The organism is Chryseobacterium sp. 1B4 (genome assembly GCF_036631475.1).
GTDB lineage: Bacteria > Bacteroidota > Bacteroidia > Flavobacteriales > Weeksellaceae > Chryseobacterium.
The window spans coordinates 57672-115342 of the sequence record NZ_JAPNUF010000003.1; the positions used below are offsets into that span (position 1 = coordinate 57672).

The window sequence follows — 57671 nt, forward strand, 5'->3', positions numbered from 1 at the left end:
GGAATTTCCCCTGAAGAATTTGCTTCTAAATTCAAGCAGGCTGTTACCATTGCAGAAATTGAACCTTACCGTGCCACAACTCACAATAAAGGAATCATGAACGGGGTAGATGCTGTAGTAATTGCTACAGGAAATGATTTCAGGGCAACGGAAGCCTGTGCGCATACCTATGCTGCGAGAGACGGACAATACAGATCCCTGACTCACTGTACAACAGATAACGGAGTATTCAGATTCTGGATAGATTTGCCAATTTCTGTTGGAGTCGTGGGAGGGCTTACGAATCTTCATCCGCTGGTAAAATTCTCGCTGGCACTTCTTGGTAAACCTTCTGCACAGGAATTGATGAGCATCCTGGCAGTTTCGGGGCTTGCACAGAACTTCGGTGCATTACGTTCTCTGGTAACCACAGGAATCCAGAAAGGACATATGAAAATGCATTTATTGAATATCCTGAACCAACTGGGGGCTACCGAAGAAGAAAAGCAGCACTTTGTGACGTATTTTAAAGACAAGACAGTAAGCCATCATGAGGTAATCAACGAGTTTAACAGAATGAGAGGAAACTAATGTTACAGATCATTTTGCCTATTATATTCCTTCTCTTTGGCTTTTTTCTGAAGAAAACAAATAATGAAGGTTTCAGAAGTTCCAAGAAATTTGCCAACATGTTTATCATCCTGGGAATTTCTACACTGGTTGCCAAGTTTATTTTAATGTACATAAAATCAAAATAGTGAAAAAGAGCATTGTATTTTTCTTATTGATTTCCGGTTTAAGTTTTTCGCAGCAGAAAAATTTAAAGATCAATGATCTGCAGCCAAAATCTGAAAATTTTGTGTTTCCCGCGGTTGCTTATCCGGAAAATCCGATTGCTGCCAATAAGATCAATACATTTCTTCAGGTCAGTGAGCTGGAATATGTTCCGGATTCCGGTGGGAATCCTTTTAAATTGGCTTCTACAGCAACCAATTCTTATTCCAACTACCTTTATTTTTATGATTGGGAGAAATTGGAAACTCCTGAAAATATCTTGACAATAGGTATTCATGGTGAAGCATCGGGAGCTTATCCGGAAGAATTTGCAGACTGGAAGAATTTTGACCTCAGAACAGGAAACTTTATCAATGCTGCAGATTTGTTTCAGCCCGGTTCAGTGAAAATTATCGAAGGGATCATTCAGAAAAGGATAAAGAAAAGAATTTCTGATTTCCTTGCCAGGCTGAAAGCTGAAAAAATCCTGCAGAAGAAACTGAAGATCAGATTGCGCTTTACGAAGATTGTTTTACAGAGCATACTTTGGGAAGTGTCAAATATTTCTTTGGAAAAGATAAACTGACTTTTGTTGCCGGAAGATGTTCCAATCATGCCATGAGAGCACTGGATGAGCTGGACAGTCATGAGATAGAATTCACTTACAGAGCGTTAGAAAATTACTGGAGTCCTTATGCAAAAAATTTAATTTCAGGTTCTGAAAAAACAGATATAACCAGTATCAATAATAAATTATATAAAGGAAAGATTGACGGAAAGTATTCCATCACCGTTTTGATCGATCAGGTATATGATGACGGCTCTTTTTCTGCAAAATACTGGTATGATAAAAATAAAAAGCTGATTGAGTGGGGCGGAAATATAAAAGGAAACCATATCTCTATCATAGAAAACGATTATTACAGTGAAGAAGCCCACCAGTGGATTTTCAAAGCATTAGTAGAGGCTGATTTGCAAGGAAAGAAAATCATCGGAACCTGGCAGGATTATAAAACAAAAAAATATTTAACCTTAGAATTAGAAGAGTTATAAAATGAAAACAATCACATTAGTTTTTGGAGCAGTCTACGGAATGGTGTCTGTGATCCTGGGTGCATTCGGAGCACATGCTTTAAAGAAAATATTGGCTGTGGAAAGACTTGAAAGTTTTGAAACAGGAGTAAGATATCAGATGTATGCTGCTTTTTTCCTGCTGATCATCGGATATATTTTAAAGTTTGAAACCTCAGCTGAAAAGTGGACATCCATTTTGATGATTGCAGGAGCATTTTTATTCTCTGTAAGCATTTATTTTCTGAGCATGCAGGATTATCTGGGAATGAATCTCAAATTCTTAGGGCCTATTACTCCCCTTGGAGGCCTGATGATGATCTTAAGCTGGGGAATGCTTATTTTTTATTTTACTAAAAACAGAATTTAGCGAATGAAAATTAATAGAAGAAGACGGTTAATACGAACATTCAATCTCTTAGATCAACCTATCAGATTCAATCCGTTTGTATTCAGCCGGACTTTTTTATGTGGGCTGTTACAGGTCTGGTAGGCGGTGTCATTGCCGGCGGATATTGGATCATACTGGAATATTTTACGGAATTTCTGACAGAATTTCAAGGGTGGGAAGTCATTCCAACCATGGCTGTCTGCGGATTGCTGGCAGGACTGGTAATCCACTTTATCGGGGATCCGGGAGAAATTCATCTGATTGTTAATAATATCAGATTTAATAAAGGAAAGCTGGATCCGAAAAACAATCCATCCATGATTCTTTCATCACTTTTTTGTGTGGCATCAGGGGAAGTTTGGGGCCGGAAGCTCCTTTAGTACAGGTTACCGGATCTACGGGAACATGGCTGGGGAAAATTTTCAGACTGAAAGGTGAGGAGCTGAGGTCATTAAGTATTGCCGGGATGGCGTCCGGTTTTACCGCATTATTTGGTGCACCGCTTGGAGGAAGTCTTTTTCCCTGGAAATTTTACATCACAAACATGCGGTAGAATATTATAAAGCCATTATTCCGGCTTTGGTAGCAAGCTGTTTCAGCTATCTGATGTTTGCATTGATCATCCATCTGGGAATTGGGGCAACATGGGATCTGAAAGCGTATCATTACACAGGTGTATTTGATTTTCTGTATGCTGTTTTGTTCGGAATTGTGGGTACCTTATTCGGATGGATCTTCATTTTTGTAGTTAAATTTTTCAAAAAAGTTTTTGAGTACAGAAAATTCCCGATTTACATGAAAACATTGGCAGGAGGAATTATTTTAGGAATCATTGCCTATAATTTTCCCATTACAAGATATTTTGGACACAACGAGATCAATCAGCTGATCAGTGGAAACTTCGGACTGAATTTTTTAATCCTGGTTCTGGTTTTTAAAATACTGGCTATTGCCATTACAGTAACTTCCGGATGGAGGGGAGGATTTATTATTCCTTTGTTTTTTGTAGGAACAACATTGGGATTAATTATTCACGGTTTATTTCCCACAGTAGATACCACACTGGCGATTGTGAGCTGCATGGCTGCCATCAATGCATGTGTGACGAGAACACCTATGAGCACGACCATTATTCTGGGAACCTTGACCGGATTTACTTATTTCGTACCGATATTGTTTGCCAGTCTTACAGGATATTTTCTGGCTCCGAAAATTCCGTTCATAGGGTCTCAGTCTGAGAAATTAGCGGAAGAATAAGGGGAAATCGAAGGATATGTTAAAAATCAAGTCAGCCAGTCTTTAAATTTTAAGTCAATAAACTTGAACTTCCGTGTCTTTTTAGTAAATTTGTCAACCTTTAAATTTTTAAATAAAATAATAAAAATAATATGAATCTTCACGAGTATCAATCAAAAGAGATTTTATCAAAGTACGGAGTGGCTATCCAACGTGGTTTCGTTGCAAACAACGTAGACGAAGCTGTAGCTGCTGCAGAAAAACTAACTGCTGAAACTGGCGCTCAAGGGTGGGTAGTAAAAGCTCAGATCCACGCAGGTGGTCGTGGTAAAGGTGGTGGTGTAAAGTTCTCTCCAAACATGGATAAACTTAAAGAAAACGCTCAGAACATCATCGGAATGCAGTTGGTAACTCCACAAACTTCTGCTGAAGGTAAAAAAGTAAATTCTGTTTTGGTTGCAGAGGATGTATATTATCCAGGTGAGTCAGAAACTAAAGAATTTTATGTTTCTATTCTTTTAGATAGAGCTGAGGGGAAAAATACAATCGTATATTCTACTGAAGGAGGTATGGATATTGAGCACGTTGCAGAAGTAACACCTCATTTGATCCACAAAGAAATCATTGATCCTGCTTTAGGCCTTCAAGGGTTCCAGGCCAGAAAAATTGCTTTCAACCTAGGTCTTGAAGGGAATGCTTTTAAAGAATTCGTAAAATTCATCGGTTCTCTTTACAATGCTTATACAGGTATTGATGCATCTCTTTTCGAAATCAACCCGGTGTTGAAGACTTCCGATAACAAAATTATCGCTGTAGATGCTAAAGTAACTTTAGATGACAACTCATTATTCCGTCACAAAGACTTAGCAGAATTAAGAGATACAAGAGAAGAAGATCCAATGGATGTAGAAGCTGGTGAAGCTGGTCTTAACTTCGTAAAATTGGATGGTAACGTTGCTTGTATGGTAAACGGTGCAGGTCTTGCTATGGCAACTATGGATATCATCAAATTATCAGGTGGTAATCCTGCTAACTTCCTTGATGTAGGAGGTACTGCAGATGCTCAGAGAGTACAGACTGCTTTCGGAATCATCTTAAGAGATCCGAACGTAAAAGCAATCCTAATCAATATCTTTGGAGGTATCGTAAGATGTGACAGAGTTGCTCAAGGGGTTGTAGACGCTTACAAAGCGATGGGAAGCCTTCCGGTTCCATTGATCGTAAGATTGCAGGGAACTAATGCTGTAGAAGCTAAAAAATTAATTGATGAATCTGGTCTTCCGGTTCACTCTGCAATTACTTTAGAAGAAGCTGCAAACAAAGTAAAAGAAGTTTTAGCGTAATCTGAAATTTTCAAATAAAATAGAAACCGTTCCAATTTTGGAACGGTTTTTTAATGGGAACAAGAAACAGTATTCATGAAGAACTTATATATTCCGGAACCATGCTCTGAAGATTGGGAATCTATGTCTCCACAGGAAAAAGGAAGGTTTTGCTCCGCCTGTAATAAATGTGTTATTGATTTTACTCAAAAACAACCTCAGGAGATTCTACAAATTATAGCGGAGGAGAAGGGGAAGCAGATCTGTGGAAGATTTTATAATCATCAGTTGAAAATGCCTGATCAGTCTGAAAAATTGAAGGAACGCTTCTTTAAGTATATTCCCTCTTATTTTCAGAATAATAAAATATTACTCACATTATTTTCTTTAGTTTTATTTTTAATGGGCTGTTCAAAACCCAAAGAAGAGGTTTGTATGACAACTGGATTTGTAGATATTATAGAAGAAGATTCTAGTGTTGCTAACAAAGACTATGTTATGGGGAAGGCGATTATAGACAATGATACAGTTGCTAAAATTCCTAAGAAAGATAGCGCCATAATTCCTAATCACACTGCAAAATAATTTATTAAAAAAGGACTGGGAGAGTTGACGGCTCTTTATTACAGATACAGGATTTTTTAATATAAATTCTTGCGGCATTACTGACAAAATGCTGCTTCAACTCATTGGATACGGCTTAAACCTAACAGGTTTTTAAAACCTGTTAGGTTTTTTCTTAGCAATCATCATAAAAAACCACCCCGGTTTTGAGGTGGTTTTATTTTATCTGTTTGTTACTTATCCTGATGGTTTTCGGGTAAATTGGTTTCTCCACTTGTAATGCTGATACTGGTTGGGGTTACCAGCTGGATTTTGTCTGTGTCAAACCGTTCCTTGATATCCAGATAAGCCTTACTTCTCACTTGTGCGAGATTGGCCCCTACTTTTATCCAGAATTTCACCTGAAGATTAAATGCACCTTGTTTAAGGTCTGTGAAGATTACTTCTGCAGTATCTAATTTATCCACATTGTCAAGATTTTTTACTACATCAAGAATTCCCTTCTGAGCCTTAGTAATGTCTTCATCAGCGGGAATCTCAAAATTTAAAATAATCCTGCGCTGCGGGGAAGCTGTAATGTTGTAAAACGGAGCATTAAAAACTACCTGGTTAGGGATATAAGCTTTCTTTCCGTCATCGGTAAGAATCTTCGTGGTTAAAAAGCCAATTTCCTGAACTGTGCCGGAATGGGTTCCAATGGTAATATAATCTCCTACTTTAAATGCTTTATCAATTCCTATAAGCATCCCCGAGAAAATACTTGAAACAAGATCTTTCAGTGCAACCCCGGCAATAACCCCGGCCACTCCCAAACTTCCGATAAATTTCCACAGAAAGCCACTGAAGCCCATAATTTCGAGAGAAATAAAAGTCCCCATCAGCATAATCAGAAATCTGAAAATACTGATCAGTGTAACCAATGAACTCTCTTTCTGACTTTTCGGGAAAAATTTATGAAATAATTTTACGGCTCCTTTGCTTAAATATTTACTGCTGATAAGGAAAAAGGTAAATACCAGAATTCCGACAATCAGCTTTGGGGTTAGCTCGGCAAAGGTCATATACCAATTTTCCAATACCTTATAAACAACATCTACATACCTGAGTCCGGTTTTCTCCATGGATACAAATTTTTATTTAAATATATAAATTTTCATCAAAAAATTTGCCAGTTCCAAAAAGTCTACTAAATTTGTAGACTATAAAAACGGAATATTATGTCAATTAAATTAGGAGATACAGCACCCAACTTTCAGGCAGAGTCATCTGTAGGTGATATTAATTTTTATAATTATCTGGGAGATTCCTGGGGCATTCTGTTTTCACATCCGGCAGATTATACCCCGGTATGCACTACAGAACTGGGATATACGGCAAAGCTGAAGTCTGAATTTGAAGCCAGAAATACTAGGGTCATTGCCCTGAGTGTGGATGGGGTGGAAGATCATCAGAATTGGGTAAAAGATATTAATGAAACCCAGAATACCCATGTGCAGTTTCCTATTATTGCAGACAAAGACAGAAAAGTTTCGGAGCTGTATGATTTTATCCATCCCAATGCTTCGGCTACAGCTACTGTACGCTCTCTTCTGATTATTGACCCTTCCAAAAAAGTAAGACTGATTATTACCTATCCGGCCTCTACAGGAAGAAATTTTGAAGAAATCCTTAGAGTGCTGGATTCTTTACAATTGGTAGACAATTACCGTGTGGCAACACCCGTAAACTGGGAATACGGGGAAGATGTAATTGTTCCTCCCACCATCTCAACAGAAGAAGCACGAAAAATATTCCCGAAAGGGGTAACGGAAATAAAACCGTATTTGCGATACACCCCTCAACCCAATACATGATTTATTTGATTTTTTATAGTTTAGTTTTAATTTGTACGAAAAGCGCCCCGGAAATTTTTCCCGGGGCACTTTCATTTTTTATAAGTATTTCAGTGATTACTTAACGTCGTTGATAATCTGCTTAGCTTTAGACGTTGGAAGATAGATCTGGAAACCTAAACCAAAAGTAATTTTGTTAGTATATCCTCCGCTTCCGAATCCTGCGTTAGCGTCATATTTTACTAAACCTTCCAATCCGATGTTTGGAGTGATGAAGTAAGAATAACCAGGTCCGAATCCAAAGTTAAGACCATTAGAAGAAGAACCTCCTTTAGAGATTGACATACCTCCAACACCTACATTACCTTCAAAGAACCATCTTCCGTGGTGCAGCAGGTTGTTTACTCCCTGTTCTCCCGGGTTAAGATAGTAACGCCCTAATGCTCCTACATTATATGTAAAAGTAGTGGGTGCATCCTTAGCTCCTTTGAAGCCTAAATCTACATATCCCCCAACTGCAATATTATCTTCGATGAAATATGCTCCTTTTGGCTGAATAGAGAAGTCATACCCTGCTCCTTCATTTAAACCAAAATTAGCCCCTGCAAGGTTACCCCCTACCATCCAATTACCTTTCTGAATCTGAGCGTTTGCAGTTGCTGTTAAACCTGCTACAGCTAATATCCCTGTTAAAATAAGTCTTTTCATAATTTATTATTTTAATAATTAAATGTTTATTATTCACGAATTATAGAAAAAACAATAAATGTGCCATACTCTTAATTTTACGTAATTTTTCTAAATAAACGTTAACATTGTCAGGAAGATATATTTTATCTTTTTAACATATTAATTGAAAATGTTACAATCATAAAGATAATAAAATAAGGTTTTTAAAATGAAAATGATAAGAATGGGTGGCGGATCATTAATTGTATAAACGCATTAATTTCTTATTATTAAATAAATAGAAGAATTAAAGAAATAATAAGTCCGGCAATGGTAAACCTGATTCCGCGTTTGAATGCCTTTGTCTTGGGATTAAACATCCAGAAACTTGAGATCACGAAAAAGAAAAGTGAAACTCCGAAGAATACACTCAGGGGTGATATGGCATCTTTGGATTGAGATTTGTGGAGCGCAACCATTTTATCTAATACAAATGGTAATTCTTTTTTGGTGTATTTTGCTTTTCCGGTTGCACTGTCATAAGTTCCCTGCTTAAAATAAAGGATACTTCCTTCTGTTTTTTCAACTTCCAGGCCTTTCATCTTAAGTTCCTTTTTCAGTTCTTTTTCAGAAAGATTGGCTGCGATGTTTTTTTCATATTTCTTTTCGCTTTTCAGGAAGTCGGTGTCTCTGTATACCAGAAGGATTCCACTTATTGAGTATACAGCCATAATTCCCGCAAGGAAATAACCCAGATAGCGGTGTGTAACTCTCATGAAGCTTCTTGTATCTTTAATCTTATCCATATCTTGTTTTGTTTTTATTTTAAAATTTCAAAAGTGGAAACTGCAACAAATGCAATTTCCACTTTCATGAAAAAATTACTATATAAATTCTAGAGTCTGTATGTCAACGTGAAATAGTAGTTTCTTGGAGTGATCGGATTCACTGAATAATTCTCGTGAACATTGTAATTTACAACATCAAACAGGTTTCCAACTTTCCCCTGGATTGAGAATTTTTTCCATTCATATCCTACTGAAAGTGAAACAGTGGTATAATCTTTCAGATCAAACATTCTGCTCACGTTGTTTCTACTTGTGTTTGTTGATTTTGTATCATTCCATCCGGCTATTCTGTCTCCAATATAATAGATTCCGGCTCCGATTTTTAACCCTTTTAGATAGTTTGTAAATTTATAGAAAACCGAAGCATTTGCTGTTGTAGCTGGTGTTCTTACCAGTCTTTGCTTTTCAACATATCCTTTTTCAGGAGTATCAATATAAACGGAGTTATTATAAGAAAAACCTCCGATGATAGATAAGTTTTCTGTAGGATTTCCCGTGATGTCTAATTCTACACCCCGGCTTCTCATATTTCCTGCAAATTCTTTAAGATTGGTATCTGTTGAATTTACAGGTGCTCCGTTTGGAGCAGAAGCGAACCAGTATGTTTGATAATAGTTGTTGTACATAATCTGGTAAGCCGTTAAGTTAACAGCTAAAGCATTGTTCCAGAAATTCTTTTAACACCAATTTCGTATTGATCAACCGTTGAAGGCTTTATGCTTTGTCTTGATAAGGTAGTTAACTGATTTTGAACATCTGTAACAGGTTGATTGGTATTTACTGTTCCAAATTGATCTGAAGTATATCCGGCATTTGCTGCGAAAGAATTTGTATAAGTTGCAAATACTGAAAGGTTTTCATTGGGAGCATACACCAAACCAACTTTCGGAGAAAACGCATTGTCAGACGTTGAAGAATTAGCTACTTCAATTTTATCATTTAATGTAAAGCGGGTTGTCAGCGTAGGCATATTTTCTATATAAGACCATCTTAGCCCTGCTATCACTTTTAATTGTTTTGTTAAACTGATAAAATCCTGTGCATAGATCCCGATTCTTCTTGTATTGATTCTGTTTCTTGTACTAAGAGTAGAATTTGGCATATCAATACTTCCCCATGTTGAAGGATCATCTAGATACAGAAGATTTTTTGGTGCTGTAAGAGTATAAGCATATGCATCTGCCTGGCTGTAATCAGCATCTGCACCAATTAAAACTTTGTGGTTGATTTTTCCTGTATTGAACTCTCCGTTGATGTTAACTTGTGCTGAAGTATAATTTTGTTCGTTATAAGTTTTGCCAAAAGGTCTTTTCCAGGATAATCTGTTAGGATCTACAGTGGCATCTTTGGTGTCATATATCCATTGCACTCTTTCAGAAGAAAAATAATCTTTCGTATAGTTTTGGTAAGAAGCAATCGCATTTAAAGACCATCTTTCGTTAAATTGATGATTAAAAGTTACATTCGTAGAAGCTTGCTGTACATTTTGATATTGCCAATCAGTTCCGAAGAAAGTGTTTCTTGAAGTGGCATCATTCAATCTGTAGCTTTGGTCTTTTTCAGTAATAGACCCAAGCCCGAAATCGGGAGTGAAATTAGTTTTAAGGTAATCCGCTTCCACAATCAATTGTGATTTTGGACTTAAATTGAAAAGGAATGAAGGATTGAAATAATACTTCTCTGATTCTACAACATCTCTGAAGCTTTCTGCATGCTCATAGGCTCCGTTTACTCTGAAAGCAATATTTTTAGATAATGGGCCATAAATATCAACCGTTGGTTTATAAGAATTCCAGCTTCCTCCATTCAGACCGATGCTTCCACCAAAATTGAATTTAGGTTTTTTTGTAATCATATTGATAACACCACCAGCTGCAGTATTACCAAAAAGCATGGCATTCGCCCCCTTTAAAACTTCTACTCTTTCCAGACCGCTTACTTCAGGGAAGACACCGCTGTTCACTCTTGAACCGTTTTTAAAAATATTATCATTTCCTAAAATGAAGCCACGGCCACCAAAGCTATCCTGAGAATTTCCTCTGGATGAAGTGATATACAATCCATTGACATTCTGAAGAACATCACTCAACTGTTTTGCCTGCTGCTGCTCAATAATTTCGTGCGTAACAATAGCAATTGGCTGTGGATTTTCCATTACCGTCAGATTTGACTTTGTCGATAATGGCCTTGCCTGGTTGGGATTTCCTGTTTTATGAAGATTGATATCCTCAATGGTTTGAGTTCTGATAGTGTCTGCTTCAGCGTTTTTCAGCTGTGAACTTGCCGAAACAGCGATAAATAGAAGACCTAAAGAAAGTAATTGTCTTTTCATTTTATTTTTATGTAGAACAGTTTTAAATAAGCCGCAAATGTAAGTATTTGTTTAGAATAGATAAAAATAATTTTATGATTTAAATCATGTTTTTTTAGCGCTCATGAGATGGATTATTTCTATACCCTTTTTAGATCAGGGAATAGAGAATTTTTTATGAATATATTTGTTAAAAATTATAATATGCAATTGGTAAAAGCAGGGCTTTGTGCCTTTGGAATGAGTGGAAAAGTTTTCCATGCACCTTTTTTAAAGGAGCATCCGGGATTTTTATTTCTGCGGTGGTAGAAAGAAGTAAGGAAGAGTCGAAGGAGAAGTATCCGGAAGCAACAATTTACCGTTCTGTGGAAGAAATGCTTCAGCAGGCAGATATAGAACTGGTGATTATCAATACTCCCGTTCAGACCCATTATGAGTATGCCAAAAAAGCGTTGGATGCGGGCAAAAACATTATTGTGGAAAAGCCTTTTACAGTAAATGTTTCTGAAGCGGAAGAACTGGTAAAGCTGGCTGAAGAAAAGGATTGTTCCTGAGCGTATATCAAAACAGAAGGTTTGACCGTGATTTTTTACAGGTTCAAAAAGTGTTGGATGAAGGAAAATTAGGAAACATTAAAGAGGTTGAGATCCGTTTTGACAGGTTCCGTACCACTCCCAGCGGAAAACAGCATAAAGAAAGCCCTGATCAGCTGGGAGCTGGATCGCTTCATGATCTGGGAGCACATCTTGTAGATCAGGCTGTACAGTATTTTGGATATCCTGAAAAACTTTTTGCAGATGTATTTTCTATGAAAGGAAAAGAATTTGCCAATGATTATTTTGAGATCCTTTTATTCTACAAAAACGATCTGAGAATAAGACTGAAATCTTCTGTTTTCAGTAAAGAAGGTCATTATGCATACACCATTCATGGAGACAAAGGGAGCTTTCTGCAGGAAAGAACCGATAATCAGGAAAATGAACTGGTAGCAGGCGCTGTTCCAACATATGGAAAGGAATGGACACAGCCTTTGAATGCACCGGACGGAATTTTAAACTACCTGAATGCTGATTCTGAAACAGAAAGAATTCTTACCTCAAGTACAGCGGGAAATTATATGGATTATTACCAGAAGATTTATGAACATATGGTGTTCGGATATGACTTGCCATCTCCGGGAAAAGAAGTTATTCAGAATATGAAAATTATTGATGCTTCCCTGGAAAGCGCAAAAGAAGAAAGAATAATCAAATTATAAATGATGAATGAGTTCAAAGAGTTTGAGAGTCGGAGGGTTTGGGAGTGAGAATTTCTATTCCGATTACTTTAAACACTGTACCTTGAACCTTTGAACTCATTCATTATTCTTAAAGCAGTTCCTGAAGCTCCAGCCATCTCATCTCATGGTTCTCCAGTTTTTCTGAAACGGTTTCCAGTTCTGAAGAAAGTTTGGCTATTTTCTCATAATCTGCTTCGTTATTGAGCTGATCCAGAATTTTAGTACGCTGTTCTTCCAGTTCAGGCATTTCTTTTTCAATAGTTTCCAGCTCCCTCTGCTCTTTGAAAGTTAATTTTCGTTTTGTATTGGAAGGTCCGGTATTTTCCACTGTGGAAACAGTTTCTTTAACTGGCTCAGGCTTTGCAGCCATATTTTTTCTAATGCTTCTTCACGGCTTCTGGCTTCTCTGTATTCTGAGAAATTTCCTACAAAATCCCTGATTTTCCCATTTCCTTCAAATGCCAGAACATGATCTACAATTCTGTCCATGAAATATCTGTCGTGGGAAACAATAATCAAAGATCCCTGAAACTGCTGAAGGAAGTTTTCCAGAACCGTTAATGTCGGAAGGTCAAGATCATTCGTAGGCTCATCAAAAATCAGGAAGTTAGGATTCTGATACAAAATATACATCAGGTGGAGTCTTCTTTTTCACCTCCTGAAAGCTTTGAAATCGGGGAATATTGAGTCTGGTCATCAAATAAGAACAATCTCAGGAACTGTGATGCAGATAAGCTTTTACCATTGGCTAAAGGATAAAACTCTGCAATTTCCCTGATGAAATCAATCACGCGCTCATCCTCTTTATAGGTAAGGCCTTTTTGTGAAAAATAACCGAAAGAAATTGTTTCACCTGTTTCAATTTCTCCTTTATCAGCTTTTTCATACCCCTGAATAATATTAAGCAAGGTAGATTTTCCGGCGCCGTTTTTTCCAACGATTCCTACTTTTTCTCCCCGTTGAAACTGATAGCTGAAATCTTTTAAAAGAACTTTAGGACCAAAGCTTTTATCAATATGCTTGAGTTCAAGAATTTTATTTCCTAAACGTTTCATTTCAAAATCCAGTTCCAGCCCGTCTTTTCTGGTATCTGTTTTGGCTACCTTTTCAGTTTCGTAGAATGCATCAATTCTGCTTTTTGATTTTGTAGTTCTGGCTTTTGGCTGTCTTCGCATCCATTCCAGCTCCTTTCTGTAAAGGTTGTTGGCCTTATCAATCGTGGCATTAAGATTCTCCTCACGAATCATCTTGTTTTCAAGATAAGTGGCATACGAGCCGTTGTGAACATAAAGATTCTGATCTTCCATCTCCCAGATAATATCACAGACGCTGTCCAGGAAGTATCGGTCGTGCGTTACAAGCAATAAGGTTATTTTTGCTTTGTTCAGGTAATTTTCAAGCCATTCTACCATGTCCACATCAAGGTGGTTGGTAGGTTCGTCCATGATAAGGAGTGTATGTCTGTGCTCAGCTCTTGTCTCTGTTAAGAGTTTAGCCAAAGCTACACGTTTGATCTGCCCTCCGGAAAGGGTTCCCATTTTGGCATCCAGATCGGTAATTTTGAGCTGCGAAAGAATCTGTTTCATTTCATTCTCCAGATCCCAGGCCTTATGAACTTCCATATCAGCCAATGCCTTTTCAATAAAATCATTATCTGTGGAATGGAGTGATTGATGATAATTCTTAAGCGCCAGAATAGGCTCTGAATCGAGGGTCATCATAAATTCCTCAATGCTGAGATTAGGGTCATAATCGATTTCCTGGTCAAATAATACCACCTGGATATCTTTATTAATGATCGCAGTTCCGCTGTCTGCAATTTCTTTACCCATTAATATTTTCAGAAGGGTAGATTTTCCACTTCCGTTTTTGGCAACAATAGCTATTTTATCTCCCTCATTGATATGAAAAGAAATGTTTTTAAACAAAACCTTGATGCCGTAAGATTTGGTAAGATTTTCTACAGAAACGTAATTCATTGGGAATTAATGGTTTGATTTTAATTTTGAATTGAACCGCAAAAATACGAAAATGTACCTGAAATTTTCTGCAACCTCTTTTATAAATCAATATTTATAATTTTTTAATAAACCTGAGGGAAGTACTGAAAAAACTATTCAGTAAATTTGATTGGCTGCAATGTAAATAGTTCGTAAAAAATAATAATACAAAATCTGATTGAAGTAATGAAAAAAGTAATTGTCGACATGGATGGGGTAATGGCAGATGTGTATCATCAGTTGGTGCAATTTGAAAAGAGAGATACCGGAAGAGAAGTTAATATCAGTGATTTAGTGGGAAGGCCGGAAATAGAAGCTTTTCCAAATGGCAAAAAACACGTTAATGAAGTGGGCTTTTTCAGAACTTTACCGGTAATGAAGGGCAGCCGTGAAGCAATGGAGTACCTGAACAATAAATATGAACTTTATATTGTGTCGGCCGGAATGGAATTTCCCAACAGCTTAAGAGAAGTATGACTGGCTCGCAGAACATTTTCCATTCATTACATGGGAACAGATTGTCCTTTGCGGAAGTAAGAAAGTGGTTTCCGGTGATGTCATGATTGATGATTATCCTAAAAACCTGGACCATTTTTCTGGTCAGAGATTAATCTTCACCCAGCCTCATAATGAGCTGATCGAAAATAAAACTTACAAAAGGGTTCACTCCTGGGAAGAAATTATGAATATCCTTTAAATCTGGGGGAAATTATTTTCAGAGTTATGGTGGAAATTCCGGAAATTTTTAAAATAATTTTAACTAAAGACAGAATAAATTTAATAAAGTATTGGGAGTTCAGAATGTTGAAAATAAATAAGTTTGCGTCAAACTTTTAACATGAAAATAATCCATACCTTATTTTCCTTATTCCTTTTATTGCTCTTAAAGCACAGGTTATTTCCGGAACTGTGATGGCTAAAAATGAAAATCAGCCGATTCCCTATGTGAAAGTTGGGATAGAAAAAACTTCAACAGGTACAATTTCTGATGAAAAAGGAAATTTTTCAATTGATCTTTCCAGTGCTGATCCCCAGCAGACCGTAAAAATAGAGGTGCCCGGCTATGATCTTTACCAGGAAACCGTTCAGAGTTTTAAACAACATCATCAGCAAAAAATATTCTTAACAGAAAAAACCAGAAATATTAAAGAGGTTACTATTAAGCCGAAAAAACTGATAGATAAAAACTGGGGTGTCAATACCAAAACAAAAAATGTTATCTATTCAGTCAATCCCGAATTTGATAAAACGAGTTTTCTTGGAGAAACAGCCTTGGAATTCAATGCTAAAAAAAGATCAAAAATTAAAAATATCAATCTGAATATTGCCAGTTATGTCTCTGCACAGCCTGTTTTGATGAGATATAGTATTTATAGTGAAAAAAACGGTTTTCCGGACAAGAATATTCTTGAAGAGGAAATTACAGTTGAGCTCACTGAAGATATGATCAAAGACGGAACATACACACTGGATGTGAACAATCGTAATATTTGGGTGCAGGGGAAATTCTTTATTGGCATACAGTTTTTAAAAGCTTTTGACGGCAGGATTAAAATTAGTGCGGCATTGTTCAGAACAGGGTTTATAAGAGAGTTTTATGGTGACTGGCAGAAAATGACCATTGCCGCACCAGCCATTAATATTGATGTGAAGATGGATAAAAACGGCAGCGATCATCAGAATGAAAATGATTAATGCTGATGCACCTGAACAGCTGAAGACAACTGCCAGTAGATTCATACGTTATTTTCTTCCTAATCAAGGGTCAGTCTTTGTAACGACCACGAGCTGCCATTGTAAATATCGAGGTCCACTTTTGCATTGATGCCGTGTACAATTCCGTTTTCTGTAAATTGCCAAAAGTCCCACTGGTCATCAGGAGAGGGAGAGGGAACATCGTTATAATTAGCCAGCCATAGGGGATAACCGTCAAATTCACCTTTCAGAAAATCTTTATAGTAATGGTAGTAAGTGTAGATAATGGGCTTTTCGCCATAGGCGTCTTCTATAATTTTACACCACACCTTCAGATCTTCAACCAGCTTTTTGTTGGTTTTACGTTTTGGGATTTTTTCAATATCAAGAATCGGAGGGAGGTCTCCGCTTTCAAGCTTTACATTCTCTAAAAAATTATTGGCCTGGATCACAGGATCTTCATCAGCCCTGTAAAAGTGATAAGCTCCACGGATAAGATCATGCTTTTTAGCGCTTTCCCAAAACTCATCAAAATGCTTGTCGGCACTTCGGTTTCCCATCGTTGCACGCATCACTACAAACTCCAATGGAATGGTTTTATTTCCAATACTGAGGCTGTCCCATTTGATATCTTCTTTGTTCTGATAGTGGGAAACATCAAAACCATAGGTTTTATCAAGGTTGCTGGCTAAGATTCTCTGGATTCTTGCTGCTTCCTTTTCACTGTTATGAAGTTTTTATGCTTAAATTTATTAAAGTACAGGGCATAATAATAAGTAACGGTCTGTCTTAAATAAAAACCGGTTCCTATCAATGCTATCATTAGTATTGCCAGTATCACCCACCTCCGGAAAAATACTTCTTCCGACGGGATTTGTGGACTCGTTTGGCAGTTTTTTTGGTGTACTTTCTCGGTGTCATAAAGTTTTGCAAAACTAACTTTTTCACTGCTAAATGCTAAATAAAATCAGTAAATTTGTGTATTATGGAAACACGCGAAAAAATCATCATTATAGGAGGAGGATTTGCGGGGCTGCAGCTTGCAAAAACATTGAATAACAAGAACAAAAAAGTCATTGTTCTGGACCGGATGAACCATCATATGTTTCAGCCGCTTTTTTATCAGGTAGCCTCAGGAAGGATAGAACCTTCCAATATTTCTTTTCCTTTCAGAAAGATTTTCAGCAGTCCAGAAACACACAGTTCCGTATGACAGAGGTTAAAGAAATAGACCCTGCCAACAATAAAGTCATTACCGACGAAGCAGAATTTACTTACGATAAACTCATCATTGCAACGGGTTGTAAAACTAATTTTTTCGGGAACAAAGAACTGGAAGGTAAAGCTTTCGGAATGAAAAATACCCAGGAAGCCATCAGTATCAGAAACCATGTTCTGATGACTTTTGAAAAACTGATTATTGAAAAAGCCGAAGTGATGATGGTAACTGGAACATTGTTATTGTGGGAAGCGGCCCTACTGGAGTAGAACTGGCCGGAGCTTTTGCCGAAATGAAAAAAGATATCCTTCCAAGAGATTATCCTTATATGAATTTTGATCATCTGAAGATTATCCTGGTAAGCTCCACGGAAAAGCCGCTTGCAGTAATGAGCAGTGAGGCGCAGGAAAAATCTGAAAAATACCTTAAAGATCTTGGAGTCACTTTTCTGAGCGGGGAAGTGGTAACAGATTATGACGGTGATAAAGTGCATCTCAGAAGCGGTAAGGAAATTCCATCCAATAATGTGATCTGGGCAGCAGGCGTTACGGGAAATGTAGTAGGCGGTTTTCCAGAGGAAAAATTAGTACGGAACAGATATATTGTAGACCGGTATAATAAAATAAAAGGTTACGATAACATATATGCTATCGGGGATATTGCCTACATGGAAACACCGAAATATCCTCAGGGGCACCCTCAGGTAGCGAACGTGGCCATTAATCAGGCAAAAAATTTAGGTAAAAATTTATTAAAGAAAAATCAGGGAGAATGGAAAGAATATGAGTATGATGATAAAGGCTCCCTGGCAACTATTGGAAAGCACAGAGCCGTTGTTGATCTGCCTTTTATAAAATTTCAGGGATTTCTGGCCTGGTATTTCTGGATGTTTCTCCATTTAATGCTAATTTTGAGCGTTCGAAATAAGCTGGCCATATTCTTCAACTGGATGTGGAGCTATATCAACAAAGATTCTTCTTTAAGATTAATTATTATACCGACTAAGAAAAACGGAACATTACAATGAGAATTGATATAATAAGCGTACTTCCGGAATTGATGGAAAGTCCTTTCAAAACATCTATTTTGAAAAGAGCTATGGATAAAGGGCTGGTGGAAGTGCATTTTCATCATTTGAGAGACTGGGCTACCAATAAACACAGACAGATTGATGATGAGCCTTACGGAGGCGGAGCGGGAATGGTTATGATGGTTGAGCCATTGGATAAATGTATTTCTGAGCTGAAATCTCAGAGAAATTATGACGAGGTAATTTATCTGACACCGGATGGTGTTACTTTGAACCAGAAAATTGCCAATACGCTTTCCATTAAAGAGAATCTGATCTTTCTCTGCGGACATTATAAAGGAATAGACCAGAGAGTGAGAGATCTTCATATTACCAAAGAGATCTCCATTGGAGATTATGTACTTACCGGAGGAGAACTTGCCGCCTGCGTACTTGCAGATTCGGTGATCAGGCTGCTTCCCGGAGTTTTAAATGATGAGCAAAGTGCTTTGACAGACAGTTTTCAGGATGACCTTCTTTCACCGCCAATTTATACACGGCCTGAGAGCTATAAAGGCCTGGATGTTCCCAAAATCCTCTTAAGCGGTAATTTCGGGAAAATTGAAGAGTGGCGCCATGATGAAGCGGTAAGAATTACCAAAGAAAAACGGCCTGATTTGCTGTAAACGATCACCAGGATTTACCAATTCTTATTTATGTATTAATTCCATTTGTTAAAAATAAATGGAATAATATTTGTTATAAGTTTGATAAGTGCGAAAAATATTAATATTTCTAGTTTTAAATTAAAATTTTATTTCCATTATTCCTGATTTTATATATTGTCTCAATTTTGATTAATGTATAAAAACTCTTCAATAATTGAAAAATTAATTTGTTATAGCTGATTTTATTGATATTTTTTAGTATATTTGGATTGTTTTTTATTGGAAATTGATTTGCCTGTTCGAGAGTAAATCAAAGAAGATTTGAAAAAAAATAATAAATTTACATTGTATAGAAAAAGAACATAATAATTAAAAGTATAGAAATTAGTGTAGATGGAGCTGTTCTCTTTTTATAATGTTGAAAATTTATTTTTGCCCGATCCGAAACCTGTCCATAAATTAGATCCTACCCGGTCAGGATTAAGGAATTGGGATGAAAAGAGATATAGAAATAAACTTTTTCAAAATCTCTCACGTATTTCAGCTTATGAAGGAGGATAATGGTGTATTGCCATTTGTAATAGGATTGTCTGAAGTTTCCGGAAGGAAAGTTTTGGAAGATCTTGTGGAAATGGAGCCCTTTAATTCAGAATATGGAATTGTACATTATAATTCCATGGATGAAAGAAAAGTGGATGTGGCCATGTTATATGATAAAAATAAGGTAGAGGTAATAGATTCAGAAACCATTACTTTCTTTTTGAAATAGTAAATAAAAACACAGAAAATTACGACACAACAAGAGACGTACTTTTTTCAAAAATTAAATATAAAGGGGAAATCATTAATGTCTTTATCGCGCATCTTCCCTCAAAACGCGAAAAAGATATCAATAAACCTAAAAGAGCCTTTATATTGAATGAAGTCCGGCAACGGATTATGAAAATAGTGGATGCTGATAAAGAGCATGTCATATTTTGTGGTGATTTTAATGAAAACCCGGATGATGAAAATTTAGTACAGATTCTCTATGACAATGAGCATGAGAAGGTATTAGTGAACCCTTTTCAGCAATTGTTTTCTACAAGAAATTATTCTACTTTTCATTATAAATCTGGATTGCTGTATGATCAGATCATTATGTCAAGATCTCTTCTTGATAATAAGACACTGGCTTTTCAGGATGCCCATGTATTTAATTCTGAAAAAATCCGCAGCCGGACCAGGAATTTTGAAGGACGGCCTTTCCGAACTTATGCCGGTACAAGGTACTTAGGAGGATACAGCGATCACTTTCCGGTTTTTGTAAAATTTAAAAATTTACAGTAAAAAACATAAATAATAAAAAAGTAGAAAATGAAAAATTCGAGCAACACAAGCTATCATTTGGATTCTATTGACAAGGAAATTATCTACATGCTGATGGATAATGCTAAAACTTCTTTAGCCCACATTTCAAAAAATGTCGGAATTTCCACCACTGCAGTGCATCAAAGAATCAAAAAACTCGAACATGCAGGAGTTATTGAAAATTCAATTTCGTTCCTTAATCCTAAAAAAATAGGATATAAGGTGATTTCCTACATTGGTGTATTTTTGGATCAGCCAAGCCATTATCCGGATGTGGTAAAGTCTTTGCATGATATCAACGAAGTGGTGGAAGCCCACTATACTACAGGAAACTATACCATATTCCTGAAAGTTCTTTGTAAAGACAATGACCACTTAATGCAGATTCTTAATAAACTTCAAAAGCTGAAGGGAGTAACAAGAACAGAAACTTTTATATCTTTGGAACAAGGTATTTACAGACAATTGAAAGTATAACGATATGAACATAGCTCAATATTTGGATTCAACTTACCTGAAAACACCAGAACAATCAGGTATTTCCCACGAAGAAACACTTCAAAAAGATAAGCAACTTGCACAGGAAGCCATAGATAATGGAATTTTTGCCGTGATGATTCGTCCGGATTATGTGTCTGAGATTAAAAAATATATCCAGGAAAGAGATTCAAATGTTGCAGTAGGAACTGTAATAGGCTTTCATGAAGGTACCTATTCTATTGACGAGAAGCTTGAAGAAGCTTCAAAAGCAATAGCAGATGGAGCTGACGAACTTGATTTTGTGATTAATTATACTGCATATCTGCAGGGGAATATACAACTGGTAAAAGATGAATTTGTACAATGTACAAAATTAGCCCTTGAGCATCATAAAGTTGCAAAATGGATTATTGAAATTGCAGCTTTGACCGATGCACAAATTGCAGATCTTACTAAAAATATTTCTGTCTGGGCAGAAGAAAACTTCTCTGAAAACGAACTGTCGAAAATTTTTGTAAAATCATCAACAGGATTCTATCAGACTACTGAAGGAAGACCAAACGGAGCTACTTTTGAAGGAATAGCCATTATGCTCAATAACGCAGGAAACTTCCCGTAAAAGCAGCAGGAGGAGTAAGAACTCCTGAAGATGCTGAGAAAATGATCAATATGGGAGTAAAGAGGATCGGGACATCCTCAGCATTGGCATTAATTAAAAACGAATCTTCATCAGAAGGATATTAGTAGATATTTCTAAATAATAAAAAACCATCAGTTTGCTGATGGTTTTTATTTTTATAGCTGTGCCTGATATTCTTCGTAGAATTGCTGGGTCTCTTTGATCAAACTGTCCATTTCTTCCATGGTGAAAACTTCCAGGAATTTTTTCTGAATTCCTTGAAATGAGGAATGCCTCTGAAATAGTTGCTGTAGTGCTGTCTCATTTCTACCAATCCTAATCTTTCTCCCTTCCATTCAGCACTCCATTCTGCATGTTGACGAACCGCTAATAATCTGTCTGAAATTGTTGGCTCAGGTAAGTGTTCACCCGTTTTAAAGAAATGCTTGATTTCATTAAATATCCATGGATATCCAATGGCAGCACGTCCGATCATGATACCGTCGCATGCATACTTTTGCTTGTATTCCAATGCTTTTTCAGCAGAGTCTATATCACCATTTCCGAAAATCGGTATCTCAATATTCGGATTTTGTTTGATTCTTGAAATGTGTTCCCAGTCTGCCTCACCCTTATACATCTGGGCGCGTGTTCTGGCATGTATCGTAAGGGCTTTGATTCCTGTTTCCTGCAGGCGTTCTGCCACTTCATCAATATTAATGCTGGTGCTGTCCCATCCTAAACGGGTCTTTACTGTTACCGGCAGATGAGTAGAGCTTACCACCGCTTTTGTAAGACGAACCATCAGGTCGATATCTTTCAAAACACCGGCTCCCGCTCCTTTGCAAACTACTTTTTTACAGGGCATCCGAAATTAATATCTACAAGATCCGGATTTACCGTTTCAACAATTCTTGCAGACATGGCCATAGCTTCTTCATCTCCACCAAAAATCTGTATTCCGACCGGTCTTTCATAATCGAAAATATCAAGCTTTTACGGCTCTTGATAGCGTCACGAATCAATCCTTCGGAAGAAATAAATTCCGAATACATTAAATCTGCGCCATGCATTTTACACAAACGTCTGAACGGAGGATCACTTACGTCTTCCATCGGAGCCAGCAAAAGTGGAAATTCCGGCAGTTCTATGTTGCCTATTTTTATCATGGTGCAAATTTACGAAATTCTTAAAAAACAAAATTTTAATAAGTAAGATGTGGTACTGCGTTTTACTTGTATTGTTTTATTTAAGGGATTTTATGATATATTGTTTGAATTTTATTGAATATATTTAACTTATTGTCAATATTTATTGAAATTTATTGATAATTATTTTTTATATTTAGTATAATAAAAATTAATGTCATGAGAAAAATTCTATTTTGTTTGATGGCAATTTTGGTTTCATCAACTTTTTATTCACAAGTCAATATTTCTGCTACGGCAGGAACCACTACAGGAACTTATACTACGTTAAAAGGAGCATTTGATGCTATTAACGCAGGAACACATCAGGGCGCCATTACAATCAGTATTACAGGCAATACAACAGAAACAGCAACTGCCAGTCTGAATGCCAGCGGAGGAACAGCAAGTTATACTTCCATTGCAATAAAGCCTGCAGCAGGAGTTACGGCTACTATTTCCGGTGATATTGCCAGTGCGCCTTTAGTAAGAATACAGGGTAGTAATATTACCCTGGATGGAAGCAATGCCGCTTCAGGAACCACAAGAGATCTTACCCTTACCAATACTTCTGTTACGGCACCGCAGGTACTTACATTTATAGCGGCTTCAGCAGCAGTTGCCAATACGAATATTACGGTTAAAAACCTGAATATAGTAAACGGTATCAATACCTCTTCTGCTTTTATAATGTATGATGGAGCTGCAACTCCTACAGGGGCTTCTTTAATAATGTGACAATCCAGAATAATTCTGTGAAGAAAGCTTACATAGGAATTTATCTACTTGCTGCAACAGCTGCAGGTAACGGAGGTAACACTCTGGTGACAGGAAATGATTTGAGTGCTACCGGAACAGATGCCGTTCGTCTTTGTGGAATTTATGTACAGGGAGCAGACGGAGTAACTGTAAGCAATAATACAATTGGCAATTTTGAAACTACGAATGCTGAGATCAAGAGAGGCGTGTGGTTTGCAACTGCAACCGTAAATTCTTCCATTACTTCCAATACCATTACCAATCTTGGTTATACAGGGACTGGTGCCGGAGGAGCTTCCGGGATAACGATAACCTCTGGTAATACAGGTGCTTCTGCTGTTGCCAATATTAATGTAAGCGGAAATACGATTTCCAATTTTACTTCCAGTGGTACGGGAAGTCTTTTTGCCGGAATTTATGCAGGAGGTACTTTGACATCCGGTATGACCATCAATAACAATAAAATAAACGGGATCAAAAATACCAATATATCAGGATATGGAGCCCAGGGTATTTATCTTGCAACAACAAGCCTTACTTCCAATACATTAGTTTCCAATAATGTTGTGAGCGGTGTGGCGGGGTATGGATATGCAACAACCGGGGGGTAAATGACAACGGAAACGGAATTGTTATTGCTTCAGGAGGCGGATATAAGCTTTATTACAATACTGTGGTAATGAACGTCAGCCAGACTGTAGCAGGGAGACCGTCTGCTTTAAATATTACAAATGGAGTAACCGGTGCGGGAGGTATTGATGTGAGAAATAATATTTTTGTCAATACCCAAACTCAGGCTGGAGACAGATACGCTATTTACGCCGGAGCCGCCAGCAGTGTTTTCTCTACCATTAACTATAACAATTTCTATTCTACCGGTACGAATCTTGGCTATATAGGAGGGGCAGCAAAAGCGACACTTGCAGATATCCAGGCAGGATTCGGTGGAAATGTAAACTCACTGAATATACTGCCAGTATTTGTATCAGCAACTGATTTCCATTTATCTGCTACAGGGAATACAGCGCTTGACAATAAAGGAACTCCCGTTGCTGAAGTAACATTGGATGCTGATGGCAATACAAGGAATACGCTAACACCGGATCTTGGAAGTTTTGAATTTACAGCAACTGTATTAGCAGTGAATGAAGCTGCGAAAAAGAACACGGTAAATATCTATCCAAACCCTGTTACAGATTACCTTTATATCAATAATGACAGCAGAATCAAAGATGTTGAAGTGTATAATGTTTCAGGACAAAGAATTCTTAATGAAACAATTAATGCTGAAAAAGGCTCTGTTGATATGAGACGGGCCCCTGCAGGTATTTACATTCTAAAAGTGAATGCAGAAAAAGGATCACAGTCCCTGAAAATTATTAAAAAATAATATTGAGCTTATTACAATAAATAATCCCTGATAGTGATATCGGGGATTTTTATTTTGAAAATCATCATTACTATTAGAAGCTCGCTTTTACCTGCATACTTCCGATATGAATGGTGCGGTCACCGGAATTTCTTCCCTCATAATTAAGATTCAGCTGGATAAATGAGTTGATAGCCTGCTGAATAAATACGCTCCATACCTGGTTTTTCCAGGCTTCAGACCATCCAGCATCTGGTTCCCTACAATACTGAAATTATTCCCTGTAAAATTGTTGCTGATGAATGAGAAGTTTCCGCGGATGGAAGTCTTTCTGCGTTCCCATTGGATGGTTCCCGTGACATCAAAAGCTTTGAGAAGCTCTTCTCCGTCCAACCTCTGTTTCTGTCGGAAAGCAGATGATAATTCAGCCTGAATGGCGTCTGTGAACTTATAAGTTGCCTTAGGCTTGGTTTCAAAATTATTCAGACGGTAATCCCTCGTTGTAAATAACTGTGAAGAGTTTTTGATATCGTGAACCGAGTTTTCCCAGTCTACCCTGAATTCTTTATTGAACCAATATCCAATATTCAGGAAATGAGAAGTTTGCTCGCGTTCTTCATTACTGAAATTGGCATTGATGAGATTGTCGTTGGTAATAAACCTGTAATTTCCGTTCCAGCCTGATTTATCGGTTGGATTAAACTGTACGGAAGCAAGAATATTCTGATTTTTAAGAATCTGGTCACTGTTCTTCTCAAAAGGATTCAGAACAAGAACCTTATCCTTTTTATAGAAAGAGTTTTGGGAATTTAATGAAATATTGAAATTCCATCGCTTTAAAAATCCGTTTTCTGAATTAAAAACAATGGCGGGATTCACAAATAACGCAAGCTGTAATTTATTTTTATTGGATGGCAGGTATCTCACAGAATTTGTGTACACCCGGATGTACTGTGCAAGATCGGAATATTCGGCAATTTCAAATTCGTCCAGCTGCTGAACGCCATCTCCGTTGTAATCTGTCCATTTATAGACACCCTGTCCGTCAGTCACTTTAATGTATTGGAATTCCCTCTGTGCTTCCTGCCCGTTTCCAAGTTCATAGAAAGCCTGAAGACGCATCCCGTTTCTGAAAAGCTGCTGATTGTATAAGATGTTTCCGACCACGAAATCATTATTTCGGGTTACTTCACCTTCTGCACCCGAGTAAAAAAATTTCCGGTAATGAATTAAAGCATTTAAAGTAGTTCTTTCCGTTTTGATGATCTGACTTTCGGCCATGATCCCCAGAATATTGTTCATATTCTGAAGTCTGTTGTCACGCACCGAGTCATTATCCCTCATGTATACTTTTGTCAATAATTTGGTTCTGGTACTGTCTCCGATTTTCTTTTGCAGAAAGATTTCCTTCCAGCTGAAGCTCGTGACATCCATAAGCTGGGTGTCATTGTATTTCTTCTCATTATGCTCCATGCTTCCACCAATGGCCCAGCTGCCTTTCTTACCGGTAAACTCCGTTGAAACCCCACCACGGATGAATTTAGTATCCTGAAGGGTAGCATTGGTGCTCAGATACGATAAATTTCCCTTGGTGAAAAATTTTCCTGTGATCCATCCGAAATCCAGGTCATTTTTAATCCCTTTGTAAGAATCCTGTTCATTCAGATAATTGATACGGTAATTTAATGTAGACTTATTATTCCATTTATTCAGGAAGCTGAAAATAAATCTGTTTTGGGTTCTGTTATTGAATTCCTGTGTAAGGTTGAAATCCCTGGAGAATTCCACATCATTGATCCGGTCAAGGATATGAAACTGCCTGTCTATGTATTGATATTCAAAGCTAGGTGTTCCTTTCCATGTATTTTTTGTAAAACTTTTATTCCCGAAAATACGCCATGCGTATCCTATATTCTGATCAGAATCTTTTGACGAAAATAAATTGACATCATAATTACTCAGGGAAATATCAGCTCCTATTTTACCCTCATTCAGCAAGTATTCGGAATTCACAGAGTATACCTGTGATTTCTGGGGAGAAGGAAGTTTTCTTACGGCTCTGTAATCTCCGGCGTTAGGTCCTACATATTGAAAAACACGTCCGTTATTTGTGGTTTGTGCAATTTTATAATCTCCCAGATTAGCTCCGAAATAGGTGAAAGAAACCTGATAAAGCGTTAAGCTTGAATCAGTAGAGTATTCATAGAAATTTCCGGCAGGGTTTAGTTTGTATAAAATTTTATTGACATCATATTCGGTAACCACTCCTGAAGGGGCATACATCAGGTCAGGATTATTTCCTGCCTCAGCTAAAATCTGTTCGTCTTCTTTAGAAAGACTTAAAGAAAGAGGGGCATTTTTATTGTCATTTTCCATGAACCAGTTTAATCCTACCTTGAATTTTTCTCTCTGATGTTCCAGTTTTCCTGTAAACAGATATCTTGAATAATTCCTGTTGGCGTAGTTATAGGAAATTGTGATGAAATTCTGCTGGAAAATAGGACGGAAACTGGTAAAAGTAACTTCACCGGTGTTGTAGTTGATAATATAATCCTGGTTCTCACCACGCTTCATCAGGATACCATCTATGAAAACCTGTTCGGATCCGGAGATCAGGGTGATAAACTGTTCACCGTTTTTACCTGTCAGACGGTATGGTCCCTGGTTACCTTCAACCCCTGGAAACGGATCCTGTGGAATTCACTTCGGGCAACTCCGGCAGAAATATCTACCAAAGTCTTGTTTTCTTTCCCGAATTCTGTCTGGAACTGAAGTCCCATACTCCTTCTCTGGTATTTGGCAAAATAATTCTTAGCTTCTATAAGATCAAGGTGGCCAGCTCTGAGGATAGACTTTTCCTTAATATTAAGCTGCATATAGATTTTGTCAAACTCCTCTAAAGTTTGGGTATAACCATCTGCCTGAATAGGAAGATTGTGGTCTGAAATACTCGCTAAGATGGTAACGTCCTTTGATAACCGCCCTGAAATCTGGAGGTCCATGGAGCTCTGTACAGACTGCCCCTGGTTGTTACCGAAAGTAATCCCACGGATAATGGAACCTTTTGAATTAAGCTCCCCTAAAAATCTCTTTTTATCATTCTTGGCCAGTACAGCTTCATCAATAACGATCTTATTGTGTGTTCTTATAAAGTCCAGAGTGTCTTTTGCGAAGATATCCTGTTCGAGTTTTGCAGCAAGAATACTGTCTCTTTTGATGCTGTCTTCAGGGACGTTGGGATTTTTCCATGAAAATACCTGAGCATTTCCTGAAAATATGCCTAAGAAGAATAATGCAAATAGAACGATATAATTCCGCAAGCTCTGAAAAATAATTCGTAAAAATAATTAAAAAATGTTAATCGCAATAGCTTAACTATTATTAACAGTAACTTAATCTATTTATTGTATCACAAAAAAATAATGTAATTTTACGACGTAAATTATTAATTATTAAAATATTGAATTATGAAAAAGATCTTTACAGTTTTGAGTATAGTTGCTGTATCTGCTGTTGCAAATGCGCAAATTGTAATTAACGAAATCTATGGAGCAGGAGGAGGAAGTAATTCTGCTATTCTCTATAAATATGATTTTGTAGAATTAAAGAATATCGGATCAACAACTGTTACTTTAACAGGAGCCTATTTACAATATGCATCATCTGGAGGAACTTTCAATGGAGGTAATAGTAATCATGCATTGCCAAGCATTACTTTGGCCCCGGGACAAACCTATCTTCTTCAGGAAGGAAGTGCCGGTACCGCAGGAGGCGATTTGCCTACTCCTGATGCTATAGGTACTATAAATTTATCAGGAAGTGCAGGCAAACTTGCATTAACTTCTGATAGCACTGCGCCTACTTCTGCTACAAGTGCTAATGTCATTGACTTTTTAGGATACGGTACAGCGGCTAGTTATTTTGAAGGAACCGGACCTGCGCCTGCACCATCAAATACAACTTCAATTGCAAGACTTGCAGGAGATACTAATAATAACTCGGTAGATTTCACAGCAGGAACACCAACCCCTCAAAACTCAAGCAATGGTACTTTAGCCGTTCTTGATACTAAAAATGCAAAAGCATCAAACTTAGTAAAGAACTCTTTCGTTAAAAACAACGAAATCGTTTTCGGATCTGATGTAAAAGACGTAAAAGTATTCAATATGTTCGGGCAGCTTGTAAAAGAGGCTTCTGTAAAACAAAACGAAGCGGTAAGCGTTGCTGAATTGGCAAAAGGAAACTATATCATAACAGGTACGGTAAACAACAAGCCGGTTTCTCAAAAAGTTCTTAAAGACTAATTTCTTTCAGATAAAATATAAAAACAGCTGCTTCATGAAGTGGCTGTTTTTTTATATAACTATTCACTGATTTTTAGATTTTTGTATGATGTATAGTTCTTAATTTGGTGGTATTGTTTTTGATGTTTTATGATTACCTATTCTAAAAAAATAATAACGATGAAAAAAATCTTTACTCTTTTTGGACTTACATTACTAGCTTCTTTATCAAATGCCCAGATTGTGATCAACGAGATCTATGGCGGGAATGTGAACTCAGGTGCTGTATTGAAAAATAATTATATTGTCCTTAAAAATATCGGAAATACCCTGGTTTCTCTTACGGGTGCCAGTATTCAATACGCACCGGCGATAGGTCCTTTCTCCGAATATCATACATTGCCGGACCTTACGCTGGGACCTGATGAAACTTACCTGATTCAGGAATCTGCGATTGATGGAGGAGTGGAAAATCTGCCGACACCGGATTTTATTGCCACCACAATTATAAATTTTGACGGAACTCCCAATAAATCTTCCGGACTCAGAATTTCCAGTGTATCAGGAAAGGTTGCTTTGGCCGGAAATATAGTACAGGTAACAGGGCCTTCTGCATCCAATGTACTGGATTTTGTAGGATATGGAGCAAATGCAGATCAGTTTAAAGGAGATGGGCCGGCTCCTTCCCCTGCTGCTACCACTGCTATTAAAAGAAGCCTGTTAGGAAATAATGATAACAGTGCTGACTTTTCCCTTGAAGGAAGTGTAAAATCAGGATTTGTACAGAATCCTTTTATAAAAGACAGTAAAGTAGTGTTCGGAACCGAGGTGAAGGATGTGAAAGTATATGATACATTCAGGCGGGTTGTTAAAAAATCACCTACGAAGCTGGCTTCAGCACTTGATATTGCAGAGCTTCCAAAAGGAACTTATATTGTCACAGGAACCATTAACAATATTCCGATTTCACAGAAAATTATAAAAGATTAGTTTTTTAATAAAAAGAACAGCAAATATTTATAAGCTGTTCTTTTATTTTATATAAGTGTTTTCTGCCAATTTAATAGACCAACAGAATCTGCAATAATTTTACTATTAATACCAGCCTCTTCTTGCTGCGTTAATAATGGAACCGAGATTGAGAATTAATGTATATCTGATACGTTTTCCATAATCCTTGAATGAAGGTTCAAATCCTAAAGAAGACTGTATCGGGAAATACACTTCCAGAAAATCCGGAATGATCCTTACTTTAACTCCGGTGTCCCATATAAACTTGGCTGGAAGATCTTTATTTTTATAAACCCCCGCATCAGCATACACATGGAATATTTTCCATACACTAGAATCTACGTTGGCAGAGGTGATCCATTGGTTTACCGATCCGGGCAGAAAAGATTTAAAACCACCGTCAGCCAGTATAAACTGCTGTGAAAGAAGACCGCTGCTGGCACTTTCCCCTAAAAGAGTATAAGAGAAGGAATAGTTGGAAACCCTGGAAATTCCATAATTGAAAAGGTTATTCCGGGTATTGTTTCTTAAGAAATATCCGGCAAACAAACGTAAACTGAGTTTTTGCTTAGGAGCAAACTCCCATCTGTAGAAGCCTTCAGCGGTTATTTTGTTGAAATCTTCCATTCCCTGAGCGCTCAAACTAAAACTTTTTTCATGAATCATCTGGCTGTCGCTATAGCCGTATCCGATACTCCAGAGATTATATTTGCTGTAGTCATTATTAGCGATCATTTGAGGACTCAGGTCTCTTTCAAAATAATTATAGGAAACTCCTATACCTCTGCTTACTGTACTTCTCGGATTCTTTCTGAAATTGATAGAGGAAGATATGGATGTTTTTCTATACGCCAGATTATAATCATAATGAAAGTATGAGCCGGAAACACCGAATGTCAGACTCCGGATGATGCTTTCAGCAGGCAGAAAAGAGTAGGATACAGCTCCGGACCCTGTTAATTTTCCTGTTCCGGTACTGTAGGTTGGCGTAACGGAGTACAGAAACTTCTGATCAAATAAAGACTGATTTTTCAAATTAATTCCCAAAAGAAATTTATCGTAAGTATTGTTGAAACGTACTCTTGGGCTGATGTAAATTTCATTGTATTCCGGGTTAGGAATATCTTTTATTAATTTAAGTTTAATTTTTTTTGCATTGGAAAACAGTCCCTTTGCATACAGAAAGTTGTCCCGGTAATTGGATTCAGGGAAAATATAACCGTTATTTAAAGTGACTTTATAGATATTTTCTGATGCAGGCAGGGATAAAGTGGAAACACGTTCATTTTCCTCTGTGTCTACCCAGTATTCCTTCTTTTCTCCTTCTCTGGTTTCTGTTTGTAATTTTACCGGAATAGAGAGGTCCGTATTTTTTATAATTCTTATTTGCAGGGAATCATTTTCTTTTCTGATATTTTTCAATTTAAAATCAACCCTGTTTTTCTGCTTGAAGAAGCCCGAGAGATAGGCCGCTGATTTATTTTTTTCAGAAAGATCTGTCAGAAACTCTTCAGGATTGATTTTCTTTCCTGAGTTTCGGGAGATATAATTTTTTACAATCTCATTAAAGCTGTCATATCCCATTTTGTCAGCCGAATAGTTGAAAAGACTCCCGGTTTCAAAGCTGCTGACAGCCATATCATTGAAGTTACTTAAAACAGGAAAATGCTCGTCAATCTTCTGGTCAAGATTCTGCAGCATAATATACTGATAGGAAAGTCCGTAACGATCAAGAAGTTTTACCTTGGAAGCATGGAATAATTTTAATGGTTTAAGGCCAAAAATTCTGGTCTCAGGAAGTGTTCCCAGAAGTTTTGTATCAGCATAGAACTTTTTGAGATACTGAATTTCCAGATAAGATTTTAAACCATTTTTAAACCAGTGATCTTTTTCTTTATCTGCAATTACCTTTTCATCCAAAACTTTCTTGGCCATGATCCCAAAATAATCCAGATCTGTATTTTCTGTATCGGTAAATAAACGGAACCTGAATTTCCAGAAAGTAATATCATTATTCCCGAAAAAATCTTCTTTGGCTCTGAATTTATCTGAAATAAAAATACTTTTCGGAAGAAATCCGATGCGTTCTTTAATGAACTTTAATTGCAAAGGAAGATAAAATTCCAGGTTTTGTTTTCCTCAGGTCTCAGGTTATATCCAAATTTGATATCTATTTCCTCTCCGTCAACATTGGTTTTTATAGCAGGAAAGGCTGTTGTGGAAACCAGGAATTCAGGGTCTGAATCAAGGTATCCCTTAAATGAGTTCATCTGAACCTGCGGAAGATTGCCTTCTACAAAATTATCAACAGGAATATCAAAGTTGATGGTCCAGAAAGTATTGAAACTTACCTGTTCTTCAATATCATGGTAGTTTCTTTTGGAAATATTGTCCGGATCAAAATGATCCGGAACAATAAAGAAATATTTTAATAAAATATTCTGAGCGGATGTTCCGTATCCCGTAAAAATTTTATCGGGAAGCTGCATTTTATACTGCAGCTTTAAAGAAACACTTTCACCGGGTTTTAGTGCACTTTTCAGAGGAATAAAAAGGTTTTCATCTGAGAGCGTATTGACAGGGGTAACGTCATTTTCAGAATCTTTAATATTCAGTTCAAGAAGTTTCCCTAATTGACTGCTCTTCGCAAAATGTAAATCATTATTCCGGTCTTCCAGTTTTCTGTAGACTAAAGAGGTGCCCCGTTTATTGTACGCGGAAACCCAGTTCAGAAGTTTTATGGTTTGCAGGTCTTTTCCGGAATGATTGTAATAAACAATTTCCTGGCTGACTTCAAGGTTCTTTTTGTCAGGAGACAGTTTAGCTTCAATGTATATACTGTCTGTCTGCGCAGAAACCTGTACGACTCCCCATAACAAAATAAGGCAAATGCTGATCTTTTTCAAATATTCGTGATAAAGCCCAAATATAACTTATTTTGTATTTACTTTATAGCATTTTAACCCTGAATTGCTTTTTTTCCAAAGAATTAATATACGCATTCCATCCCTCTGTCTTATAAGTGATCGCAGAGGCTTCAGGATCATCGGATTTGTAAATTCCTCTTCCTACGATAATAAAATCGGTGTGCAGCGTTTTGAATACATGTTCAGGAGTGTTATACTGCTGTCCCTTTCCATCTCCGGAATCTGCCAGATTGATCCCTGGTGTGAATAATAAAAGTTCTTCGGGAAGTTTATTCTGAGAAACCCCGCCGATTACATTGGGATGAGATAAAGCTACCTTTAAAGCCTCTTCACGATAGCTTGCTGTTGTTAATGTTCCTTTGGACGACATTCCAACAATCGCTACAACTCCTACATTTTTGAAACAGTCTAAAGATTCAAAACCTCCGATAACCTGAGACGTGACAAAATCTGCCCAGTTTGTAATTTTGAAAACCCCGCTTGTGAACTGAAGCTCCTGGGTATTTCCAATGTCTGCAAATTTTCTGTCTTCCATCAGTAAAAACTGGTGCTTGGCAGCAATAGCTTTCAAAGTGGTGATTGTTTTTTCATATTCAAAATCAGAAATAATATCGATATGCGTTTTTAAAGCAATCACATGCGGACCCACTTTTTCAGCAAACTCCAATAGCTCCTGAGTTGTAGTAACGTCAGCAGAAGCAATAAGGTTTGATTTTTTTGCCAAAGCTGTTTCCAGTAATTTCTTTGAAACTGAATGCTGTGCAGCCTGAAGTTTCTGCTCATAAGAAGATCTGGTTTCTTCTTCGAACTGGATGTGATTCCCCTGAAGGAAGTCCTGGATTCTTTTACTTCTTCATCCGATAATTCTCCGGTTTCCTGAAGAATATTGCATACTTCCGAAATATTGAAAAGCGTGTGTACTCTGTATCCTTTGCTTTCCAATAGCTGTTTCCCGCCTTGCTCTCTGTCCAGTACCACAACAATATCAGAAACCTTAAGATCTTCCTGTTCTATTTCAGGAATGGTTTCCAGTAAAGATTTTCCAGAAGTGATCACATCTTCTACCAGCAGACAGTTCTGCCCTTTCTGGTAAATTCCTTCAATCAGTTTTTTTGTACCGTAGCTTTTAGCCTCTTTTCTTTTAATAATTAATGGAATATAGCTTTCCAGAGACATCGCAGTTGCCATAGGAAGAGCAGCATAAGGAACTCCACAGATTAAATCAAAATTATCTAACGGAAGCATTTCCAATAAATAATTAGCAAGATTTTTAAAATTTTAGGATCTGAAGCCAAAGGTCTCAGGTCTACATAAAAAGGACTTTCAATACCGCTTTTCAGGGTAAACCTTCCGAATTTGATGATGCCTAGTTTGTAGCACTCTAAGAAGAATTCTTTTTTACTTTCCATTATTTTTTATTAGATGTTGCAAATTTAAGGAATTGAAATAAGGCTTAAAAATTTATCACTCATTTGTAAATAAAAAACCATCCCGGATGTACCAGGATGGCGTGAAAAATATAATAAACTATTATTTTATGATTTCAGCATCGATAACTTGAGTGCCTCTGTATTTTTGCTCGGCTTCCCATAACAAAAATTTATCAACCTCTTTGATGAGCTTAGGAATGGTAAGTGACAATACTGCCAGGTCGTCCATTACTCCAAGTACCGGTATGGCAAATTCAGGAAGCAGGTCGATAGGAGAGATGACATATAAAATTCCGAGTAAGGGAAGAATAATATCTATGGATTTCATAGGATAAATTCCTTTTCTCCACATTCTGACCATTCTGAAAATATCAGGGATTTTTTTTACAAAACCTTTGTGGCTGATGGCTTCTTTTGCAAGATTTAATTTTGAATATTTCATTTTGTGTTTGGATTTAATAAATTTTTCAACGCTATAAATTTCGCAAATCCTGTACCAACAAATTATAAAATTTAGTTAAAGTATTATTTGATAATATTGTCAATTAACTGATGCACAGTCTCTGTGTCCCAGTCTTTTGTAGCATCCTCTTTAATAAGGATTCTTCCATGCTTATCCAGTAGGAAAGTGGTAGGGAACACCTTGGGAAGAATTTTCTCAGAAATCGGGCTTTGGGCAATATATACAGGAACGGTATAGTTATTTTCTTTCAAAAATTTCCTTACATCTTCTTCTTTGTCATTCATAGCAATCAGTACAAAATCTACATGATCTTTTCTGGAATCATACAGTTTCTGAATAGAAGGCCATTCTTTTCTGCAGGGTGGGCACCAGGTTCCCAGAAGTTCAGGAAAATACCTTTGTCCTTAAAATTTTTCAGGTTTGTACTGGGTGCATTAATGCCTTTAAGCTCTATATCATAATCTTCCTCACTTATATGTACGGCATTTTCAATAGTTGCGACAGGAAAGAATGTATCCTTTAAAAAATTTCTTACTCCCGGTATGAAAGCAATACCAGCGATAATGACGATTAATACAAGATAAATGATATTTTTTTCATACCTCTTTTTTATAGCAGATCTAAAATTTCCTGAACAGCATCTTTTCCTCTGTTTTTAGCATAATATATCTGCAGATCATTATAGAAGGTGTCTTTTGGATACGCTTCAGGATCTGCTTTATATTTCATCAAAAGCTCATATCCGTATTTAGGACGCGGGCCCCAGGAATTTTTTACATTCAGGTCTTTATCAAGAATAATGACTTTTGGAATAGATTCCGTGCCATTGGTCAGAAACTTATTGATTAAGCTCTTATCACTGTCTCTCAGGAAAACCCTTACTTCATTATGTCCTTCAAAAAATCTGAAAACAGCTGGAACGGTTGCGCTTGCGTCTCCGCACCATGCTTCAGAAATGATTAAGATCTTTCCGTCAAAGTTTTTGGCAGCAAGTTCTTTCAGCTGATCTTCATCCGGAACGTATTTTTTTACCGTTCTGTCCATTCTCTGAAGGCCCAGCTCATAATATTGTTTATAGTCAGCTTCCTGTTGGTTGGCAGGATGCTCCAATCTTTCTTTTGCAATCTGAAGATATTCTTCAAAAGAAATTCCTTTATCCCAGTAATTTTTCATTACCAAAAAGATTTATGTTAAAAATTATTGATATTTCTTGTTTTGTTGATCAGAAACAGGTCTGCCAATACAAATGCAGCAAGACTTTCCACCACGGGAACAGCTCTTGGAACTACACAAGGATCGTGGCGCCCTTTTCCTTCTACCACTACAGGATTTCCATCCTTGTCAATGCTGTCCTGAGGTCTCAGAATCGTGGCGACAGGCTTGAAGGCTACCCGGAAATAAATATCCATTCCATTGGAAATTCCACCCTGGATACCTCCTGAAAGATTAGATTTTGTAGTGAAATCTGTATTGAAAGCATCATTATGCTCCTTTCCTGTCATTTTAGCTCCACAGAAGCCGCTTCCATATTCAAAACCTTTGCAGGCATTGATATTAAGCATTGCTTTTGCCAGTTCAGCCTGAAGCTTTGAAAAATAGGCTCACCGATTCCTACAGGAACATTTTTAATCACACATGTAATTGTTCCTCCTATAGTATTTCCTTCTTTTTTGATTTCTTTGATTCTTGCTATCATCTTTTCTGCCGTTTCTGCATCCGGGCAACGGACATCATTGCTTTCTGTCTGAGAAAAGTCTAATGCCTGATAAGGTTTTTCACAGAAAATATCCCCTACGGAGGAAACATAAGCATTGATCTCAATATCTGGTAAAAGCTGTTTGGCAAGAGCTCCTGCAACCACCCAGTTCATGGTTTCTCTGGCAGAAGATTTTCCACCGCCGCGATGATCTCTGAAGCCAAATTTCTGATCATAAGTAAAATCAGCATGGCTCGGACGATATGCGCCTGCAATATGATCATAATCCTTTGATTTCTGATTTTCATTTTCAATGATAAAACCGATTGGAGTACCTGTTGTTTTCCCATCAAAGATTCCCGAAAGAAACTTTACAGTGTCACTTTCTTTTCTTTGTGTAACAATTGCTGACTGGCCGGGTTTTCTTCGGTTCAGTTCATATTGAACCTTATCGAGATCTACCGTTAAACCTGCCGGAAAATTATTGATGATACCGCCATAAGCCACTCCGTGACTTTCTCCAAATGTTGTAAGACTAAGAAGATTACCTAATGTATTGAACATGATACAAAATTACCGTTTTTCTTCAGATAATAAAGTTTCAGGATTAGTTCTGTTTATAAGTGATTTTGATAGTATTGATAATCTTTTGGACTTCTCTTTTTCATTTGAGGACATTTTTTTCCAGATAAATCCTTTCTTCACATCATTCTTGTCTGAAAGTTGTGGAAAAATACCTGCTTTTGCATCATCGAGAAGATAAGCCGGTGTTATAGCAGGAATTGCAGTGTCAAAGCTGTAAGGATAATTATGGATAACATTAAAGTTGAAATTCCCTACTTTAAAGGTGTCAAAACGCTGGTACTTATAGATTGAAGGCTTGTAAAGCTGTTCTTTTTCAAATCCGGCCGCCAAACTTCCTGAACGGAAACTCGGAATATATTTCTGCATAATTTCCGGAAAAGAGAGCATTGAAATGAAAAATAAGCTGAGCACAGAAAAAGCAACAATGGATTTTTTTGATTAAAATATTCATAGGACAGAACAAAGAATATCACAAAAAAAACATCCAGAAAAAATCTGTATTGAGCTGAAAAAGCCAGAACCAGCATGCTTTTTATCAATATGGAAATACAGATGAAGGTGATGAACTTTCTTTTTTATGGCTGTAAATAATATGAAAATAACCAGACTCAGAATAAAAAGGATATTGATTTTTGATTTAATCCCTTCAAGAGAAAACCAGTTTTTAATATGATCTACAGCAGAAAATTTTTGAATTTCTTCATAAGAATACTGCATATCATAGGTTTTCATGACTGCAAATTTTGAAGATATTTTTAAAACTTCCGGATTGGGTTTCCAGGACAGTCCCAGATCACCTATCGCCACAGGAAAGATGGGGTACCCGAATGTCCACAGATTCTTAATAAAGAATAAAAAAAGAATAAGAATGCCAAAAAGAAAATGTTTGAAATTATTCTTCAAAATAAAAACAGAGCTTAAGAGTATGAGAACAGGCAGCCATATCATCGTTGGTTTTACTGCAAAAACAAATGCTGAAAAGGCAAAAAGGAGAGAGGTATTTTTGTTTCCTGTTATGAGTTCATTTAAAATAATCAGTGATAAAATAATACCGGGAAGGTCAGGGCTTGGAGATTGTGAAAACAGCAGCAGCGCCGGAAGAAAACAGAGATGGATCCAGTTTTTTCTTTCAACAGTATACCATATATAAATGATCAGAAGTATTGTGTTGATCCTTAGAAACGGATCTGAAAAATTTGAAAATCCGGCCTGAAAAATATGCCAGACAGACATCTGGCCCAAGGTGAGATCTACATTGGAAATTCCTTTTACCAATCCATATTCTGTAAGCCATTCAAGCGTTGGAATATAATACCCGAAATGATCCGATATATAAGGATAGAAAGCTCCGGCGAATAGAATGACGAGGCTTGCAAGGCCAATTAATGTAAAATCTTTTTTGAAAAATGATAAAGCTGCAGGTAGAGTTTATTCTTAAAAAATAGGAATAACCCCAGGAGTATGGAAGCAGTTTCTATATAAATGTTTAAGGGAAAAAAGAAAGAGATAATTGTCCATGTCAGGCTTATTGCAAGAATTCCGGACAGGATCTTCCCGGTGATTCCCTGAAATAAAATCCCCGATAAATTTTCCATGATTTCCCCCAGCCTGTTAAGACCGGAATAATGAAAATTGAAGAAAACAGAATCAGTAGCATAAAAAAAGATTGCTTAAAAATAAGCAATCTTTATCTTTATTGTGAAAATATTTATTAACGGGGTTGTACCCTTCCGTCTTTTCTATCCTGAGATCTACCAATAGTATATCCTGTAGCACCACCTACAACACCGCCAATTACAGCACCCAGTCCTCTGTTTTTCTTCGCAACAAGAGCTCCTACAGCAGCTCCGCCTACGGTTCCGATGACGGTTCCCTTAGCCGCTTTACTCCATCCTTTTTTCTGAGTAGTTCCCTGTGAAGTACCGCTTCCGTTATTGGCGTAAGTACCGTTACTGCCTCCTGACCCGGAATTTGAACTTCTGTCTCTGTATATTGTTCGTGTTTCTCTGATCACTCTTGGTCTTGAATTATTTTCAGCAGCAACTTTTGCTTTTTTGCTTTCTGATATACTATCTGCTTTTTTCTGGGCTTCATATACCATTTTTTCTTTTTCAATAGCCAGCTTTTGTTTTTCTATTTCCAGCTGTCTGGCCTGAAATTCAAGCTTCTGTGCTTCCAATGATTTCTCGGCAACGCTGTCATCTTTCTTGCAGGCCGTCATTAAAAAGACGGATAAAAAACCTGCCAATACTATCTTTCTCATAATTCAAATTTTAAGCATAAAGTCAAATGACTTTGATTTTAATTCTATTTTCAATTATGAAGCCAAAATTTAGTTAATAAATGTTAAAATTATAACGGAAAAGAGAGAAAATTCATGAATGTAATTGATTTTGTACTGTTGATGCAGGGTTTCAGGATTATTTGTAAATTTTAATTCACTGGTAGTTTTTATTAAATTCATATAAGTTGTTTATTTTTGAAGGCCAAATTACTTTTAATATGAAAAAATCAATTTTTACAGTTTCAGCATGTATCGGATTGCTGGCTGTTGCAACATCGTTTTCCTCTGCGGAAATAGCCGATAACAATAAAAAAGGTGCAGAATTATCTGATACAGCACCAAAAACACAGACTTATAAGATCCGCTATGGACTTCTTTCAAAAGCGGCACCAAAATTCTTTCAGGCAATTATGATGTAGGAAGTTTTCTTGCTGAAAATATGGCTACAGGAGAAGTGTATGATACTTATTATAGTGGTGGATTCCAGTCGGTCCCGCAATACTATGATGGTCTTCCTGCAGGAACCTACACTTTTTCTGCCATGCAGGGACAAGGTGGATGGGTAGGGTATGGAACGGTAGTTGCTACTGTTTCGGATGCGCAGGTAGATTCGGATGGATATATTACAGTGTATATTCCGATTATTTGGGAGGAATAGACCTTGTGAACCCCAAAATTTAGTTAAATTTACCTGTTCTTGAAATGAAGATTATTAATTCAATTGCATAACTGCTATTAGCTTATCCTATTTGATTGTATTTTGTATTAAATAAATACTAATAGATTTTAATTATGTAAATTATTTTTCTTCAGGATGAAGTCCGTATTCTTAGAGAAGTATTCATCATTCAATTTACTTATTGTATATATTTTCTGTCTCGGAAAATGTAATGATAAAGATGCGTTGCAATGATTCTACAATATTCTGTTTGGATTTTTCTAAATAGATTTTTTTCATCATTTGTGTTTTTTAGGCCTCCAAACGGAGGCTTTTCTTTTATAGCCTTTTATGATTCTGCGCATATATATGTTGGTCCGGAAAACGTATTTTTATTACATGCATTTTCGTTCCATATTTATCAAAATGGTTTCTTGTTTCGGGAAGCCATTTATTATATCTGAGTAATCTATCCGGGGGAATTAAATAGGTTGTGCAATAGGAGAAAATTTGTAAAATATTACAAATAATGAGAATGGGACTCCCATTTTTTTATTATTGTCTCTTTTTGATAAATAACGGAAGGCCCATATTTAAAAGAAATAATAATTTTATGACTGTACTCATAAAATTAAAAAAGACTGATTTATCTTTGATAAAGAATTAATAGATAAATAATTTTTATCTCTGATATAAAATTTTTTTCATCATTTGTGTTTTTTGAGGCCTCCATTTCTGGGGGCTTTTTTTAATAATAATAGATCCTCTTTAACTTATATATCAAAGAGTACTCTGCCATCAAACGGGGAATCCCAAACGATAAATATTTTGTTATCAGATCTTCGTAATGGCGCCTGAACAATTTCATATTTTCCTTGTTCAGTCAGTCTTTCCACGATAAGATTAACCCCTTCACCTATTTCACCGATCGTATATTCCAGCTGATATTCTTTTTCATTGGTCTTTGTGAAATCCTCTTTATTAAAAATTTTCTGTGCCATGATGATTTAATTTTAGGTAGGTTCATTTATTTTAAGAACAAAAGTGTGCCAATTTGGTACTGAAAATTTTTTTATGGCCGATCAGTTTATTTTATTTAAAAAATTTTATGTCCTGAATGTAAATTTTATTTTATTAAAATGTAAATTATTTTTTTTAATACTTTTGCGGGAGCTTTAGATTTATCTGAAATTATTATGGGTAATTATGAGGCTGTTTTTAAAGTATCATTATAATTGGTTTAAAATGCTGAATTGATAAAAATGGTGCCGCATGAAGAATTGAACTTTTTTCTTAAAATCGAAATTCTTGGCACGATTTTTCAATATAGAAATGTAACTCATGTTTAATTTGAGTTTTCATGGTTATTAGTTTTTATCCTCGGAATTTCCGGGGATTTTTTTGTCCTGATTATGACGCTGCTCATAAACGTACCCTGGTAAATCCTCTATCTTTGAATCAGATAATTTTCTATCCATCATCACTTTTTGCATTATTACCAAGCTCTTCCCATTTAACGGAGAGCTTGTTTTGTAATAAATAAAAGAAATATTAAGGATTTACAAATATTAATTATCAGCTGGACGGGAAATTATTTGAGTTAAATAAAGCTACTTGCATATGCTAAGAAAAGATAAAATATCTAGAATTAACAAGAATAATTTAAGTATTAAGTCAATCATTATTTTAGTTTTGGATTAGTTCAGCTTTATACTTTGCTTTTCCCACATGGATTTATAAACTGAATCTTTAGTGACAAGCTCTTGATGTTTACCCTGCTCTATAATCTGTGCTTCTTTTATAACAAGAATATTGTCTGCATTGGCAATAGTACTTAGACGATGAGCAATAATGATCATCGTTTTGCCTTGATTTCTAAATTCTTGCAGAGTATTTTGAATTACCATTTCTGATTCAGTATCCAATGATGAAGTGGCTTCGTCCAATATCAAAATTTCAGGGTTTTTATACAAAGCTCTTGCAATCGCAATTCTTTGTTTTTGTCCACCGGATAATAAGGCCCCGTTTTCACCTAAATAAGTTTGAAATCCATTGGGTAATTTTTCAACGAAAGTTAATATACCTAAGTTTTTTGTGATGTTTAAAATCCTCTGTATATCTGGAAACTCTTCTCCTAAAGCAATATTTTCAATCACATTTCCGGAGAACAAATCGATTTGTTGCGGAACAACAGACACTAAATTCCTTAATGAATAATTGGAAATATAATTAATATCATAATCACCAATCATAATTTTTCCTGTTTTGAGTGGATATAAATTTTGAATCAAAGAAGCTAAGGTAGTTTTACCACTTCCACTTTCTCCAACAATAGCGGTAGTTTCACCTTTTTTGATCAGGCAGTTAAAATTCGTAAAAACTTCAACTCTGCTTCCATAACTAAAACTTACATCTTTAAATTGTATGTCTCCAGTGTTTTCTTTAATGAGATCTAACTTTTCTGTATTTTCCTCTCGTTCCAGATCCATGATTTCAAAAAGGCGATCAGCAGCTATCAAAGCATTTTGAATAGTTTTATTCATCCCGATTAATTGAGATACAGGATTTGTAAAATATCCTATTAAAGCATAGAATGATAATAATTCTCCTGGAGTGATCACTCTGTCGATCACGTATCCTGAACCAGCCCAAAGTAATACAATCGTAAATATTCTGGATAAAAACTCTGATGAGTTTCCCGAAAATAAGGCATTCATTACCGAAGCATAAATTGTTTTTAATAATCTTGAAAAGGCATTATCCGTTTTATTATTAGCAAAAGTTTCTACTCCAAATTGTTTAATTGTTTTCACTGAAGTGATTGATTCAACTAAATGAGATTCCAATTCAGCACTATCCTCCATTAATTGTCTTTCTGCTTTTTTATTCAATTTATTGGTAATCCAATACACTAAAAAATAAAAAGGAATCACTAATGCTGTAATTAGTGCCAACTTCCAGTAATAGGTGAACATTAAAGCAAATGAAAAAATAATAATAAAAATATTGACAAAAATCTGTATGGAAACATCATTGATAAATGTTCTTATTTTCACAGCATCATTCACCCTTGAAATGATCTCCCCGACTTTCATGGTATCGAAAAAACGCTGCGGGAGTTTTAGCAAATGTTTGTAATAACCTAGAATAAGATGTTTGTCCATCTTTTGTCCGGTTTGCAATACCAAAACACTTTTCATAGCTCCAATAAATATTTGAAACAGCAGTATTACAAGCATTCCTATGGAAAGCAAGTTTAAAAGCCGTTTGTTTCCATCAATTAAAACATAATCTGTTATTTTTTCAATATAAATAGAGGTTGACAGCCCCAAAATAGTATAGACCAATGCGCCTAATAAAGCTTGGATTAAGATACTTTTGTGTGGCTGAACTAAGTTCCAGAATCTTTTATATAGGCTTGTTTTTTCGTCTCTCTGCTCAAAATATTCATTGGGTTCCAAAAGAATAAGTACACCAGTCCAGATTTTTGAAAAATCTTCTATTTTATAATCTTCCAATTTTCCTTTTGCAGGATCCATTACTGTAATTTTATCTTTTGTAACTTTGTAAATGACTACATAATGATGCATTTGTCCATTAACAATAATGTGTGCGATAGCTGGCAATGGAAGTTCCGGCAAAGCATCAACTCCTCCTTTTACCCCTTTTGCATTGAAGCCCATTTGTTCCAACCCTTGTATTAACCCTAAAACATTTGTTCCTCTTGTATCAGTATGACATATTTGTCGGATTTTAGCAATAGGCATTTTTAATCCGTAGTGTACGGCAACAGAAGCAAGGCAAGCAGCACCACAATCTTTAATATCATGTTGCTTTATGAATATATCTCTTTTCATTTGTGTGTTAGAACCTTAATATTATAGTAAAAAGTTTTCACGGTATTTTACGTAAAAGCTTATTTTAATTTAGGATTAAACCAATCGTCAACACGGTCAAATAATAATTGCCATAATGTACGGTCAACGAGATGGAAACGTGCTGTAAAAGTCATTCCTTTGTCAACTTGTCCTTTGTAGCCGTTTTTCAATTGTAAGTAGCTTTTATCCATTTGGCAGATTACCCTAAAGAAAGCTTCTCCGGTTTGTTCATTAATTTTAATATTCTGATCAATTTCAGAAACCTTGCCCTCCAATAATCCCCATTGATTGTAGTTATAAGTATCGATTTGGTATTTTACTTTCTGGCTTTTATGTATAAAGCCTATATCTTTTGGCGAAACCAAGCATTCTGCAACCAAAGAAACTTCCGGCGAAATTTCTCCTATGCTTTGCCCTTGCGTCAAAAAGTTATTTTTCTGTATTCCGGCGAAGTTTACAAGCCTCCCAGAAACGGGAGCTGTAATGATATAGTTTTTTTGCTCCTGGCAAATACGCTGCACTTCTGAGCTTAGAGAACGGATTTGTCTTTCTACCTCTCTTTTCTGCGTTTGCCATTGGGCTACCTGTTGGTCTCTTATTCCGGCAATCTGGTTTTTAAGTCCTTGAAGATTGTAGAAAAATTTATCATATTCTGCTTTTGGGACTACCCCTTGATTGTAAAGAGTTGCTGCTCTATCAAAATTTTTTTGGGCCAAGGATAATTGTGTTTGTACCTGGGCAATTTTCTCCTGCATAGCAGATAATTCTCTTTGGTATTGCCCGGTTTGTAAGCCTGAAGTTTGTCCTCTTGTCAGTTTATTTAAGTCCTGCAATTGTGCGGAATAATCTGAATTTTGGCTGTTTTGTAAATTCTTTTGAGTATCCAGCTGCTCTGCTGTTACAATGAGCAATGTATCACCTTGTTTGAGTTCCTGATTATTTTTTTCTAGTTTACTATAAATAATTCTCCCTGAAACAATAGCAGAAATTTTAGTGTTCTCCTGAACAGATCGTATCACACCTCTTGATGAAGAGGAAATGGGGACTTTTATTATTGGTAAAATGCACAGGAAGGTAACTACAAGAATTAATATTCCTATATAAATTGATTTTTGAACATTGAAAAAATAATTTTACATTATAAATAGATAACCGTAAAGGTTAAATAATGAATGGAAAAGAACAGTCAGAATAAAGCTGTATTTATTATTATGTTTATAATAATAGACATAAAGATGATTTAAAATTAATCCTCCAAAAAATGTCATCACCATATATAACCAATTGTAGTAATGCATCGATGAAAAGACAATGCTCATGATGATTATACATATTACATCATTTTTGATTTTAATTTTTTTAAGAATCAGATACAAAATATGCTGGAAAATCAAAGTTTCCAGAATAGGTGCTATACAAATTGCAATAAAATTGAGCTCATTTTTTGAAATATTTTGATGTTTATTATAATTTACATTAAAATGTAAATATGCATCATTAATATAATTAAAAAAATACCCATTTAGTACTGCTAAGGTGAATGAAATTATAAAAATTAAAGTTCCTTTATTGTATGTAAGTTTCATTTGGTTTTTTGTTTCCAATAGGCAACGAGTAAAATAGATGCAGTCATGAATTGTCTGAAAATTTCCTGGTTTTTGGTAATTGAATAGCCTAAAACACTGTATAATTTATTAGGTTCAAAAAATAGAGTATAAAATCCATCTAATAAATAGATGATTCCGAAAATTAAGAAAATATTTTTTAGTTTGGATGAATTCATAACATGGAATTTTTATTGTGTTATCGTATGCAATATTATACTTGTAAGGTTTATAAAACAATGCAAAATGACACCCCACCAAAAATTGAATTTCAATCTGATATTAGTTATAAAATATGCCATAATCATTTGTGGTATAACATAAAAAGGATAGAAAAGGACTAAGTTGAAAATAGGCTTAATATTATTTATATGCATTAAGCCAAATAAAGTTATTGATATAATAGTAAACATTTTAAATTCTATTAAGTTTATTTTAGGGAAATAATTACTTTTAGAATAAAAAATAAAACCAACTACAAAAGATGTTGTTAAAACGTAATAAAAATTTATATCCACTAAGCTGATTTTATAAAAGCTTTTGTAGAATGCTGCAAAGTATAAAAACGATGCAAATATTGCAAGATTCAATTTAGATCTTCTTAAAGCTAATCTGAACAATATTTCCTCTATAACTGGAGCTATTAGTACAATTTTTATAACACTATATTTACTTCTGTCTTCATGGGATTTTTTAAATTCAGATAAAATTGAATTGTAATGCAGTATTTCTGTGACGAGATAATCAATAATATGTATTAAAACTATAGAAATGGCAATAAAAAATAAAATTAATAGATAGGAAATAAATATTTTTTTAATTTTTCCTTGTAATGGAATTTTTGTAAAAGATTTTTTTACATCAAAAACATTATAAAAATTCATTATTATGTATTTCTTTGGAAAGAATGTCTATGAAAAAAAGATTCATAGACATTCTTTAAAATTCTTTAAGATCCTGTAAATATTGCAACAAGGACCAGAACACCTCCAACGAGTTTTACAGCTTTTCCTACAGCTACACCAACATCATGAGCCATTCCATCGTGACCTCCGTCTATTGTTTGTAATTCGATTAAACTTAATTCTTGTAAATTATTCATAATTTTATTTTTTAGGTTAATACTTATAATCCTTCCATAAATCCATCTATGAAATCACCAATGGCATGAACTACTTTTTTCCAGTCTTTCGGATTAACAGTTCCATATCCAGTTCCTGGGCCACTGCCTCCATTTATCTCCATACTTTCTTGAACATCTAGTTCTACTAAACTTAAACTTTTTAATTTCATTTGTTTAATTTTAAAGTTAATTTTTTGTCATACAATCCCTGACATGGTTTTTTTGCTGATCAGCACTATTTAGACTTTTCATACTGCGCATTATGAAAAGGAAAATATTTGTGTTTTTACATTATACAACACTATTTGGAATCTCTTATAAAGAAATGCTGCGGAGTCATGCAGCTATCTTCCGTACAAATATGCCATAATCCTGAAACGTACAGAAGAAAATAATGTAAAGATAAATGAACATCATTGTAGTTTAAAAACGTCTAAAAAATAGGATATCCACAATTTTCCGGTCGTATCATCCAGAACGACTCCCAAAGGGTCTTTTTGTAGCTGGCAGATCACAGCAGGCTGAGGCTTCGTAATGAAACTTCTGTGTATACGGATACCGTTTCATTCATAAGCATCCGCCCAAAACAAAACCCCGTTTGGAGCTATGGAATACAATATGACATGTAATGCTAATGAAAAGTACAACGTATTTCATTTGTGAAAAAAATAAGTTAATATTTATTCTTATGGAATTATGAACTAAGAAAACAGAAGTAAGTTATTTATTGACAACAATTAGCCCAAAAACTACATTAAAATTTCCTGACGGATAAATTTTAAGCAGAATTCATAAAACACTTTCTCTATGGGGGCTGATTTACGGGCTGGCTGCTGCAACATCTCTATTGGTTCCGGTCGTTCTTTCAAAAGGTATCATAAAGAGGCTTACTGTTTTTTTATAAGTAGTTTTAATGATAAAAGAATGGAATATTTGAAAAAAATTAAAAGGGATAAAAACAAAAAAACCTCTAATAATTTAGAGGTTTTTTCTGAGGTACCTAGCGTACCTAATAATTAAAATCACATGCAATTAATAAATATTTAAACGAATATAAATATTTGATTTATAGACAATACATGTTTGTATATAGTATCATTAAATTGCATCAGATTACATAATGGTTGGAATTGCGTTGGAATTTGTTTAGTTTTGTTCCAACAATAATTCTAAAATGGCAACTGTAAAATTCCGCGTTCTTCATAAATCAGCATCTGCACAAATATACTTAAGATTTTCAATTAGTAGAGAGCTTGTATTTCAATCAAAAACTGGTAAAACAATTAATCCTATATATTGGAGTGCTAAAAATTCCGCTCCTATTCAAAAGTTGCCGGAATATAAAAAATTAGCTGTTGAATTAAATGAGCTTTCCCTGTTTATTATAAAGTCTTACAATGAAGATTATTCTACAGGTGTGGGCTTTTCTAAAAGTTGGCTTGATGAAAAAATTGACGTGTTCTTCAATCGAGATATAATTAAGAATCCGGAAAAGAACGAAGATTTGTTTCTGAATTATCTAGATAAATTTCGGGAATTTAAAAAAAATATTTCAACAACCAGGAAAGATCAAATTGTAAAACTTAATAATCTATTTGATAGATTTTCGGGATATGAAGACAAAAAGAAAAAGAAATTTAGTTTTGAGGAAATATCCGGAAAGGTGTTGATTGATTTTAAAGACTACTTAGTCGATGATTGTAATTTAGCTGGAACAACCGCGGCAAGATTTGTTAAAAATCTAAAAACTATTCTTTTTGATGCAGAAGATAACGGGAAGAAGATCCATCATCAAGTGCGGGGTTTTCCACCGGAAAAACAAATACAGATTATAAAGTTTTCTTGTCTTTTGATGAAATTGAAAAGATTAAAAATATAAGCCCCGCTGATAATGATCTCTGTATTGCAAAAGACTGGCTGGTTCTTGGGTGCTTCCTTGGCCAGAGGGCTAGTGATTTATTGAGAATGAATAAAAAGATGATTTATACTAAGACTGATTCAGAGGGTAATTCATTTAGATTTATCGAATTAACGCAGCAAAAAACAGGCGATATGGTTGTTATACCACTGCATAATGAAGTAGAAGAGATACTTTTAAAATATAATGGTAATTTCCCTCCTGTATTTTCTGATAAACCAGATTCAAATTCAGCATTATTCAACAGACATATAAAAAAGGTTTGTGAAATTGCTGAAATTCATGATAAAGTGAAAGGGAAAGTGTATAATGAAGATTTGAAAAAAATGAAATAGTTGAAACGGAAAAGTGTTATTTGGTATCATCACATATTTGCAGAAGGTCTTTTGCAACTAATTTTTATGGGAATAAACTTTTTACAACTCCACAACTAATGGCAATTACCGGACACAAGTCAGAAGCTCAATTTTTAAACTACATTGGTAAGACTGCGGATGATTGGGCTATGCAAACAGCAAAAACGTTCCGGGAAATATCAAATAAAAAGCTATCATAGAAAAAGCCCCGTTTGGAGCTTTATTTTCATCTATTTCTTCGTTTTGTTCTTCCACTTGTTCTATGCTCTACTACATTATATAAGAACGATACTTCATGCAGATTAAGTGTGAAATCTTTATGGCTACTATTTAAAGAATGACATACAATTTCGCCAGTATCCACATTATGATCAATTATTTCTTTAAGCATTATACCTTTCGTACCATGTGCTATAATGAAATCATAGTCTTTATAGTGTAGCTTATATTGCCATAGATCCCGTTTTATTTCTCTTCCTATTACTATATCTCCAGCATAATAATCGGGCTCCATACTGTCACCGTCAACCTCAAAAGCCATATACTTACCTTTATACTCCTTGTCGGCTTCAACTAACACTACTGGCAAGTCTTTTAAATACTCATCTGCGTAATAACTATCTGTATAACCTGCTCGGGCCTTGTTAGTGACTAACCTCACTTCTATATGTGATGGATATGTTTTAGGTTTAAGGTTGTAAATTTCAGTGGTATTATTGGTGTTCAACATTTCTCCCTCTCCAGTAAGAAGCCATATAATATTTAATGTAGGAAAATTTTCTACAATTGAATTCTTTCTTTTATTCGTAATAGAATCTTTTAATGCATTAACAGTTCCATTGGGAAAATTACAAATTCTTTCAAATTCTCTAACTGATAAGTTGTTATGTTTGATAAATTCCTTTAGTCTATCTACAAGCATAATGTAATTTTTATTTCTGATTTTCAGATAGTTATATTTTTTGTAGAAAAAAATCTACAAAAAAGTTTGTTTGTGTAGAAAAAATTTCTACATTTGTTATCAGATAACAGCACGCAAAGATAAACAAAAGAAATCTTTATAAAAATGGGGAAATCCCTGAAAATATTTAAAACAAATTGCTTATGAAAAAAATTGAAGTGGGAGATTATTTGGATGAAAGTCTTACAGAGTTGTTAAGCAAGAATACAACTTTAAAAGATGCAGCCTGTATTGGGGCGGAAACCAATATTAGTTCTTCATTAATTCTAAAGGTTAAGAACGGAACGTCAAGAGTGACTGAACTAAATAAGAAAGCTATTGATAAGCTGATCAGAATTGCATATCAAAACATTGAGGCAAACGAAAGGGAAGCCAAGAAAAATAAAAGGACATTAAAAACAATTTTAGACTGTATATAATGGAATCGGTAATTGTAACGTCAAAGGATTTTATTCAGCAGTTAAAAGATTCTTTAATCCCGGAATTAACAGCAACTATCAAAAAAGATATTGTAGAAAAAAATAATACTGAATACTTAACGCGAGAAGATGTTTGTTCGCTTTTGAAAATTAACAAAACAACCTTGTGGCGATGGATGAAAGAAAAAGGATTCCTTCTTATGGGATTGGAAATAGAGTATACTTTGTAAGATCAGAAGTTGATCAGGTTATATTAAACAACAAATTAAATTAAAAGTCGCCTGTGGCGCAGACGACTTAAGCAAAATCGTGTAACAATTAAAATTATCACAACATGGCAAATTTACAAAAAACAATTTTAGGAAAAAAGATCAAGAGCTTTAATTTTTACAAGCAAACTGATTATAGGATTAATAAAGAAATGATTCATGGATTTGTGTGGTTGGAAGATGGAGAAAGGATTCATGTAATAAGAGGTCAGTATCATATTTTGAATGAATTAGGTCAGGTTTCCGGAATAGTTTTAAAATCCAATCCCGGATATAAGCGCATAAAGAGAATGATCGCTCGCTGGTTTACAACTTATAGAAATGGAAGAAAAGGAGGTCAGATGCATCATGTGGGTTATTGGAGAAGCCGAGCAGTTGACGGAATGCACAATATCAATTTATTCAGAACCTCATCGGTTAAATTCTCAGAAAATAAGTCTAACTTTTTAAAACTTGCATCATGAGAACACTTCTTTTAACACTGCGTTGGTTCGGCCAACAGTATAATTACTTCATAGAATACTTAATAAAATATCACTAAGAATCATGGATTTACAAGGACGTAAAAGTAATGTCTACTTTGATAAAACAGGCAAGCAGATATTAGAAGGTGATTTACTGCAAGTGTTCCATTTTAGAACAAGAAGAAAAATCTATTACATGTATCAGATTGTAGTTATTGAAAATACTAAAGAATTCCCAGTTATGGCATGTAGGTCTATTTATTCTGAAAAGCCGCACTATAGACTTTATGTTGTATGTGATAATGAACAAAGGATTTACAAAGATGCAAAAGTGATATATGAGAGAAATTATCAAAGTAAAAGGTTAAAAATAAAACCAAAACAACTCACAGAGATATGAGCATAACAGACTACCTACAAAAGCCGATCAGCGAAAGAAAACAAATTGTGACTGAACCGGTAGGGATTAAAGATCAGTTTTGGCTTGAGAGACTCAAAACCGCTGTTGAAAACTTAAATCCTTTTGCAGTAATGTTTAGTCAGGAACTTATAAACGAATACTGGGCACTAAAAAAATCGTAATCATGAAAAGACTAATCGCTATAATATTCGGAGAGAAAGTCACTTTTTTAGACGCTAACACCCGAAAGTACAAAACACAGTACTGGTATAAAAACAAATTCTATTAAAAATAAATAATCTACAAATGGAAACATTAAAAATTGAAATCCCTAAAGGGTACGAAATCGAAAAATTTGACACAGCTACAGGAGTTGTATCATTCAAAGAAAAACCGAAAAACATAAAAGAACGTGTTAAAGATTTTTCCGATGTGTTGGAAGTGCTTGGAATAGATGAAGGTGATTTTGAAGATGGTATTGAATGTTTGGAAGAAGATGAAATTGCATACAGACAAATTAAGTTAATTGTAAAAGCTTTAAATGAGGATTGGACACCAGATTGGTCAAATTCAAATGAGTATAAATACTTTCCTTGGTTTAAAATGGGTTCTTCTTCGGGTTCTGGGTTTTCGTTCGACGACTGCGATTATTGGGATGCGATTTCGGATGTCGGCTCCCGCCTTTGCTTCAAGAGCAGAGATCTGGCAGAATATGCAGGGAAACAATTTACAGACATCTATAAAAAATATATGACTATCTAAAAATCACACTATGAAAATTACAGAGAAAATTAAAAGTTTTGAAGACGCTTGTGAGGCATTAGGGATTAATTCCGCTTTACCAAATTTAGAAGCAATTCCAGTATCTTATCAAAAACCATTGCATGCGCATTATAAGCTTTGTGTAATTGCAGAAGCGCTGAATGAAGGCTGGAAACCAAATTGGGATGACTATAATGAATATAAGTATTACCCATGGTTTGATATGGAGGGTTCTTCTTCGGGTTCGGGGTTTTCGTACGGCGACTACGATCTTTGGAGTACGCTTTCGCATGTCGGCTCCCGCCTTTGCTTTAAAAGCCGTGAGTTAGCAAGGTATGTTAGTGAAACATTTATCGATCTGTACAGAGAATACTTTGTAATGTAAAAAAAATAGGTTGTGTGATGTTATGGTTGTAGTTCTTCTTCGGGTTCAGAGTTTTCGTACAACGACTACGATAATTGGAATACGAATTCGAATGTCAGCTCCCGCTATTGTAAAAAAATAAAAACATTACAAACCATACCACTTGGTAAAAAACAACAAATTCTAAAAGGCGTTGGTAACAAATGTGAACACGACTTTTTTAAAAGCAAAGGATATGAAAAGAATAGGGAATTTATATCAGACAATAGTCAGTTTAGAGAATTTAAATATAGCAGATGGAAAGGCGCAAAAAGGAAAGTCTAATCAATATGGAGTAATAAAACATAATTTAAATCCATATCACAACATTTGGAAACTTCATAACATACTGGTTGATAAAAAATATAAAACATCAAATTATGATATTTTCAAAGTTTTTGAACCTAAAGAAAGAGAAGTTTATAGACTGCCATATTTCCCAGACAGAATTACGCATCATGCTATTATGAATGTTCTTGAACCAATATTCATGGAAGTGTTTACTGCCGATTCATATAGTTGTATTAAAGGTAGGGGAATCCATAAAGCTTCATTTAATCTTAGAAAAGCCTTAAAAAATGTAGAAGAAACAAAGTATTGTCTAAAGCTAGATATTAAAAAGTTTTATCCGAGTGTTGATCATGATATTCTAAAAATTTTATTAAGAAAAAATTTAAAGATAATGATTTGCTTTGGCTACTGGATGAGATTATAAATAGCGCCCCTGGATTACCAATAGGGAATTATCTTAGTCAATATTTTGCAAACTTTTATCTGACATTTTTTGATCATTGGATTAAAGAAAATTTAAAAATTAAATATTACTTCAGATATGCAGATGATATAGTGATTCTCAATAATGACAAGGAAAACCTTCACGAAATATTGAAAATTATCACAAAATATCTATCCAATAATCTAAGACTTGAAGTAAAACGTAACTGGCAGATTTTCCCAATTGAAAATAGAGGAATCGATTTCGTTGGATATGTTCATTACCATACACATACTTTGCTTAGAAAATCAATAAAAAAACGATTTGCAAAAATGCTTAGAAAAAATCCAAAGAAGGAATCAATCGCCTCTTACTATGGATGGGCTAAACATTGCAATTCTAAAAATCTACTTAAAAAACTACTGATATGAACCGTTTTAAAGAATTTAATATAAAACCAATAATAAATGCCTTTGTGGGTGAGAAAGTTAGAATAAATAAAATTTTAAATACAGAAATAATTGTTCATGATTTTAAAATAAAAGATTCTGAAAAAAAGCCAGGCACAAAGTACCTGACATTACAAATTAGCAGAAAAGAAGAAAAGGAAGTTGTGTTCACTGGATCTAAAACCTTAATGGATATGATAGAACAAGTTCCAAAAGAAAAGTTTCCATTTACAACAACTATAATTCAAGAAGATCAAATGTTTCAATTCGAATAATAAAATGAAGATATGGATATAGACTACAGCCGGGGGCGGAATAACGCAAATTCCAAACTGGCATTCCAACAGGTAAAGGCGACAATTCCAAAAATGCAGGATAGGGTTTTAAATGAAGTAGACGGTATTAATTCAACCTTAGACATCGCCAATATACTGGGAGTTCCGATACACACAATATCAGGGCGTTTCTCAGAGCTAAAAGCAAAGCAGTTAATCTATCAAATTTCATCAAAAAAACACGGACGTACTTCATATGCCGTGTATACTAAAACAATTAATTAATCATGTCAGCAACAAATCAAAAATCAGCCTTAACGCTTTTCAACCAAACTAATGTTCAGGAAAAGTTTGAGAAGCTATTAGGAAAAAAGCACAGGGATTTATTTCTTCTGTCCTTCAGATCGTAAACGGAAATAAGTTACTTCAGAACGCAGACCCAATGACGGTTTATAATGCTGCAGCAACTGCCGCGGTTTTAGATCTCCCGATTGACCCGAATTTAGGTTTCGCATGGATAGTTCCATACAAAGGAAAAGCGCAATTTCAAATGGGATGGAAAGGATTCGTTCAGTTAGCCTTAAGAACCGGGCAATACAAAGCTATTAACGTAACAGAGGTTTACGAAAATCAATTCAAATCATTTAACAGGCTTACCGAAGAGTTAGATGCGGATTTCAATAAAGACGGAGAAGGTGAAATTGTTGGATATGCATCTTATTTTAAACTAAATAACGGAATGGAGAAACTGACTTACTGGTCCAGAAATGAGATTGAAAAGCACGCTAAAAAGTATTCTCAATCATACGGCAAAGGCTCAATGTCTCCATGGAACGATAAAGAACAGTTTCACGCTATGGCAAAAAGACGGTTCTTAAGAATATGATCTCAAAGTGGGGATTATGTCAATCGAAATGCAAACAGCTCACTTGGCAGACCAAAGTGTTCAAAAAGAAGAAGGAAACTATGATTATGTGGATAACTCAAATACTATCGACATTGAGGCTGAAAACGTAAATGAAGAAGAGAAGAGAATCAAGCTTTTTATTGACAAAGCCAATACACTGGAAGCGTTAGAACAGCTTAAAGAAAGTGTTCCAGAACAACTAATGTTCTACTACGAAGCTAGAGAAGACGAACTCCAAATAGGTTAATATGAAAGTAGTTGATTTTAATGAGCATTTATTCAGATGCTCTCAATTAGGAAAGTTAATGGTTGGGGTATCACCAGCCTTAACATTAAATCAAGAAAAAGAACTTTCGGAACTCAGATCAAAAATGTTGGCTGGAAAAATTACCGACAAACAGGTTATTAAGATGGGAGATCTGATCCGGAAGAAAGAAGAGAAGCCGGAACTGTCTAAAAGTGTAGAAACACATCTGGCTGATATTCATAAAGGATTTTTCATGAAACGTGACCGTCAGATCTCAAATAAGTTTATTGAAAAAGGAATTATCGTAGAAGAAAAGTCGATCACTCTATATTCTGAGGTTAAAAACACTTTATTTCTGAAGAATCAAAAGTATTACAAAAACAAATTCATTCACGGTACACCGGATAATGTTCAGAAGAAAGTTCGTGATATGAAAAACAGCTGGTCTTTGGATTCATTCCCAATGTATGAAACGGTTATCGGAAATAAGGATTATGAATGGCAACTACAGGGATACATGGAGTTAACAGGAATCAAAGAAGCTGAGCTTGTATATGCACTTGTAGATACTCCAAACAAAATCATTGTTGATGAATTAAGGCGGTTAGATTGAAACAAGGAATCTACGACATCAACGGAAACGTCAAAGAAGACCGAATTCCTTTAGTTGTCGAAGCCGTAACCAATATGATTTATACCGAACAGGGATTAGATGAATTATGCCAGGAATCAATGTCAATAGAAAAAAGTGGTTCACTGATTTCTTTGAAATTCCGAAAGAACTGAGAATAAAAGTCTTTGAGCTTGAATACTCCAAAGAATCAATTCAAGCTTTGTATGAGCAAATAAAACTTTGCAGAGAAAGACTTAACAATTTGACCGTTGAGATGTCCTCACAACTTTTTAAAGTAGCATAATGAAAGAAAAAGACGGATGCTGGACTGGCCGTGACAGCAACGGCCTATTCAAATGGAACGAAAAACGCTTAATCCGAATCGAAAACGACAAAAAGAAAACCAATGAAAAACCCAAAACCAATCCCAGAAATAGAGGTAATTAAAGCAAGCCTGTGTAAGAAATTAGGTTATGTCCCTGGTGATAGTATACCTAATAGTAGAGTTTCAAAAGCACTAGGCATGCTCGATGCCACAGCAACATTGATATACGCAAAAACTCTAAAACGTCCGGCAAGATTTGCAAGCCCCGGCGAATGCCAGTACACTATTGAGCTGGAAAAAGAAAGGTCAAAAAATCCAAAGATTGAAAGACCAAATGATCGATTATTATCTGCAAAGCAAGCAGCGGTAATATTACAAGTTCCTATCCCATTCGTAAACAGATTAAGAAAAAATGGAATCTTGCAAGGTGAAGAAGTAGGAAAGCGGTTTTACTACAAGCCTGAAGAAGTTGAAATAGTTAGAATACAAAGAGCTATTGATAAGCTTTAAAAAACTACCATGCATTAATGATGTTTTAGCATGGTAATTACCGAATTGAATTATAGTTGAATAAAAATTGAAAATATGAATACACAAATATTAAACAGCAAACTAGAGGATTACATTAACCTTTCAGAAGGAGAAAAGCAGAAGAAGCCTATGTACAAATCAGATCATTTCAGATTATTTGATTATCCGGATGGAACAAGTAGCATAGATCTGATGAGCAAAAAAGAAATAAATGTTGGTGACGACTTTAGAGATCATAAAGGAAGACTACATGTAATTACTGAGATTGTAGGATATAGGCCTCATAAAGGAGTTTTCACCAGCGAAGAAAAAGACATACAGTCGCTATCGTAAGGTCTGAAATTATTCCAGGAGTTTAATTTATTCAGATGAAGATATGCCGCAAAGAATATTACGAGACTGGACCGACAGTGAAAAAGTAAACACTATATCTTCTAATGCTGAATGTTTGTTTGTTAGATTGATGATGAAGGCGGATGATTTTGGAAACTTCCATGCCAACGTTAAACTTGTAAAATCACTTTGTTTCCCCCTAAAGATTATAGAGAAGCCGACATTACCCGATGGATGAATGAACTTCAAGAATCCGGTATGATCGCCTTCTACGTGGTGGACGATAAAAAGTATTTGACGATTTTAAACTTTGGTCAGAGACTTAGAAATATGAGAAATACATTTCCAAAACCAAACGAAGATGACGTTTCGCAGCAACTCGCAGCAACTCGCGGCGAATCGCCGCCTGAAACGAAGAGAAGTAGAAACGAAGAAGAAACAGAAGAGGAAGGAGAAAAAAGGAGCCCACTCCCAAAATTTAGATCAATTGGAAAATTTATTTCCAGAAGAAAATAAAGATAAGCCATCAGAACAGGTAAATTCCGGAGCTGAAGAAAAAGAAAAAAGTTCCGCCAAAAAAGAAAAATCAAATCCGCCTGATTTAGACTCTTTTTGAATGTGGCTAGGGAAATCTACCAAAATGAATTAAAAGTTGATTTTACACCCTATAGCTTCGCTGTAACGGCTAAATATAACTCATGGATTGAAGCTGGCTGGAAGGATGGTCATAAAAAACCAATTGAAGGCTGGA

60 protein-coding genes and 14 pseudogenes (2 of these 74 cut by a window edge) are annotated in these 57671 nt (G+C 35.5%); 47 read left to right on the forward strand and 27 right to left on the reverse strand.

Translation table 11 applies throughout. The annotated features are described in order from the left end of the window. From OWR28_RS02055 to OWR28_RS02085, 7 genes and pseudogenes are all read left to right on the forward strand, one after another. Window positions 1-570 (forward strand): annotated as a pseudogene (locus OWR28_RS02055) (hydroxymethylglutaryl-CoA reductase, degradative); it begins 757 nt to the left of the window's first position. A gap of 166 nt (window positions 571-736) precedes the next feature. Then, on the forward strand, window positions 737-1339 hold the full coding sequence (locus OWR28_RS02060; RefSeq protein ID WP_332385275.1) for a hypothetical protein: 603 nt from the start codon (window positions 737-739) through the stop codon (window positions 1337-1339). Continuing rightward, window positions 1300-1806 carry a hypothetical protein gene (locus OWR28_RS02065; RefSeq protein ID WP_332385276.1) on the forward strand — a complete coding sequence of 169 codons (507 nt, stop codon included), beginning with the start codon at window positions 1300-1302 and terminating at the stop codon, window positions 1804-1806. The genes OWR28_RS02060 and OWR28_RS02065 overlap by 40 nt, the downstream gene beginning before the upstream one ends. A 1-nt stretch (window position 1807) precedes the next feature. Further along, window positions 1808-2194, forward strand: a complete 387-nt coding sequence (locus tag OWR28_RS02070; RefSeq protein WP_332385277.1) for a DUF423 domain-containing protein — start codon at window positions 1808-1810, stop codon at window positions 2192-2194. 3 nt (window positions 2195-2197) lie between these two features. Further along, a pseudogene (locus OWR28_RS02075) lies at window positions 2198-3472 on the forward strand (chloride channel protein). Between the two features lie 131 nt (window positions 3473-3603). Continuing rightward, a complete protein-coding gene (sucC, locus tag OWR28_RS02080) occupies window positions 3604-4794 on the forward strand; it encodes an ADP-forming succinate--CoA ligase subunit beta (protein WP_066697176.1) in 1191 nt (396 codons plus the stop codon). A 123-nt stretch (window positions 4795-4917) separates the two neighbouring features. After that, window positions 4918-5358, forward strand: a complete 441-nt coding sequence (locus OWR28_RS02085) for a hypothetical protein (protein ID WP_332385278.1) — start codon at window positions 4918-4920, stop codon at window positions 5356-5358. Window positions 5359-5570: 212 nt separating this feature from the next. On the opposite strand, the gene OWR28_RS02090 is transcribed toward OWR28_RS02085, so the two are convergent. Beyond that, on the reverse strand, window positions 5571-6458 hold the full coding sequence (locus OWR28_RS02090; protein ID WP_332385279.1) for a mechanosensitive ion channel family protein: 888 nt from the start codon (window positions 6456-6458) through the stop codon (window positions 5571-5573). A 96-nt stretch (window positions 6459-6554) separates the two neighbouring features. Between OWR28_RS02090 and OWR28_RS02095 the strand changes: the two genes are divergently transcribed. Further along, on the forward strand, window positions 6555-7190 hold the full coding sequence (locus OWR28_RS02095) for a peroxiredoxin (protein ID WP_332385280.1): 636 nt from the start codon (window positions 6555-6557) through the stop codon (window positions 7188-7190). 96 nt (window positions 7191-7286) lie between these two features. Here OWR28_RS02095 and OWR28_RS02100 read toward each other — a convergent pair whose 3' ends face one another. The 4 genes from OWR28_RS02100 to OWR28_RS02115 all read right to left on the reverse strand — a co-directional run bounded on the left by OWR28_RS02100 (window position 7287) and on the right by OWR28_RS02115 (window position 11018). Further along, complete coding sequence (locus tag OWR28_RS02100; protein WP_332385281.1) at window positions 7287-7877, reverse strand: hypothetical protein; 591 nt, start codon at window positions 7875-7877, stop codon at window positions 7287-7289. Window positions 7878-8128: 251 nt separating this feature from the next. After that, a complete protein-coding gene (locus OWR28_RS02105; RefSeq protein WP_332385282.1) occupies window positions 8129-8644 on the reverse strand; it encodes a hypothetical protein in 516 nt (171 codons plus the stop codon). An 89-nt stretch (window positions 8645-8733) separates the two neighbouring features. Then, window positions 8734-9312 (reverse strand): hypothetical protein, encoded by a 579-nt coding sequence (locus tag OWR28_RS02110; protein ID WP_332385284.1) that lies wholly within the window; start codon window positions 9310-9312, stop codon window positions 8734-8736. A gap of 26 nt (window positions 9313-9338) precedes the next feature. Next, window positions 9339-11018, reverse strand: a complete 1680-nt coding sequence (locus OWR28_RS02115; protein WP_332385285.1) for a TonB-dependent receptor — start codon at window positions 11016-11018, stop codon at window positions 9339-9341. A gap of 183 nt (window positions 11019-11201) precedes the next feature. On the opposite strand from OWR28_RS02115, the pseudogene OWR28_RS02120 reads away from it, so the two are divergent. Continuing rightward, window positions 11202-12255 (forward strand): annotated as a pseudogene (locus OWR28_RS02120) (Gfo/Idh/MocA family oxidoreductase). A 109-nt stretch (window positions 12256-12364) separates the two neighbouring features. Here OWR28_RS02120 and OWR28_RS02125 read toward each other — a convergent pair. Beyond that, window positions 12365-14255: pseudogene (locus OWR28_RS02125) on the reverse strand (ABC-F family ATP-binding cassette domain-containing protein). A gap of 240 nt (window positions 14256-14495) precedes the next feature. On the opposite strand from OWR28_RS02125, the pseudogene OWR28_RS02130 reads away from it, so the two are divergent. Together OWR28_RS02130 and OWR28_RS02135 are read left to right on the forward strand one after the other, a co-directional pair. Continuing rightward, window positions 14496-14973, forward strand: a pseudogene (locus tag OWR28_RS02130) (5' nucleotidase, NT5C type). A 212-nt stretch (window positions 14974-15185) separates the two neighbouring features. After that, the gene (locus OWR28_RS02135; RefSeq protein ID WP_332385286.1) at window positions 15186-15971 is read left to right on the forward strand and encodes a carboxypeptidase-like regulatory domain-containing protein; all 786 of its coding nucleotides are present in this window, start codon (window positions 15186-15188) and stop codon (window positions 15969-15971) included. A 59-nt stretch (window positions 15972-16030) separates the two neighbouring features. Here the strand turns inward: OWR28_RS02135 and OWR28_RS02140 are convergent. Next, window positions 16031-16892, reverse strand: a pseudogene (locus tag OWR28_RS02140) (glycoside hydrolase family 25 protein). A gap of 64 nt (window positions 16893-16956) precedes the next feature. On the opposite strand from OWR28_RS02140, the pseudogene OWR28_RS02145 reads away from it, so the two are divergent. From OWR28_RS02145 to deoC, 6 genes and pseudogenes are all read left to right on the forward strand, one after another. Beyond that, window positions 16957-18217, forward strand: a pseudogene (locus tag OWR28_RS02145) (NAD(P)/FAD-dependent oxidoreductase). Then, on the forward strand, window positions 18214-18885 hold the full coding sequence (gene trmD, locus OWR28_RS02150; RefSeq protein ID WP_332385287.1) for a tRNA (guanosine(37)-N1)-methyltransferase TrmD: 672 nt from the start codon (window positions 18214-18216) through the stop codon (window positions 18883-18885). Before OWR28_RS02145 ends, trmD begins: the two are co-directional and overlap by 4 nt. Window positions 18886-19360: 475 nt before the next feature. Continuing rightward, window positions 19361-19636, forward strand: a complete 276-nt coding sequence (locus OWR28_RS02155) for an endonuclease/exonuclease/phosphatase family protein (protein ID WP_332385288.1) — start codon at window positions 19361-19363, stop codon at window positions 19634-19636. Window positions 19637-19689: 53 nt separating this feature from the next. After that, window positions 19690-20196, forward strand: a complete 507-nt coding sequence (locus tag OWR28_RS02160) for an endonuclease/exonuclease/phosphatase family protein (protein WP_332385463.1) — start codon at window positions 19690-19692, stop codon at window positions 20194-20196. A gap of 27 nt (window positions 20197-20223) precedes the next feature. Continuing rightward, on the forward strand, window positions 20224-20694 hold the full coding sequence (locus OWR28_RS02165; protein ID WP_047096673.1) for an Lrp/AsnC ligand binding domain-containing protein: 471 nt from the start codon (window positions 20224-20226) through the stop codon (window positions 20692-20694). A 4-nt stretch (window positions 20695-20698) separates the two neighbouring features. Beyond that, a pseudogene (deoC, locus tag OWR28_RS02170) lies at window positions 20699-21441 on the forward strand (deoxyribose-phosphate aldolase). 51 nt (window positions 21442-21492) lie between these two features. Here deoC and dusB read toward each other — a convergent pair. Then, window positions 21493-22485, reverse strand: a pseudogene (dusB, locus tag OWR28_RS02175) (tRNA dihydrouridine synthase DusB). Window positions 22486-22707: 222 nt separating this feature from the next. Between dusB and OWR28_RS02180 the strand changes: the two are divergent. From OWR28_RS02180 to OWR28_RS02190, 3 genes are all read left to right on the forward strand, one after another. Then, window positions 22708-23241, forward strand: coding sequence for a hypothetical protein (locus OWR28_RS02180; protein ID WP_332385289.1), 534 nt, complete (start codon window positions 22708-22710; stop codon window positions 23239-23241). Between the two features lie 17 nt (window positions 23242-23258). After that, entirely contained in the window at window positions 23259-23873 is a 615-nt protein-coding gene (locus OWR28_RS02185) for a hypothetical protein (RefSeq protein WP_332385290.1), read from the forward strand. 68 nt (window positions 23874-23941) lie between these two features. Next, a complete protein-coding gene (locus OWR28_RS02190) occupies window positions 23942-24652 on the forward strand; it encodes a T9SS type A sorting domain-containing protein (RefSeq protein WP_332385291.1) in 711 nt (236 codons plus the stop codon). 73 nt (window positions 24653-24725) lie between these two features. Here OWR28_RS02190 and OWR28_RS02195 read toward each other — a convergent pair. Next, a pseudogene (locus OWR28_RS02195) lies at window positions 24726-27951 on the reverse strand (DUF8818 domain-containing protein). A 147-nt stretch (window positions 27952-28098) separates the two neighbouring features. On the opposite strand from OWR28_RS02195, the gene OWR28_RS02200 reads away from it, so the two are divergent. Both OWR28_RS02200 and OWR28_RS02205 read left to right on the forward strand, forming a co-directional pair. Beyond that, the gene (locus tag OWR28_RS02200) at window positions 28099-28935 is read left to right on the forward strand and encodes a lamin tail domain-containing protein (protein WP_332385292.1); all 837 of its coding nucleotides are present in this window, start codon (window positions 28099-28101) and stop codon (window positions 28933-28935) included. A 159-nt stretch (window positions 28936-29094) separates the two neighbouring features. Then, window positions 29095-29904 (forward strand): T9SS type A sorting domain-containing protein, encoded by an 810-nt coding sequence (locus OWR28_RS02205; protein WP_332385293.1) that lies wholly within the window; start codon window positions 29095-29097, stop codon window positions 29902-29904. Between the two features lie 105 nt (window positions 29905-30009). On the opposite strand, the gene OWR28_RS02210 is transcribed toward OWR28_RS02205, so the two are convergent. From OWR28_RS02210 to OWR28_RS02255, 10 genes and pseudogenes are all read right to left on the reverse strand, one after another. Next, complete coding sequence (locus tag OWR28_RS02210; RefSeq protein WP_332385294.1) at window positions 30010-32034, reverse strand: aminopeptidase; 2025 nt, start codon at window positions 32032-32034, stop codon at window positions 30010-30012. Then, complete coding sequence (locus tag OWR28_RS02215) at window positions 32025-32831, reverse strand: hypothetical protein (protein WP_332385295.1); 807 nt, start codon at window positions 32829-32831, stop codon at window positions 32025-32027. The genes OWR28_RS02210 and OWR28_RS02215 overlap by 10 nt, the downstream gene beginning before the upstream one ends. 43 nt (window positions 32832-32874) lie before the next feature. Next, window positions 32875-34261, reverse strand: a pseudogene (pyrF, locus tag OWR28_RS02220) (orotidine-5'-phosphate decarboxylase). A gap of 121 nt (window positions 34262-34382) precedes the next feature. Continuing rightward, on the reverse strand, window positions 34383-34724 hold the full coding sequence (locus tag OWR28_RS02225; protein WP_332385296.1) for a YkvA family protein: 342 nt from the start codon (window positions 34722-34724) through the stop codon (window positions 34383-34385). 83 nt (window positions 34725-34807) lie between these two features. Continuing rightward, window positions 34808-35358: pseudogene (locus tag OWR28_RS02230) on the reverse strand (TlpA family protein disulfide reductase). Continuing rightward, window positions 35355-35918, reverse strand: coding sequence for a thioredoxin family protein (locus tag OWR28_RS02235; RefSeq protein WP_332385297.1), 564 nt, complete (start codon window positions 35916-35918; stop codon window positions 35355-35357). The pseudogene OWR28_RS02230 and the gene OWR28_RS02235 overlap by 4 nt, the downstream one beginning before the upstream one ends. A 17-nt stretch (window positions 35919-35935) precedes the next feature. Beyond that, window positions 35936-37005: pseudogene (aroC, locus tag OWR28_RS02240) on the reverse strand (chorismate synthase). Window positions 37006-37014: 9 nt separating this feature from the next. After that, complete coding sequence (locus OWR28_RS02245) at window positions 37015-37392, reverse strand: hypothetical protein (RefSeq protein WP_332385298.1); 378 nt, start codon at window positions 37390-37392, stop codon at window positions 37015-37017. An 81-nt stretch (window positions 37393-37473) separates the two neighbouring features. Continuing rightward, window positions 37474-38621: pseudogene (locus tag OWR28_RS02250) on the reverse strand (LIC_10190 family membrane protein). Window positions 38622-38737: 116 nt separating this feature from the next. Then, window positions 38738-39289: a glycine zipper domain-containing protein gene (locus OWR28_RS02255; protein WP_332385300.1), complete on the reverse strand. Its 552-nt coding sequence runs from the start codon at window positions 39287-39289 to the stop codon at window positions 38738-38740. A 239-nt stretch (window positions 39290-39528) separates the two neighbouring features. Between OWR28_RS02255 and OWR28_RS02260 the strand changes: the two genes are divergently transcribed. Together OWR28_RS02260 and OWR28_RS02265 are read left to right on the forward strand one after the other, a co-directional pair. Next, a complete protein-coding gene (locus OWR28_RS02260) occupies window positions 39529-39729 on the forward strand; it encodes a hypothetical protein (RefSeq protein ID WP_332385301.1) in 201 nt (66 codons plus the stop codon). A 20-nt stretch (window positions 39730-39749) separates the two neighbouring features. After that, the gene (locus tag OWR28_RS02265; protein WP_332385302.1) at window positions 39750-39968 is read left to right on the forward strand and encodes a hypothetical protein; all 219 of its coding nucleotides are present in this window, start codon (window positions 39750-39752) and stop codon (window positions 39966-39968) included. Between the two features lie 773 nt (window positions 39969-40741). Here OWR28_RS02265 and OWR28_RS02270 read toward each other — a convergent pair. The 7 genes from OWR28_RS02270 to OWR28_RS02295 all read right to left on the reverse strand — a co-directional run bounded on the left by OWR28_RS02270 (window position 40742) and on the right by OWR28_RS02295 (window position 46743). Beyond that, window positions 40742-40969, reverse strand: a complete 228-nt coding sequence (locus OWR28_RS02270) for a glutathione synthase (RefSeq protein ID WP_332385303.1) — start codon at window positions 40967-40969, stop codon at window positions 40742-40744. A gap of 696 nt (window positions 40970-41665) precedes the next feature. Beyond that, complete coding sequence (locus OWR28_RS02275) at window positions 41666-43825, reverse strand: peptidase domain-containing ABC transporter (protein WP_332385304.1); 2160 nt, start codon at window positions 43823-43825, stop codon at window positions 41666-41668. Between the two features lie 59 nt (window positions 43826-43884). After that, entirely contained in the window at window positions 43885-44865 is a 981-nt protein-coding gene (locus tag OWR28_RS02280; RefSeq protein WP_332385305.1) for a beta-barrel domain-containing protein, read from the reverse strand. A gap of 114 nt (window positions 44866-44979) precedes the next feature. Further along, the gene (locus OWR28_RS26745; RefSeq protein WP_494168420.1) at window positions 44980-45432 is read right to left on the reverse strand and encodes a CPBP family intramembrane glutamic endopeptidase; all 453 of its coding nucleotides are present in this window, start codon (window positions 45430-45432) and stop codon (window positions 44980-44982) included. Window positions 45433-45641: 209 nt separating this feature from the next. After that, window positions 45642-46334 (reverse strand): hypothetical protein, encoded by a 693-nt coding sequence (locus OWR28_RS02285; protein WP_332385306.1) that lies wholly within the window; start codon window positions 46332-46334, stop codon window positions 45642-45644. A gap of 65 nt (window positions 46335-46399) precedes the next feature. Continuing rightward, the gene (locus OWR28_RS02290) at window positions 46400-46552 is read right to left on the reverse strand and encodes a hypothetical protein (RefSeq protein WP_332385307.1); all 153 of its coding nucleotides are present in this window, start codon (window positions 46550-46552) and stop codon (window positions 46400-46402) included. Between the two features lie 23 nt (window positions 46553-46575). Beyond that, a complete protein-coding gene (locus tag OWR28_RS02295; RefSeq protein WP_332385308.1) occupies window positions 46576-46743 on the reverse strand; it encodes a hypothetical protein in 168 nt (55 codons plus the stop codon). Between the two features lie 637 nt (window positions 46744-47380). Between OWR28_RS02295 and OWR28_RS02300 the strand changes: the two genes are divergently transcribed. From OWR28_RS02300 to OWR28_RS02310, 3 genes are all read left to right on the forward strand, one after another. Next, window positions 47381-47593: a hypothetical protein gene (locus OWR28_RS02300; protein WP_332385309.1), complete on the forward strand. Its 213-nt coding sequence runs from the start codon at window positions 47381-47383 to the stop codon at window positions 47591-47593. 154 nt (window positions 47594-47747) lie between these two features. Beyond that, window positions 47748-48452 (forward strand): phage integrase SAM-like domain-containing protein, encoded by a 705-nt coding sequence (locus OWR28_RS02305; protein WP_332385310.1) that lies wholly within the window; start codon window positions 47748-47750, stop codon window positions 48450-48452. After that, entirely contained in the window at window positions 48416-48826 is a 411-nt protein-coding gene (locus tag OWR28_RS02310) for a hypothetical protein (RefSeq protein ID WP_332385311.1), read from the forward strand. Before OWR28_RS02305 ends, OWR28_RS02310 begins: the two co-directional genes overlap by 37 nt. Before the next feature lie 247 nt (window positions 48827-49073). Here OWR28_RS02310 and OWR28_RS02315 read toward each other — a convergent pair whose 3' ends face one another. Then, the gene (locus OWR28_RS02315) at window positions 49074-49769 is read right to left on the reverse strand and encodes a S24 family peptidase (protein ID WP_332385312.1); all 696 of its coding nucleotides are present in this window, start codon (window positions 49767-49769) and stop codon (window positions 49074-49076) included. A gap of 182 nt (window positions 49770-49951) precedes the next feature. On the opposite strand from OWR28_RS02315, the gene OWR28_RS02320 reads away from it, so the two are divergent. The 20 genes from OWR28_RS02320 to OWR28_RS02415 all read left to right on the forward strand — a co-directional run. Then, window positions 49952-50227, forward strand: coding sequence for a hypothetical protein (locus OWR28_RS02320; RefSeq protein WP_332385313.1), 276 nt, complete (start codon window positions 49952-49954; stop codon window positions 50225-50227). Further along, on the forward strand, window positions 50227-50457 hold the full coding sequence (locus OWR28_RS02325) for a hypothetical protein (RefSeq protein ID WP_332385314.1): 231 nt from the start codon (window positions 50227-50229) through the stop codon (window positions 50455-50457). Before OWR28_RS02320 ends, OWR28_RS02325 begins: the two co-directional genes overlap by 1 nt. A gap of 104 nt (window positions 50458-50561) precedes the next feature. Continuing rightward, window positions 50562-50960, forward strand: a complete 399-nt coding sequence (locus OWR28_RS02330) for a hypothetical protein (protein ID WP_332385315.1) — start codon at window positions 50562-50564, stop codon at window positions 50958-50960. 82 nt (window positions 50961-51042) lie between these two features. Beyond that, on the forward strand, window positions 51043-51360 hold the full coding sequence (locus OWR28_RS02335) for a hypothetical protein (RefSeq protein WP_332385316.1): 318 nt from the start codon (window positions 51043-51045) through the stop codon (window positions 51358-51360). Continuing rightward, a complete protein-coding gene (locus OWR28_RS02340; RefSeq protein ID WP_332385317.1) occupies window positions 51357-51542 on the forward strand; it encodes a hypothetical protein in 186 nt (61 codons plus the stop codon). Before OWR28_RS02335 ends, OWR28_RS02340 begins: the two co-directional genes overlap by 4 nt. A 124-nt stretch (window positions 51543-51666) precedes the next feature. Then, window positions 51667-52122: a hypothetical protein gene (locus OWR28_RS02345; protein ID WP_332385318.1), complete on the forward strand. Its 456-nt coding sequence runs from the start codon at window positions 51667-51669 to the stop codon at window positions 52120-52122. Window positions 52123-52132: 10 nt separating this feature from the next. Next, complete coding sequence (locus OWR28_RS02350; protein ID WP_332385319.1) at window positions 52133-52507, forward strand: hypothetical protein; 375 nt, start codon at window positions 52133-52135, stop codon at window positions 52505-52507. A gap of 214 nt (window positions 52508-52721) precedes the next feature. After that, a complete protein-coding gene (locus tag OWR28_RS02355) occupies window positions 52722-53240 on the forward strand; it encodes a reverse transcriptase domain-containing protein (protein WP_332385320.1) in 519 nt (172 codons plus the stop codon). Continuing rightward, window positions 53213-53671 (forward strand): RNA-directed DNA polymerase, encoded by a 459-nt coding sequence (locus OWR28_RS02360; RefSeq protein WP_332385321.1) that lies wholly within the window; start codon window positions 53213-53215, stop codon window positions 53669-53671. Before OWR28_RS02355 ends, OWR28_RS02360 begins: the two co-directional genes overlap by 28 nt. Continuing rightward, a complete protein-coding gene (locus tag OWR28_RS02365) occupies window positions 53668-53964 on the forward strand; it encodes a DUF8468 domain-containing protein (protein WP_332385322.1) in 297 nt (98 codons plus the stop codon). The genes OWR28_RS02360 and OWR28_RS02365 overlap by 4 nt, the downstream gene beginning before the upstream one ends. A gap of 12 nt (window positions 53965-53976) precedes the next feature. After that, window positions 53977-54249, forward strand: a complete 273-nt coding sequence (locus tag OWR28_RS02370; RefSeq protein ID WP_332385323.1) for a hypothetical protein — start codon at window positions 53977-53979, stop codon at window positions 54247-54249. A 76-nt stretch (window positions 54250-54325) separates the two neighbouring features. Continuing rightward, window positions 54326-54850, forward strand: a complete 525-nt coding sequence (locus OWR28_RS02375) for a recombinase RecT (protein ID WP_332385464.1) — start codon at window positions 54326-54328, stop codon at window positions 54848-54850. A gap of 16 nt (window positions 54851-54866) precedes the next feature. Further along, window positions 54867-55118: a hypothetical protein gene (locus OWR28_RS02380; protein ID WP_332385324.1), complete on the forward strand. Its 252-nt coding sequence runs from the start codon at window positions 54867-54869 to the stop codon at window positions 55116-55118. Between the two features lie 124 nt (window positions 55119-55242). Further along, on the forward strand, window positions 55243-55731 hold the full coding sequence (locus OWR28_RS02385; RefSeq protein ID WP_332385325.1) for a hypothetical protein: 489 nt from the start codon (window positions 55243-55245) through the stop codon (window positions 55729-55731). Beyond that, window positions 55728-55904: a hypothetical protein gene (locus OWR28_RS02390; RefSeq protein ID WP_332385326.1), complete on the forward strand. Its 177-nt coding sequence runs from the start codon at window positions 55728-55730 to the stop codon at window positions 55902-55904. Before OWR28_RS02385 ends, OWR28_RS02390 begins: the two co-directional genes overlap by 4 nt. Before the next feature lie 233 nt (window positions 55905-56137). After that, window positions 56138-56566, forward strand: coding sequence for a helix-turn-helix domain-containing protein (locus tag OWR28_RS02395; RefSeq protein WP_332385327.1), 429 nt, complete (start codon window positions 56138-56140; stop codon window positions 56564-56566). A gap of 75 nt (window positions 56567-56641) precedes the next feature. Then, window positions 56642-56920, forward strand: coding sequence for a hypothetical protein (locus OWR28_RS02400; RefSeq protein ID WP_332385328.1), 279 nt, complete (start codon window positions 56642-56644; stop codon window positions 56918-56920). Between the two features lie 234 nt (window positions 56921-57154). Then, window positions 57155-57436 (forward strand): hypothetical protein, encoded by a 282-nt coding sequence (locus OWR28_RS02405; protein WP_332385329.1) that lies wholly within the window; start codon window positions 57155-57157, stop codon window positions 57434-57436. After that, on the forward strand, window positions 57408-57536 hold the full coding sequence (locus tag OWR28_RS02410; RefSeq protein WP_332385330.1) for a hypothetical protein: 129 nt from the start codon (window positions 57408-57410) through the stop codon (window positions 57534-57536). Before OWR28_RS02405 ends, OWR28_RS02410 begins: the two co-directional genes overlap by 29 nt. A gap of 2 nt (window positions 57537-57538) precedes the next feature. After that, a protein-coding gene (locus OWR28_RS02415; RefSeq protein WP_332385331.1) for a hypothetical protein crosses the window boundary here: on the forward strand, window positions 57539-57671 show its 5' portion. 86 nt of this gene lie beyond the right edge of the window; only the first 133 of its 219 coding nucleotides appear in the window; it begins with the start codon at window positions 57539-57541; its stop codon lies beyond the right edge, outside the window.

Coding starts and splice junctions, on each gene's coding strand:
- OWR28_RS02205 (WP_332385293.1), top strand. CDS start 29,095: ATGAAAAAAATCTTTACTCTTTTTGGACTTACATTACTAGCTTCTTTA.
- OWR28_RS02305 (WP_332385310.1), top strand. CDS start 47,748: ATGGCAACTGTAAAATTCCGCGTTCTTCATAAATCAGCATCTGCACAA.
- OWR28_RS02225 (WP_332385296.1), bottom strand. CDS start 34,724: ATGAAATATTCAAAATTAAATCTTGCAAAAGAAGCCATCAGCCACAAA.
- OWR28_RS02070 (WP_332385277.1), top strand. CDS start 1,808: ATGAAAACAATCACATTAGTTTTTGGAGCAGTCTACGGAATGGTGTCT.
- OWR28_RS02350 (WP_332385319.1), top strand. CDS start 52,133: ATGAAAATTACAGAGAAAATTAAAAGTTTTGAAGACGCTTGTGAGGCA.
- OWR28_RS02265 (WP_332385302.1), top strand. CDS start 39,750: ATGGCTACAGGAGAAGTGTATGATACTTATTATAGTGGTGGATTCCAG.
- trmD (WP_332385287.1), top strand. CDS start 18,214: ATGAGAATTGATATAATAAGCGTACTTCCGGAATTGATGGAAAGTCCT.
- OWR28_RS02235 (WP_332385297.1), bottom strand. CDS start 35,918: ATGAAAAATTACTGGGATAAAGGAATTTCTTTTGAAGAATATCTTCAG.
- OWR28_RS02355 (WP_332385320.1), top strand. CDS start 52,722: ATGAAAAGAATAGGGAATTTATATCAGACAATAGTCAGTTTAGAGAAT.
- OWR28_RS02340 (WP_332385317.1), top strand. CDS start 51,357: ATGAGCATAACAGACTACCTACAAAAGCCGATCAGCGAAAGAAAACAA.
- OWR28_RS02370 (WP_332385323.1), top strand. CDS start 53,977: ATGGATATAGACTACAGCCGGGGGCGGAATAACGCAAATTCCAAACTG.
- OWR28_RS02335 (WP_332385316.1), top strand. CDS start 51,043: ATGGATTTACAAGGACGTAAAAGTAATGTCTACTTTGATAAAACAGGC.
- OWR28_RS02115 (WP_332385285.1), bottom strand. CDS start 11,018: ATGAAAAGACAATTACTTTCTTTAGGTCTTCTATTTATCGCTGTTTCG.
- sucC (WP_066697176.1), top strand. CDS start 3,604: ATGAATCTTCACGAGTATCAATCAAAAGAGATTTTATCAAAGTACGGA.
- OWR28_RS02200 (WP_332385292.1), top strand. CDS start 28,099: ATGAAAAAGATCTTTACAGTTTTGAGTATAGTTGCTGTATCTGCTGTT.
- OWR28_RS02255 (WP_332385300.1), bottom strand. CDS start 39,289: ATGAGAAAGATAGTATTGGCAGGTTTTTTATCCGTCTTTTTAATGACG.
- OWR28_RS02110 (WP_332385284.1), bottom strand. CDS start 9,312: ATGTACAACAACTATTATCAAACATACTGGTTCGCTTCTGCTCCAAAC.
- OWR28_RS02320 (WP_332385313.1), top strand. CDS start 49,952: ATGAAAAAAATTGAAGTGGGAGATTATTTGGATGAAAGTCTTACAGAG.
- OWR28_RS02295 (WP_332385308.1), bottom strand. CDS start 46,743: ATGAAATTAAAAAGTTTAAGTTTAGTAGAACTAGATGTTCAAGAAAGT.
- OWR28_RS02245 (WP_332385298.1), bottom strand. CDS start 37,392: ATGCAGAAATATATTCCGAGTTTCCGTTCAGGAAGTTTGGCGGCCGGA.
- OWR28_RS02165 (WP_047096673.1), top strand. CDS start 20,224: ATGAAAAATTCGAGCAACACAAGCTATCATTTGGATTCTATTGACAAG.
- OWR28_RS02290 (WP_332385307.1), bottom strand. CDS start 46,552: ATGAATAATTTACAAGAATTAAGTTTAATCGAATTACAAACAATAGAC.
- OWR28_RS02090 (WP_332385279.1), bottom strand. CDS start 6,458: ATGGAGAAAACCGGACTCAGGTATGTAGATGTTGTTTATAAGGTATTG.
- OWR28_RS02400 (WP_332385328.1), top strand. CDS start 56,642: ATGAATACACAAATATTAAACAGCAAACTAGAGGATTACATTAACCTT.
- OWR28_RS02345 (WP_332385318.1), top strand. CDS start 51,667: ATGGAAACATTAAAAATTGAAATCCCTAAAGGGTACGAAATCGAAAAA.
- OWR28_RS02405 (WP_332385329.1), top strand. CDS start 57,155: ATGAATGAACTTCAAGAATCCGGTATGATCGCCTTCTACGTGGTGGAC.
- OWR28_RS02285 (WP_332385306.1), bottom strand. CDS start 46,334: ATGAATTTTTATAATGTTTTTGATGTAAAAAAATCTTTTACAAAAATT.
- OWR28_RS02300 (WP_332385309.1), top strand. CDS start 47,381: ATGGGGGCTGATTTACGGGCTGGCTGCTGCAACATCTCTATTGGTTCC.
- OWR28_RS02365 (WP_332385322.1), top strand. CDS start 53,668: ATGAACCGTTTTAAAGAATTTAATATAAAACCAATAATAAATGCCTTT.
- OWR28_RS02275 (WP_332385304.1), bottom strand. CDS start 43,825: ATGAAAAGAGATATATTCATAAAGCAACATGATATTAAAGATTGTGGT.
- OWR28_RS02270 (WP_332385303.1), bottom strand. CDS start 40,969: ATGGCACAGAAAATTTTTAATAAAGAGGATTTCACAAAGACCAATGAA.
- OWR28_RS02100 (WP_332385281.1), bottom strand. CDS start 7,877: ATGAAAAGACTTATTTTAACAGGGATATTAGCTGTAGCAGGTTTAACA.
- OWR28_RS02260 (WP_332385301.1), top strand. CDS start 39,529: ATGAAAAAATCAATTTTTACAGTTTCAGCATGTATCGGATTGCTGGCT.
- OWR28_RS02325 (WP_332385314.1), top strand. CDS start 50,227: ATGGAATCGGTAATTGTAACGTCAAAGGATTTTATTCAGCAGTTAAAA.
- OWR28_RS02315 (WP_332385312.1), bottom strand. CDS start 49,769: ATGCTTGTAGATAGACTAAAGGAATTTATCAAACATAACAACTTATCA.
- OWR28_RS02085 (WP_332385278.1), top strand. CDS start 4,918: ATGTCTCCACAGGAAAAAGGAAGGTTTTGCTCCGCCTGTAATAAATGT.
- OWR28_RS02190 (WP_332385291.1), top strand. CDS start 23,942: ATGAACGTCAGCCAGACTGTAGCAGGGAGACCGTCTGCTTTAAATATT.
- OWR28_RS02095 (WP_332385280.1), top strand. CDS start 6,555: ATGTCAATTAAATTAGGAGATACAGCACCCAACTTTCAGGCAGAGTCA.
- OWR28_RS02395 (WP_332385327.1), top strand. CDS start 56,138: ATGAAAAACCCAAAACCAATCCCAGAAATAGAGGTAATTAAAGCAAGC.
- OWR28_RS02155 (WP_332385288.1), top strand. CDS start 19,361: ATGAAAAGAGATATAGAAATAAACTTTTTCAAAATCTCTCACGTATTT.
- OWR28_RS02330 (WP_332385315.1), top strand. CDS start 50,562: ATGGCAAATTTACAAAAAACAATTTTAGGAAAAAAGATCAAGAGCTTT.
- OWR28_RS02105 (WP_332385282.1), bottom strand. CDS start 8,644: ATGGATAAGATTAAAGATACAAGAAGCTTCATGAGAGTTACACACCGC.
- OWR28_RS26745 (WP_494168420.1), bottom strand. CDS start 45,432: ATGAAACTTACATACAATAAAGGAACTTTAATTTTTATAATTTCATTC.
- OWR28_RS02385 (WP_332385325.1), top strand. CDS start 55,243: ATGTTGGCTGGAAAAATTACCGACAAACAGGTTATTAAGATGGGAGAT.
- OWR28_RS02180 (WP_332385289.1), top strand. CDS start 22,708: ATGGCAATTTTGGTTTCATCAACTTTTTATTCACAAGTCAATATTTCT.
- OWR28_RS02380 (WP_332385324.1), top strand. CDS start 54,867: ATGTCAATCGAAATGCAAACAGCTCACTTGGCAGACCAAAGTGTTCAA.